The 54,632-nt window shown below is 58.1% G+C and carries 60 protein-coding genes and 1 riboswitch (1 of these 61 only partly in view); of the genes, 29 read left to right on the top strand and 31 right to left on the bottom strand.

The features are described 5' to 3' along the window. Positions 1–206 precede the first annotated feature (206 nt). The 8 genes from FGO67_RS06395 (at position 207) to FGO67_RS06430 (ending at position 7,509) form a co-directional block, all read left to right on the top strand. Complete coding sequence (locus FGO67_RS06395) at positions 207–1,592, top strand: alpha/beta fold hydrolase (protein ID WP_203299825.1); 1,386 nt, start codon at positions 207–209, stop codon at positions 1,590–1,592. Between the two features lie 214 nt (positions 1,593–1,806). Next, positions 1,807–2,544 (top strand): methyltransferase family protein, encoded by a 738-nt coding sequence (locus tag FGO67_RS06400; protein WP_203299826.1) that lies wholly within the window; start codon positions 1,807–1,809, stop codon positions 2,542–2,544. A 120-nt stretch (positions 2,545–2,664) separates the two neighbouring features. After that, the gene (locus FGO67_RS06405; RefSeq protein ID WP_203299827.1) at positions 2,665–3,120 is read left to right on the top strand and encodes a GatB/YqeY domain-containing protein; all 456 of its coding nucleotides are present in this window, start codon (positions 2,665–2,667) and stop codon (positions 3,118–3,120) included. A gap of 93 nt (positions 3,121–3,213) precedes the next feature. Next, complete coding sequence (locus tag FGO67_RS06410) at positions 3,214–3,852, top strand: SDR family oxidoreductase (RefSeq protein WP_203299828.1); 639 nt, start codon at positions 3,214–3,216, stop codon at positions 3,850–3,852. A gap of 116 nt (positions 3,853–3,968) precedes the next feature. After that, on the top strand, positions 3,969–4,664 hold the full coding sequence (locus FGO67_RS06415; protein WP_203299829.1) for a VWA domain-containing protein: 696 nt from the start codon (positions 3,969–3,971) through the stop codon (positions 4,662–4,664). Positions 4,665–4,707: 43 nt separating this feature from the next. Beyond that, on the top strand, positions 4,708–5,430 hold the full coding sequence (locus FGO67_RS06420; protein ID WP_203299830.1) for a J domain-containing protein: 723 nt from the start codon (positions 4,708–4,710) through the stop codon (positions 5,428–5,430). A 116-nt stretch (positions 5,431–5,546) separates the two neighbouring features. After that, complete coding sequence (locus tag FGO67_RS06425) at positions 5,547–6,656, top strand: multiheme c-type cytochrome (protein ID WP_203299831.1); 1,110 nt, start codon at positions 5,547–5,549, stop codon at positions 6,654–6,656. Then, the gene (locus FGO67_RS06430) at positions 6,637–7,509 is read left to right on the top strand and encodes a Na(+)-translocating NADH-quinone reductase subunit C (RefSeq protein ID WP_203299832.1); all 873 of its coding nucleotides are present in this window, start codon (positions 6,637–6,639) and stop codon (positions 7,507–7,509) included. The genes FGO67_RS06425 and FGO67_RS06430 overlap by 20 nt, the downstream gene beginning before the upstream one ends. 18 nt (positions 7,510–7,527) lie before the next feature. On the opposite strand, the gene FGO67_RS06435 is transcribed toward FGO67_RS06430, so the two are convergent. After that, positions 7,528–8,595: an alpha/beta hydrolase gene (locus FGO67_RS06435; protein ID WP_238942185.1), complete on the bottom strand. Its 1,068-nt coding sequence runs from the start codon at positions 8,593–8,595 to the stop codon at positions 7,528–7,530. A gap of 124 nt (positions 8,596–8,719) precedes the next feature. Between FGO67_RS06435 and FGO67_RS06440 the strand changes: the two genes are divergently transcribed. Further along, positions 8,720–9,508, top strand: a complete 789-nt coding sequence (locus FGO67_RS06440; protein WP_203299834.1) for an SDR family oxidoreductase — start codon at positions 8,720–8,722, stop codon at positions 9,506–9,508. 104 nt (positions 9,509–9,612) lie between these two features. Next, positions 9,613–10,245 carry a DUF1294 domain-containing protein gene (locus FGO67_RS06445; RefSeq protein ID WP_203299835.1) on the top strand — a complete coding sequence of 211 codons (633 nt, stop codon included), beginning with the start codon at positions 9,613–9,615 and terminating at the stop codon, positions 10,243–10,245. 30 nt (positions 10,246–10,275) lie between these two features. On the opposite strand, the gene FGO67_RS06450 is transcribed toward FGO67_RS06445, so the two are convergent. Both FGO67_RS06450 and FGO67_RS06455 read right to left on the bottom strand, forming a co-directional pair. Beyond that, positions 10,276–10,704 carry a VOC family protein gene (locus tag FGO67_RS06450; protein ID WP_041339497.1) on the bottom strand — a complete coding sequence of 143 codons (429 nt, stop codon included), beginning with the start codon at positions 10,702–10,704 and terminating at the stop codon, positions 10,276–10,278. A 35-nt stretch (positions 10,705–10,739) separates the two neighbouring features. Then, the gene (locus FGO67_RS06455; protein ID WP_203299836.1) at positions 10,740–11,183 is read right to left on the bottom strand and encodes a YtoQ family protein; all 444 of its coding nucleotides are present in this window, start codon (positions 11,181–11,183) and stop codon (positions 10,740–10,742) included. 243 nt (positions 11,184–11,426) lie between these two features. On the opposite strand from FGO67_RS06455, the gene FGO67_RS06460 reads away from it, so the two are divergent. Beyond that, positions 11,427–12,422, top strand: coding sequence for an NADP-dependent oxidoreductase (locus tag FGO67_RS06460; protein WP_203299837.1), 996 nt, complete (start codon positions 11,427–11,429; stop codon positions 12,420–12,422). Between the two features lie 38 nt (positions 12,423–12,460). Here the strand turns inward: FGO67_RS06460 and tenA are convergent, their stop codons facing one another. From tenA to FGO67_RS06485, 5 genes are all read right to left on the bottom strand, one after another. Next, on the bottom strand, positions 12,461–13,129 hold the full coding sequence (gene tenA / locus FGO67_RS06465; RefSeq protein ID WP_203299838.1) for a thiaminase II: 669 nt from the start codon (positions 13,127–13,129) through the stop codon (positions 12,461–12,463). Positions 13,130–13,159: 30 nt separating this feature from the next. Further along, entirely contained in the window at positions 13,160–13,372 is a 213-nt protein-coding gene (locus FGO67_RS06470; protein WP_041339505.1) for a hypothetical protein, read from the bottom strand. Between the two features lie 77 nt (positions 13,373–13,449). Next, a complete protein-coding gene (locus FGO67_RS06475; protein WP_203299839.1) occupies positions 13,450–15,345 on the bottom strand; it encodes a PHA/PHB synthase family protein in 1,896 nt (631 codons plus the stop codon). 24 nt (positions 15,346–15,369) lie between these two features. Further along, complete coding sequence (fabG, locus tag FGO67_RS06480) at positions 15,370–16,113, bottom strand: 3-oxoacyl-[acyl-carrier-protein] reductase (protein WP_203299840.1); 744 nt, start codon at positions 16,111–16,113, stop codon at positions 15,370–15,372. Positions 16,114–16,271: 158 nt separating this feature from the next. Beyond that, entirely contained in the window at positions 16,272–17,489 is a 1,218-nt protein-coding gene (locus FGO67_RS06485) for a polyhydroxyalkanoate depolymerase (protein WP_203299841.1), read from the bottom strand. A gap of 165 nt (positions 17,490–17,654) precedes the next feature. On the opposite strand from FGO67_RS06485, the gene FGO67_RS06490 reads away from it, so the two are divergent. Further along, positions 17,655–18,089, top strand: a complete 435-nt coding sequence (locus tag FGO67_RS06490; protein ID WP_203299842.1) for an SRPBCC family protein — start codon at positions 17,655–17,657, stop codon at positions 18,087–18,089. 29 nt (positions 18,090–18,118) lie between these two features. On the opposite strand, the gene FGO67_RS06495 is transcribed toward FGO67_RS06490, so the two are convergent. Continuing rightward, positions 18,119–18,571 (bottom strand): MgtC/SapB family protein, encoded by a 453-nt coding sequence (locus tag FGO67_RS06495; RefSeq protein WP_203299843.1) that lies wholly within the window; start codon positions 18,569–18,571, stop codon positions 18,119–18,121. Between the two features lie 155 nt (positions 18,572–18,726). Here FGO67_RS06495 and FGO67_RS06500 point away from each other — a divergent pair, with 155 nt between their 5' ends. The 3 genes from FGO67_RS06500 to FGO67_RS06510 all read left to right on the top strand — a co-directional run bounded on the left by FGO67_RS06500 (position 18,727) and on the right by FGO67_RS06510 (position 21,083). Further along, on the top strand, positions 18,727–19,254 hold the full coding sequence (locus tag FGO67_RS06500) for a Crp/Fnr family transcriptional regulator (protein WP_203299844.1): 528 nt from the start codon (positions 18,727–18,729) through the stop codon (positions 19,252–19,254). A 93-nt stretch (positions 19,255–19,347) separates the two neighbouring features. Continuing rightward, positions 19,348–20,610, top strand: coding sequence for an MFS transporter (locus tag FGO67_RS06505; protein WP_203299845.1), 1,263 nt, complete (start codon positions 19,348–19,350; stop codon positions 20,608–20,610). Between the two features lie 17 nt (positions 20,611–20,627). Then, positions 20,628–21,083 (top strand): DUF4112 domain-containing protein, encoded by a 456-nt coding sequence (locus FGO67_RS06510; protein ID WP_203299846.1) that lies wholly within the window; start codon positions 20,628–20,630, stop codon positions 21,081–21,083. Positions 21,084–21,097: 14 nt separating this feature from the next. On the opposite strand, the gene FGO67_RS06515 is transcribed toward FGO67_RS06510, so the two are convergent. Continuing rightward, positions 21,098–21,835, bottom strand: a complete 738-nt coding sequence (locus tag FGO67_RS06515; RefSeq protein ID WP_203299847.1) for a maleate cis-trans isomerase family protein — start codon at positions 21,833–21,835, stop codon at positions 21,098–21,100. Positions 21,836–22,036: 201 nt separating this feature from the next. Between FGO67_RS06515 and FGO67_RS06520 the strand changes: the two genes are divergently transcribed. Next, positions 22,037–23,947, top strand: coding sequence for an alpha/beta fold hydrolase (locus FGO67_RS06520; protein ID WP_203299848.1), 1,911 nt, complete (start codon positions 22,037–22,039; stop codon positions 23,945–23,947). A gap of 36 nt (positions 23,948–23,983) precedes the next feature. On the opposite strand, the gene FGO67_RS06525 is transcribed toward FGO67_RS06520, so the two are convergent. Beyond that, the gene (locus FGO67_RS06525; RefSeq protein WP_203299849.1) at positions 23,984–24,547 is read right to left on the bottom strand and encodes a nucleoside 2-deoxyribosyltransferase; all 564 of its coding nucleotides are present in this window, start codon (positions 24,545–24,547) and stop codon (positions 23,984–23,986) included. A 158-nt stretch (positions 24,548–24,705) separates the two neighbouring features. Between FGO67_RS06525 and FGO67_RS06530 the strand changes: the two genes are divergently transcribed. From FGO67_RS06530 to FGO67_RS06540, 3 genes are all read left to right on the top strand, one after another. Next, positions 24,706–25,866, top strand: a complete 1,161-nt coding sequence (locus FGO67_RS06530; RefSeq protein WP_203299850.1) for a sterol desaturase family protein — start codon at positions 24,706–24,708, stop codon at positions 25,864–25,866. Positions 25,867–25,957: 91 nt separating this feature from the next. After that, complete coding sequence (locus FGO67_RS06535) at positions 25,958–26,398, top strand: universal stress protein (protein WP_203299851.1); 441 nt, start codon at positions 25,958–25,960, stop codon at positions 26,396–26,398. A gap of 42 nt (positions 26,399–26,440) precedes the next feature. Further along, the gene (locus tag FGO67_RS06540) at positions 26,441–27,004 is read left to right on the top strand and encodes a hypothetical protein (RefSeq protein WP_203299852.1); all 564 of its coding nucleotides are present in this window, start codon (positions 26,441–26,443) and stop codon (positions 27,002–27,004) included. 19 nt (positions 27,005–27,023) lie between these two features. On the opposite strand, the gene FGO67_RS06545 is transcribed toward FGO67_RS06540, so the two are convergent. Genes FGO67_RS06545 through FGO67_RS06555 form a run of 3 tightly spaced genes read right to left on the bottom strand, consistent with a single transcriptional unit; the run spans position 27,024 to position 30,149 of the window. Beyond that, positions 27,024–28,082 (bottom strand): ABC transporter substrate-binding protein, encoded by a 1,059-nt coding sequence (locus FGO67_RS06545; RefSeq protein WP_203299853.1) that lies wholly within the window; start codon positions 28,080–28,082, stop codon positions 27,024–27,026. Position 28,083: 1 nt separating this feature from the next. Beyond that, a complete protein-coding gene (locus FGO67_RS06550; RefSeq protein ID WP_203299854.1) occupies positions 28,084–29,484 on the bottom strand; it encodes a sensor histidine kinase N-terminal domain-containing protein in 1,401 nt (466 codons plus the stop codon). Next, a complete protein-coding gene (locus FGO67_RS06555) occupies positions 29,481–30,149 on the bottom strand; it encodes a response regulator transcription factor (protein ID WP_203299855.1) in 669 nt (222 codons plus the stop codon). Before FGO67_RS06555 ends, FGO67_RS06550 begins: the two co-directional genes overlap by 4 nt. 153 nt (positions 30,150–30,302) lie before the next feature. Between FGO67_RS06555 and FGO67_RS06560 the strand changes: the two genes are divergently transcribed. From FGO67_RS06560 to FGO67_RS06575, 4 genes are read left to right on the top strand one after another with little or no spacing between them, the layout of a single operon-like run. Continuing rightward, positions 30,303–31,289, top strand: a complete 987-nt coding sequence (locus FGO67_RS06560) for a Bug family tripartite tricarboxylate transporter substrate binding protein (RefSeq protein ID WP_203299856.1) — start codon at positions 30,303–30,305, stop codon at positions 31,287–31,289. Further along, positions 31,286–31,735 (top strand): tripartite tricarboxylate transporter TctB family protein, encoded by a 450-nt coding sequence (locus FGO67_RS06565; protein WP_203299857.1) that lies wholly within the window; start codon positions 31,286–31,288, stop codon positions 31,733–31,735. Before FGO67_RS06560 ends, FGO67_RS06565 begins: the two co-directional genes overlap by 4 nt. 10 nt (positions 31,736–31,745) lie before the next feature. Next, on the top strand, positions 31,746–33,251 hold the full coding sequence (locus tag FGO67_RS06570) for a tripartite tricarboxylate transporter permease (RefSeq protein ID WP_203299858.1): 1,506 nt from the start codon (positions 31,746–31,748) through the stop codon (positions 33,249–33,251). Positions 33,252–33,270: 19 nt separating this feature from the next. Beyond that, positions 33,271–34,338: an AbrB family transcriptional regulator gene (locus FGO67_RS06575; RefSeq protein WP_203299859.1), complete on the top strand. Its 1,068-nt coding sequence runs from the start codon at positions 33,271–33,273 to the stop codon at positions 34,336–34,338. Between the two features lie 63 nt (positions 34,339–34,401). Here FGO67_RS06575 and FGO67_RS06580 read toward each other — a convergent pair whose 3' ends face one another. From FGO67_RS06580 to FGO67_RS06605, 6 genes are all read right to left on the bottom strand, one after another. Next, positions 34,402–36,144, bottom strand: coding sequence for an extracellular catalytic domain type 1 short-chain-length polyhydroxyalkanoate depolymerase (locus FGO67_RS06580; RefSeq protein WP_203299860.1), 1,743 nt, complete (start codon positions 36,142–36,144; stop codon positions 34,402–34,404). Between the two features lie 229 nt (positions 36,145–36,373). Then, complete coding sequence (locus FGO67_RS06585) at positions 36,374–37,195, bottom strand: ABC transporter ATP-binding protein (RefSeq protein WP_203299861.1); 822 nt, start codon at positions 37,193–37,195, stop codon at positions 36,374–36,376. A 27-nt stretch (positions 37,196–37,222) separates the two neighbouring features. Beyond that, complete coding sequence (locus FGO67_RS06590) at positions 37,223–38,245, bottom strand: ABC transporter substrate-binding protein (protein WP_238942187.1); 1,023 nt, start codon at positions 38,243–38,245, stop codon at positions 37,223–37,225. Between the two features lie 47 nt (positions 38,246–38,292). Next, on the bottom strand, positions 38,293–39,165 hold the full coding sequence (locus tag FGO67_RS06595; RefSeq protein ID WP_238942188.1) for an ABC transporter permease: 873 nt from the start codon (positions 39,163–39,165) through the stop codon (positions 38,293–38,295). 10 nt (positions 39,166–39,175) lie between these two features. Next, the gene (locus FGO67_RS06600) at positions 39,176–40,192 is read right to left on the bottom strand and encodes a fatty acid desaturase family protein (RefSeq protein WP_203299862.1); all 1,017 of its coding nucleotides are present in this window, start codon (positions 40,190–40,192) and stop codon (positions 39,176–39,178) included. A 23-nt stretch (positions 40,193–40,215) separates the two neighbouring features. After that, on the bottom strand, positions 40,216–41,088 hold the full coding sequence (locus FGO67_RS06605) for a sugar phosphate isomerase/epimerase family protein (RefSeq protein WP_203299863.1): 873 nt from the start codon (positions 41,086–41,088) through the stop codon (positions 40,216–40,218). Positions 41,089–41,390: 302 nt separating this feature from the next. Between FGO67_RS06605 and FGO67_RS06610 the strand changes: the two genes are divergently transcribed. Both FGO67_RS06610 and FGO67_RS06615 read left to right on the top strand, forming a co-directional pair. Next, entirely contained in the window at positions 41,391–41,735 is a 345-nt protein-coding gene (locus tag FGO67_RS06610) for a PBPRA1643 family SWIM/SEC-C metal-binding motif protein (RefSeq protein ID WP_203299864.1), read from the top strand. A 19-nt stretch (positions 41,736–41,754) separates the two neighbouring features. Next, a complete protein-coding gene (locus tag FGO67_RS06615) occupies positions 41,755–42,186 on the top strand; it encodes a DUF3010 family protein (protein ID WP_203299865.1) in 432 nt (143 codons plus the stop codon). A gap of 61 nt (positions 42,187–42,247) precedes the next feature. On the opposite strand, the gene FGO67_RS06620 is transcribed toward FGO67_RS06615, so the two are convergent. Then, complete coding sequence (locus tag FGO67_RS06620; RefSeq protein ID WP_203299866.1) at positions 42,248–42,547, bottom strand: 2OG-Fe(II) oxygenase; 300 nt, start codon at positions 42,545–42,547, stop codon at positions 42,248–42,250. A gap of 44 nt (positions 42,548–42,591) precedes the next feature. On the opposite strand from FGO67_RS06620, the gene FGO67_RS06625 reads away from it, so the two are divergent. Continuing rightward, positions 42,592–43,494 carry a homocysteine S-methyltransferase family protein gene (locus FGO67_RS06625; RefSeq protein ID WP_203299867.1) on the top strand — a complete coding sequence of 301 codons (903 nt, stop codon included), beginning with the start codon at positions 42,592–42,594 and terminating at the stop codon, positions 43,492–43,494. Between the two features lie 9 nt (positions 43,495–43,503). Here FGO67_RS06625 and FGO67_RS06630 read toward each other — a convergent pair whose 3' ends face one another. Further along, the gene (locus FGO67_RS06630; protein ID WP_203299868.1) at positions 43,504–43,758 is read right to left on the bottom strand and encodes a hypothetical protein; all 255 of its coding nucleotides are present in this window, start codon (positions 43,756–43,758) and stop codon (positions 43,504–43,506) included. A gap of 194 nt (positions 43,759–43,952) precedes the next feature. Here FGO67_RS06630 and FGO67_RS06635 point away from each other — a divergent pair, with 194 nt between their 5' ends. Continuing rightward, positions 43,953–44,807, top strand: a complete 855-nt coding sequence (locus FGO67_RS06635; protein WP_203299992.1) for a LysR substrate-binding domain-containing protein — start codon at positions 43,953–43,955, stop codon at positions 44,805–44,807. 20 nt (positions 44,808–44,827) lie between these two features. On the opposite strand, the gene FGO67_RS06640 is transcribed toward FGO67_RS06635, so the two are convergent. The 3 genes from FGO67_RS06640 to FGO67_RS06650 form a co-directional block, all read right to left on the bottom strand. Continuing rightward, a complete protein-coding gene (locus FGO67_RS06640; protein WP_203299869.1) occupies positions 44,828–45,583 on the bottom strand; it encodes a sterol desaturase family protein in 756 nt (251 codons plus the stop codon). Positions 45,584–45,657: 74 nt separating this feature from the next. Next, positions 45,658–45,813: a PEP-CTERM sorting domain-containing protein gene (locus tag FGO67_RS06645; protein ID WP_203299870.1), complete on the bottom strand. Its 156-nt coding sequence runs from the start codon at positions 45,811–45,813 to the stop codon at positions 45,658–45,660. 204 nt (positions 45,814–46,017) lie between these two features. Then, positions 46,018–46,221: a DUF3185 family protein gene (locus FGO67_RS06650; protein ID WP_203299871.1), complete on the bottom strand. Its 204-nt coding sequence runs from the start codon at positions 46,219–46,221 to the stop codon at positions 46,018–46,020. A 277-nt stretch (positions 46,222–46,498) separates the two neighbouring features. Between FGO67_RS06650 and FGO67_RS06655 the strand changes: the two genes are divergently transcribed. Next, entirely contained in the window at positions 46,499–46,876 is a 378-nt protein-coding gene (locus FGO67_RS06655) for a YajD family HNH nuclease (protein ID WP_203299872.1), read from the top strand. A 57-nt stretch (positions 46,877–46,933) separates the two neighbouring features. Here the strand turns inward: FGO67_RS06655 and ltaE are convergent, their stop codons facing one another. The 5 genes from ltaE to FGO67_RS06680 all read right to left on the bottom strand — a co-directional run bounded on the left by ltaE (position 46,934) and on the right by FGO67_RS06680 (position 52,790). Next, on the bottom strand, positions 46,934–47,956 hold the full coding sequence (ltaE, locus tag FGO67_RS06660; RefSeq protein ID WP_203299873.1) for a low-specificity L-threonine aldolase: 1,023 nt from the start codon (positions 47,954–47,956) through the stop codon (positions 46,934–46,936). Between the two features lie 23 nt (positions 47,957–47,979). Further along, positions 47,980–49,773: an allophanate hydrolase gene (gene atzF, locus FGO67_RS06665; RefSeq protein WP_338039535.1), complete on the bottom strand. Its 1,794-nt coding sequence runs from the start codon at positions 49,771–49,773 to the stop codon at positions 47,980–47,982. 7 nt (positions 49,774–49,780) lie between these two features. Further along, the gene (locus FGO67_RS06670) at positions 49,781–50,566 is read right to left on the bottom strand and encodes an ABC transporter ATP-binding protein (protein ID WP_203299875.1); all 786 of its coding nucleotides are present in this window, start codon (positions 50,564–50,566) and stop codon (positions 49,781–49,783) included. Next, positions 50,567–51,382, bottom strand: coding sequence for an ABC transporter permease (locus FGO67_RS06675; RefSeq protein WP_203299876.1), 816 nt, complete (start codon positions 51,380–51,382; stop codon positions 50,567–50,569). Between the two features lie 66 nt (positions 51,383–51,448). Then, a riboswitch (guanidine-I (ykkC/yxkD leader) is annotated at positions 51,449–51,562 on the bottom strand. 184 nt (positions 51,563–51,746) lie between these two features. Then, complete coding sequence (locus tag FGO67_RS06680) at positions 51,747–52,790, bottom strand: alpha/beta fold hydrolase (protein ID WP_203299877.1); 1,044 nt, start codon at positions 52,788–52,790, stop codon at positions 51,747–51,749. A gap of 158 nt (positions 52,791–52,948) precedes the next feature. On the opposite strand from FGO67_RS06680, the gene glnT reads away from it, so the two are divergent. Further along, positions 52,949–54,307 carry a type III glutamate--ammonia ligase gene (gene glnT, locus FGO67_RS06685; RefSeq protein WP_203299878.1) on the top strand — a complete coding sequence of 453 codons (1,359 nt, stop codon included), beginning with the start codon at positions 52,949–52,951 and terminating at the stop codon, positions 54,305–54,307. Between the two features lie 51 nt (positions 54,308–54,358). Here the strand turns inward: glnT and FGO67_RS06690 are convergent, their stop codons facing one another. Then, positions 54,359–54,632 carry the 3' end of a TetR family transcriptional regulator gene (locus tag FGO67_RS06690; protein ID WP_203299879.1) on the bottom strand. It continues 350 nt past the right edge of the window, so 274 of the gene's 624 nt are visible here — the last part of the coding sequence; its start codon lies off the right edge, out of view — the gene reads right to left on this strand; its stop codon occupies positions 54,359–54,361.

Here is a 54,632-nt window from a genome sequence, read left to right on the forward strand (position 1 = left end):
TGATGTAAAGAATACCTAACAGCGCTCGCGGAAGCGAAAAAACTGCACCGGTTCCTTTTAGGGGCTTGGCAGAAAAAACGCTAAATAGGCAGGCTCTTCACTCTCAGGGCGTATACTTTCTGATCAGGCTCGGCTTTTTATGGCACCTGAATCCATGAAACGAGCGCTTAGCATAGAAGCTGGAGAGTATCAGGAAGGAGGCCTTAATGAGCCAACTGCGCATCAACACCCCCAAGGTCAGATTCTTCACGTTGGCCTCCGGCGGGAGTGTCGCTTACGCCAGTCATGGCTCTGGTCCTTACCTGCTGGTGCCCGCCTGGTGGGTGAGCCACCTGGAACTCGACTGGCAAGATGAGGACTTTCGGGCATTTTTCGAATCCCTCGGGCAACACCACACGGTTGTCCGTTACGACCGCCCTGGGGTTGGGCTGAGTGACCGGAAACGATCCCGCTTTGATCTGGACGATGAAGTCGTCACGCTCACGGAACTGCTTGACCACCTCGGTGCACCCAATTGTTCGCTGTTGGGGATATCTTGCGGCGGACCGGTTGCGACGGTGTTCACCCACCTCAATCCCCACAGGGTCGAAAAGCTAATTCTGGTCAGCTCCTTCGTTGATGGCAACGATATCGGGAATGACGCGCTAAAACAGGCGTTGTGCGCCTTGGTTGCAGCCAGTTGGGGGATGGGCGCCAACGCGATTCTTGATCTTTTCGATCCTGACATGTCAGCTGAGCAGAGGAAATCACTCGCCAAAAGACACAAAGAGTCGGCATCGGCGGAGATGGCGGCTCATTTGCTTGGGCTCACGTTCAGAATGGACGCTACCGACGCCGCCCAGAATCTGATCAAGCCAGCCTTGGTTTTGCACCGCAGCAAAGATAGGACCATTACAGCGGCGGCAGGGCGGCGGTTGGCGGCGATGATTCCGAACGCTCAGTTCAAGAGTCTCGAGGGAAAATCTCATTTGCCGTGGGTAGGCAAGGAAGCTGACCAGTTTGTGAGGGAAGTTTTAACGTTTACTCAAGGGGGCCACTCTCGAACCCAGGCCGAATTTAATCAATTTCGACAAATGGGCGATGTTTGGGTACTAACCTACGATCAAAAAACGGTACACGTGAAGGACGCGTTGGGCCTGCGCGACCTCCATGAACTCATTGGTCATCCGGGGCAGGATATTCATGCCCGCCTTCTTGCCAATGGTGAGGCCGGAATTGGCCAAGCCAACACCCATGAAGCTGAGATATTGGATGGTCAGGCACTTGGCGCCTACCGCCAACGATTAATCGACATTGATGCAGCCCAACAGCAAGCTGCGGCGGGTAGAGATGAATCGCTGTATGAGGCGCTTGAAGCCGAACGGGACACCGTACAGCACGAACTGACGCGCGCCCTGGGGTTATCAGGACGCCAGCGGACTTTCAGTTGCGACAACGAAAAGGCAAGAAAGGCCATATCCGCTCGAATACGAGGCAGTATTAAGCGTATCGACAGCTTGCACGCAGAGCTGGGTGAACACCTGAGACAGTCGATCCGAACGGGTAATTTTTGCTGTTATGAGCCAGTCGAACCGCAACGTTGGCGTGTCTAGCGTCAAACCTCCTGTGTGAGACGCCTCTGTCAAAGAAACGGAATCGTAAGCTAGCCGGAATCTGGCAGGCCGCTAGATGAAAGCTGGCGCCTCTTGTGATGAGACGGGGATAACGCCCCGATCATTTACCAGACGCTTAAATCATCAGTTCAAATTACGTCTCAATTTGATGCCGAGATTGAAGCCTTGCCTGCACAGGCATGAGGAGGTTCTCATGAATTCCGCTACCAATCGTCGACGTTTTCTGTACTCACTGATCTGCTACGCCGCCGGCGTTGCGTCATTGATCTATTTTATCCTCTTCGTAAACGATCTCTTTCTAGCCAACACCGTGAATGGGCCAGTCGAGATCAAGTCGTTGCTGGGGGCGTTGCTGATCAACGTGTTCGCGATCAGCCTCTTTGGATTGCAGCATAGCGTGATGGCCCGGGGCTCCTTCAAGCGTTGGTTGAGCCGCTTCATCCATCCCAGCATTGAGCGATCGACCTACCTGCTGGGCACCGCGCTCGTGATAGGAGCTATGTGCGCACTCTGGGTTCCTGTTGGCCCGGTGGTTTGGCGGGTTGAGTCGGAACCCATGGCCATGCTGATTCGCGCAGTCGCTTTCTTTGGTTGGGGCACGATGTTAGTGGCTACGTTCATGCTGAATCATTTCGAGTTGTTTGGCCTCAGCCAAACGTTTAATCCCATGCGGGGCAGACCGACGCCCGCGAAAGCTTTCAAGACGCCCGGTTTATACCGGATTGTTCGTCACCCCATTCAGGCAGGTATCCTGATCGGGATGTGGGCGGTACCGGTTTCAACCACCGGTCATCTTTTGTTCGCTGGGGGGATGACGCTCTACATTTTTGTCGGCCTCTACTTCGAAGAAAAAGACCTGATTCGCGATTTCGGTGCGACCTATAAAACCTACAAGGCCCGCGTTAAACGGCTGATTCCGTTTATCGCGTGAGTTTTCTGCTAGCAGACGGCTCAGTTGTTAGGCGGGGCAGGCGGGCAGGCTGTTTACGATTGAACCTGCCTCCATTTTCCGTTAAATCTACGCCTTTACTCACAGAACAGGAGCCCGAAAATGGCGGAAGTATCGCTCAAGGAACAATTGGCCAGCGCGGTTAAAGACGCGATGCGCAACAAGGACAAACTCCGGCTTACCACCCTGCGCATGGCGCAGGCTGCGGTCAAACAGATCGAGATCGATGAGCGCCGGGAATTGAGTGACGAAGACGTTCTGAAAGTGCTGGATAAAATGCTCAAGCAGCGCCGGGATGCCGCCAGTCAGTACGACGATGCCGGCCGCCCGGAGCTGGGTGATAAAGAACGGGCAGAGATGGTGATCATCGAGGAGTTCATGCCCGCAGCGCTCACCGAGGATGATCTGGATGCCCTGATCCGCACGGCTATCAGCGCAACCGATGCTCAGGGCATGCAGGACATGGGTAAAGTCATGAACGAGTTGCGCCCTCAAGTACTGGGACGGGTTGATATGGCGCATCTGAGCAAGAAGGTAAAGGGGGCGCTCGCGGGCTGACAAGGTTTCCTGTAACCGTTGCCTTGAATTGTGCCTGCCGTGAACTCAGCTATAAGAGATAGGGACGGCAAGCAGCCAATCAGGAGATCCGCCATGCACGTTTTCATTGCAGGAGCTAACGGCCAAATCGGGCAACACCTGCTGCGGGAAATCGCAGACAGCAACCACGAGGCACGAGCGCTGATACGGCATCCGGATCAAGGCCCGGAGTTGCAACAACTGGGCGCTACGGAAACGGTCCTGGGTGACCTGGAGCAGGACTGTAGCGAGGCCATGAGAGGCTGTGATGCGGTCATCTTCGCCGCCGGCTCGGGCCCTCATACAGGCCCGGATAAGACCATCGACGTGGATCAGGATGGTGCCATTCGCCTGGTCGATACCGCCAAGGCCATGGGCATCAAGCGATTCATTATCGTGAGCAGCATGGGGGCCGGGGCGCCGGAAAAGGGGCCAGAAAAACTCCAGCATTATCTGCGGGCCAAGCACAACTCCGATGAACACCTGAAAAACAGCGGCCTGGATTACACCATTGTCCGTCCCGGGCGGCTGACCGATGATGATGGTACGGGCAAGGTGACGGTGAGTGCGGGTCTGAAGGACGTCGGCAAGATTCCTCGGCAGGATGTGGCCCGGGTGCTGCTGGCCACGCTTGATTCAACGAATACAACGAACCGGGTCTTTGACCTGGTGTCGGGCGACACACCGGTGCCTGAGGCACTGGCCACATTCTAAGATTATCCGAAGTTCACCGGGCCCGGTTAAATACCGTACCGGGCCTGTGAATTGCTTTTCCTTTGCCCTACGCTTGTAGCCATAACGCAGTCAGCCCGAGCGGTGGTCAAGCGCCTATGTCCGATAAAGAACTTCGCACCAAATCTGATAAACAGTCTATCGAACAGTTTATCCATCAGGTCCAGAAACTGCCCAAGGGCGGCGGTGTTAAGGGCCGGCTGATCTTCGCTCTGGACGCCACAGCGAGCCGCGAGGCGACCTGGGACGAGGCCTGCCATTTGCAGAGTGAGCTGTTCCTGGCCACCAAAGATCTCGGTGGCCTGGCCATTCAGCTGTGTTACTACCGCGGCTTTCGGGAGTTCAAGGCGACCGGTTTTGTCACTGAAACGGGCCAACTGCTGAGCCTGATGAATGGTGTGTCTTGCCTGGGTGGCCGCACCCAGATCAGCCGGGTGCTGGCCCACGCCGTGAGCGAAACCCGCACCCAGCCTGTGAAAGCCGTGGTGTTCATCGGCGATTGCTGCGAGGAACCGGTGGACGAGCTCTGCCATACCGCCGGTGAACTGGGCATGCTGCGCACCCCGGTGTTCATGTTCCATGAGGGCGACGATGCCCATGCCCGGGCGGTGTTCCAGCAGGTGAGCAAGCTTTCGGGTGGCGCCTATGCGCCCTTTGATCGCAACAGTCCGCAAGTGTTGAAGGATCTTATGGCTGCGGTTGCGGTCTATGCGTCCGGGGGAGCCAAGGCCTTGGAGGATTTTTCCAACCATAGCTCTCCGGAAGTGAAGCGCCTGACCAAGCAACTCAGATAAGGTAGATCGCGACAATGGTGGGCCGATTAGCCCGGAGTTCCGAGTGCAGATAACGCTAATTTTTCTCGTGATGTCGTTGTTTGCGGCGTTGTGGCTGCGCAGCCTGCCGCGGAAACAGCGGGGGCCGGCGGCCATCAGATTGTCGTTAATCGTGGGTACTGTCATTGTGGTTGTGCTGGCGGTGACTGGCCGTTTGCACTTCGTATTCGCCTTGCTGGCGTTCCTGTATCCGCTGCTGCGCCGGGTGCTGCCGTCTCTCCTGACGGGAGGTCTGACCGGCGGCGGTGCCAAGGCCAAACCAGGTAACCAGTCCCATGTTGCCAGCGAAGTCCTCGAAATGAGCCTGGACCATGACTCCGGAACCATGGACGGCACGATACTGACGGGGCCCATGGCCGGCCGGACACTGTCGGACTTGGGCGAGAGTGAGTTCCTTGAGCTGTTACGCTACTGCCGGGCTCAGGATGAGGACTCGGCCCGGTTGCTGGAAACCTACCTGGATCGGCGCTTTGGCGACTCCTGGCGCGCGGATGATGAGGCTGGCTCTAACACTGGAGGCTCTGGCGAGAGCAGCAGCGGTAGCAGTGCCAGTGGCCCGCTGACCGAGAGCGAAGCCTTGGACATTCTGGGCCTGGAACCCGGTGCCAGCCGAGAAGACATTATTCAGGCGCACCGCCGGATGATGCAGAAAGTGCACCCGGATCATGGTGGTAGCAACTACCTGGCCGCTCGTATCAACGAGGCGAAGGAGTGCCTGCTGGGCTGACGATAGCTTTGCGTTGAATGCACGTGTCGATAGACACAGATCAACTTCGGCACCTCAGATCTGTACTAACCTCGGAGGTATCTGTTTGCTACCTCGTCAACTGACAGGAGGTTGGTATGAGGGGTTATTTTGTGGAGTTCGGCTTCATCATCGCTTCATGGCTGGTGTGTGGCAGCACGGTTGCGATTGCCCAAAACTATTCCGGGTCCGAAAGCTGCCAAGGCTGCCACCAGGAAATCTACGAGCAGTACCAGAAATCCGGCCATCCCTATAAGATTCAAGCCGTGAAGGGCGCACCGCCCTCATACCCTCCCGGCACCTCGCCTGGCGTTCCGCACCCTCCACTTGATGAAGACTGGAAGACCATCAGTTACGTGATCGGTGGCTTTGGTTGGAAGGCCCGCTTCATGGATCAGGAGGGTTACATTCTTACCGGTGCAAACCGTCAGTACAATCTGCCGAATTCGAACCTGGGCACGGATGCTCACTGGGTGGCTTATGAGGGCAGCGAGCTATCCCGAAAACCCTACACCTGCGGCGATTGCCACACCACCGGGTGGGTAGCCACGGGTGCCGATGGGCCGCATCAGGATGGGTTGCCAGGTATTCACGGAACCTGGGTGGGGCCCGGGGTTACCTGCGAAGCCTGTCATGGGGCCAGCGCCGCTCATGTTGCCAGCCCAAAAGAGTTCAAGCCGACCACGGAGGAGAACTGCGGATCCTGTCATTCGCGAGGTGACCCCCATCAGATCGACGCAAAGGGAGGGCTTATCCGGCATCATGAGCAGTATGAGGATTTGCTGGCTTCTCCTCACAAGGCCCTTGCCTGTGGCACCTGTCATGATCCGCATAAGAGCACGGTCTATCAGGCTGGCGGTTATCTGGGCGATGACAAGACCTGCAAGAGCTGCCATCAGAACGTTGAAATCAAACTAGCTGCCAAAGCGGACGTGGCCTGCCAGACTTGCCACATGCCTCATGCCGTGAAATCTGCGACCTCGACCACCGTGACTTTTGCCGATGGCAGCGTACCGAAAGGAGATCTTCGGACCCACATCCATCGCATCAGCACGGATCCCAACTGGAAGATGTTTACCGATGACGGCAACTTTGTACGCGTGGACGACGAAGGAAAGGCCTACCTGACTCTGGATCATGCGTGCCTGACCTGTCATGTCAATAAAGACAGGAAGTGGGCGCAAACCCATGCAGAAAAAGTCCATTGAGTCTTCTGAAGAGCGGGACGCCGACAGCGAACAGGCGAAGGGGCAGGGCCTGTTCGGCGCGTTTCGTGCGCTGCCCAAAGACAGCGTGCCCAAAGCTCTTCTGTTAGCCCTTATCATCAGCGTAGTTGGCGGCTACCTGGTTACCAGTTCAACGGTGCTGCTGAAACCAAAGTACGTCGCGAACCAGGAGCGGGAGCGGAAGGAGTATCTGCTTGAAATCGTGAAGCGCCAGCCCGGTATGCAAGGGCTATTTGAAACGGTCGAGGCGGAGCAGGTAAAAGCTCAAGTGATTGATCTGGAGACGGGGCAACCTTTGCCGGCGATTGACCCTCAAACGTTTGATCAGCGGAGGGCGGCAAAAGACCCCGACCAAAGCATCGAAATCCCCTCAAGCCGGGACTTTGCGAACATTAAAAGGCGGGAAAAGTTCGCCAAGGTCTATCAGGTAGAAACCGGCAGCGAGCTCAAAATGATCATCCTGCCGGTCTACGGCAAGGGTTTTACCTCCACCCTCTATGGTTACCTTGGTCTGGCGGCCGATACCAATACCGTCATTGCTTTGAATTTTTACGAACAAGCTGAGACGCCGGGGCTTGGCGCCCGCGTCGGAGACTCGCAGTGGCTCCAGCAATGGCAGGGCAAGAAGATCCGCGATCCGGTCGGCAATCTTCGCATTGGTGTTGCCAGAGGGAGCGTGCTGGCTTCAAGCCCAGCCTCGAGCTACGAAGTGGATGGAATCTCCGGTGCCACCTGGACCAGCCGCAGCGTCACCAATCTGCTGCGGTTCTGGTTGGGCGAGGATGGCTTTGGCCCTTACCTTAGCCGGCTCCAATCTCCGGAAGGGGAGTCCTAGCGCCTGGCTCGTCAGGGGTCAGGCATGAATGCTTTCCACCCGCCTCAGAAATGCCCCGATATCCTCGAACGCCTCTTCCGCTTCTGGCAACAACGGCGTGAACAGGTGCCATACATGCACCATGTCTGGCCAGGTTTTCAGTTCCACCGGCGAACCGGCAGCCCGCGCTTTCTCCACGTAGCGCTTGGCGTTCTCCAGCAGCAGTTCCGATTCGCTGACGTGGATCAGCGTCGGCGGCAGCCCGTGTAATCGTCCGCGGAGGGGCGATGCCATCGGGCTGGTGGGCAGTACCCGCATGCCCAGCACGGTTCCCCACCACAGCAGAGGCATGGGTATCCGGGCCATTTTTTTCACGGTCGGCCCCAGCATGACATCGGATTCCAGGTTGGCGCGGCTGCCCAATGAGGTCAGCATCAGTTCGGTGGACGGTGACAAGGCGATCGCGGCGGTCGGAGGTTGCAGCGCCTGATCCCGTATCCAGGCGATCAGGCCCAGAGTGTGGCTGCCACCGGCGGAGTCGCCGGCAATCACCAGGAAATCGGCTGAACCCTTACCATCCGGGCCGTTGTCCAGTAGCCAGCGATAGGCCCGCTGGCAATCGATGATACCGTCCAGGTAGCGATTTTCCGGCATCAGCCGGTAATCGATGGCGAATACGCAGGCCTGGGTTAGCCGCGACAACCGGTCGGTAATGGCGCGATGGCTTTTGGGGCTGCCGGCGATCCAGGAGCCACCGTGAATGTAGAGGATACGCCGCTCGGGTTTTGCTCCGGGCGCGATAACCCACTCGCCTCTGGGGGAGCCACTGGCCGGTGAACGGATGTCCGAGGCCAGTTCCAGGCCATCGCTCATGCTATCCATGTACGTCCGCAACGCTTTGACTCGGGCAAGCCCATGCAGACCGTCAGCGGCCGCATGCATGCCTTGGACTATTTCCAGAACCTTTTGGCGAGCGTCATCGTGTTGTTGGGGAGGCGGTGCCTCAGTTTTATCCCGTGTGCTTCGCTTCCGGCGAATGAAAAACACCACGGCAGCGATCAGCGCGACCATGAACAGGCCAAACCACATCATTGCGAACCAGGCCATTCCGAATATCATAGTCAGTCCTTAAGCGGCGGCGTCCCGGAAATGGGCTACATTGCCATACTAATCCAGTTGCTCAGTATCTCATCAATGCAAAACTCAGCAACGACACATACAAGGAGTTGCCATGCCCTCTCAAACCGTCTGGATTACCGGAGCCTCCTCCGGCATTGGTGAAGCCCTCGCCCTGCGCTATGCCGTGGACGGGGCCAGCCTGGTGCTCTCGGCCCGACGCAAGGATGAACTGGAGCGGGTCGCCGGTCTGTGCCGGGATGCCGGGCTTCCAGCCGATCAGGTGCTGGTGCTGCCCCTGGACGTGACTAATTGGGAATCTCTGCCCGGTGCGGTGCAGAGCGTGCTGGATACCTTCGGCTCCATCGATCTGCTGGTGAACAACGCCGGTGTCTCCCAGCGCTCCCTGTGCCAAGACACCGACATGGCGGTATACCAGAAGCTGATGGATGTGGATGTGATGGGCCAGATCGCGCTGACCAAGGCGGTGCTGCCCCACATGCAGGAGCGCGGTGCAGGGCACCTGGCGGTGACGGCCAGTGTGGCTGGCAAAGTCGGCGTATCTGAGCGGACCGGTTATTGCGCAGCCAAGCACGCGGTGATGGGCTTTTTCGATGCCCTGCGGGCGGAAGTGGAAGGCCAGGGCATTGATGTGTCCACCATTGTGCCGGGCTTCATTCGCACCGACATATCCCGAAATGCCTTGGCTGGCGATGGCTCGACATTTGGCAAACTGGACGACAACATCGCCGGGGGTATGGATGTCACCGAGTGCGCCGAGGTGGTTTTCAAAGGCCTCAGCGCGAAAAAGCGGGAAATCCCGGTGGGCAAGGGCAAGGAAATGGCCGCGCTCTGGATCAAACGGCTGTCGCCTGAGGTACTGTTTCGTCTCACCAAGGCGTGAGCCTAGTGCGATCGCGCCTATGCGGTGCTTGCGCAATTCGCCTCAAGTTCGTTATATAACTCGACTCGATTGCGGCCTTCGTTTTTCAGTAGAGGTTTAAGGCATTGAATCATATAGGATTGCTTACCGCTTGGAGCGACGATAAGGGCTTCGGGTTCATAACTCCGACTATCGGTGGCGAGCGCGTTTTTGCCCATATCAGCGCCTATGCCGGGCGTGGCCGGCCATCGGCAAACCGGGAGGTGAGGTACTCGCTCACGGAGGATTCTCAGGGCCGAATACGGGCCGGGCAGTTTCAGTACACCGGTATTGGGAAGCTCGGCGCGAGTGTCGCGCCGGGCTTCTGGCTGGCTCTGCTGGTGGCTGTCGGCGTGATTGGTGGGCTCAGCAGCGCGTATGAGTTCGGTTATGTGCCCGTGATCGTACCGGCGGCTTATGCGGCAATGAGTCTGCTCGCATTCATCATGTATGCGCTCGACAAAGCGGCTGCCGTGAAAGGCAGACGGCGGGTGCCGGAGAATCGCCTGCACTTGTTCGAATTGCTCGGTGGCTGGCCCGGAGCCTTGATCGGCCAGCAGCTTTTTCGGCACAAAACCCGTAAGAGGACGTTTCAGCTCGGCTTCTGGCTGTGTGTCCTCCTGAACGTTGGCGCGCTTGGCTGGCTCCTGCTTTGCCCGGAGGCGGCGCTTGTTCGAGATACGCTCGGAATCAATCCTTTGGAGTTGGGTTGGTGGTGACATCCCTGTCTGCCAACCCGCCCATGAGCCCTAGTCTTTGGCGAACAGCTGGCCCATGTCCTTGAAGGCTTTGAACTCAAGCGCATTGCCGCAGGGATCGAACAGGAACATGGTCGCCTGTTCGCCCACCTGTCCCTGAAACCGCACATAGGGCTCGATCACGAACTCCGTGCCCCTGGCCTTCAAACGCTCGGCCAGCGCCTCCCACTTGTCCCAGTCCAGCACCACACCAAAATGCGGAACCGGCACATCGTGCCCGTCTACCGAGTTGCTGTGGGCATTCTCTTGGGAGGCAGTTTTCGGATGTTCGTGAATAACCAGCTGGTGGCCGTAGAAGTTGAAGTCTACCCAATGGTCGCTGGAGCGGCCCTCTTCAAGGCCAAACACCTCGCCGTAAAAGGTCCGGGCGGCAGCCAGGTCGTACACAGGAATTGCCAGATGGAACGGTGACAGGCTCATGGATAACTCCTTCAGACCTTGTTGTTTAGACCCAGTTACTTGGCGCTGGTAACGTACTTCAGCACTTCAACCACTTGCTCAGGTGTTTGCGTCCAGGCCATGGCCGCAGCGTCTACTTCCTTGAGCGGGTGGATGATGTCGTCGTTGTGCAGGGTGACATAGGGCGTGCCCATGGCCGCGCAGTAGCCGGCATCAAAGGCGGCGTTCCACTGTTTGTACTTGTCGCCAAAACGGATTACTGCCAGGTCGCATTGCTCCAGCATGGTCTTGGTGCGAATGCTGTTCACCTTGGACGACTGGTGGTCGCGCCAGAAGGGCACGTCTGGCTTACCCAGCACATCGCCGGCGGCGTCGCTGGCTTCGTGGTTGGTAACCGGTGCGGTGAATTCCACCGGCAGCCCGGCAGCTTCTGCACCGGCCTGAATTTGCTCGCGCCAGTCGGTGTGGATTTCGCCGGAAAGATAAACGGTCCAGATCATGGAGGTTTCCTCAGTTGGTGTCGGAAAGGGTCGGTCTACGACCATGGAAAAGCGGAGCCCTATCATACGTGAGCCGAAGACCGGATGCCCATGTCTGGCTTTAACCCCCTGGCCAATGCTAATCAAAAGGTGCCTGCGGCCGCGAACGCTTTAAGTCGCGCCGTGAGCCGTCCATAGTAGGGGTGTAAGCGATCCTATAAATCGCCAACAATCACCACCTTTCACTACAGGAGACATGTGCCGATGAGTACCTACAAAGCGATTAATCTGGTGAAGAGGCCTGCGGGGAGCATCGGGCCGGAGCTTTTCGAAGTTGTGGAGAAGACCGTCCCGGAACCGTCCGACGGCGAGATTCTGGTCCGGCAGACCTACATGTCCCTGGACCCGGCCATGATGGGCTGGATGAGCGAAGACACCGACAGCTATATCCCGCGCGTAGAACTGGGCGATGTAATGCGCTCGTCGGGCATTGGTGAAGTGGTCGCCTCCCGTCATCCGGATTTTGCCGAGGGTGATCAGGTTATCGGGATGTTTGGCTGGCAGGAAATGGCCCTGATGGATGGCGCGGGCGTGAACAAAGTGGATAAGAACCTGCCCCCGGAAATGGCGCTGTCGGTGTTTGCCCTGCCGGGCCTGACCGCCACTCAGGGGCTCTACGGTTACGGCCATCCCAAGAAGGGTGAGACGCTGGTTGTGTCCGGTGCGGCCGGTTCTGTTGGTTCAATCGTGGGCCAGCTGGCCAAAGCCGATGGCCTGCGGGTGATTGGTGTGGTCGGCAGTGACGAGAAGGCCGACTGGATCGTCAACGAGCTTGGTTTTGACGGCGCGGTGAACTACAAGACCGACGATCTGGGTGCGAAACTGGACGAATTGGCGCCGCAAGGAGTCGACGTTTACTTCGAGAACACCGGTGGCCCGATTCAGGACTATGTGTTCGAGCGGATGAATGCGCACGGCCGTGTGGTGGTGTGTGGCATGATCGCCGACTACACCTCAGCCACTCCGCGCCCCGGTCCGAACTGGATGCGCATCATCAAGAAGCGCCTGTCGATTCAGGGCTTCACCATGCCCGATCACCGGGACAAGACCAAAGAGCTGCACGCCAAGCTCACGCCCTATGTTCAGAACGGACAGATCAAGTACCGGACTCACGTTCTGGAAGGTCTGGAATCGGCCATGAGTGGCTTGTCGCTGTTCCTGACCGGCGACAACAAGGGCAAGCTGATGGTGAAGTTCTGACCTGACGAAAGCTCGAGCAGGGGGTGCTCGCCCCCTGTTCAGTCGCTCTGATTGAGCCCCATCTCCCAGAAATCGATCTCAAGCCGGGTGGCGTCGCTGAAAATCCGGGTGAGTTGTTGGAACCGGGTGTCGGAGACATCGGCCAGCCGCTCGTCCAGCCAGCGGACTTCCGCCTGCATGGCGTCCTGAAATTCCTCGCTTTCGTACATGGCAATCCAGGCATCGTAGGGATTGTTGTCGCCCCGAACGGTGCTGGCCCGGCTGTTTAGCCAGTTGGCGATTTCGCCATAGCCGACCATGCAAGGCGATAGCGCGACGTGCAGATCCAGCAGATCGCCCCGATTGCCGGTGTCGAGCACATAACGTGTGTAGGCAAGGGTGGCGCGGGCTTCCGGCAGATTGGCGAGTTCCTCCTCTGAAATCCCCCACTCTTTGCAGTAGCTGACGTGCAAGTCCAGCTCCGTATCCAAAATCGCCTGTAGCCCTGCGTTGGCCTGTCTGAGATCGGTCAGCGTCGGGCTTTTGTAGGCGGCCAGGGCATAGGCCCGGGCGAACTGGATCAGGAACAGGTAGTCCTGCTTGAGGTAATGCTGGAATGCCTCCGGGGCCAGTGAGCCATCGCCCAGCTGCTTTACAAAACTGTGTTCGATGTAGTCGCGCCATTCGGCCTGGCAGGTCTTTTTGAGGTCGTCAAACTGGTACGGCATTGGGGCTCCCGAATAGAGGGCTGACTGATGTCAGTAGCAGGAATTGGGTGACGAGTCCGGATTGATGTCGCCGGCCACTTCCTCGGGATCGATGCCGTGGCTGATCAGGACTTCCCGCACAAAGTTAACCTGGGCGAGGATCCGGTCGGCATCGTCGCCGTACTCAAACCGGTTGATCTCCACCGGTTGGGGCATGAAGGTGAAGGCGGTTTTCAGCGCAGTGAGGGTGTCTTCGTCGGCCATTTAGAATACTCCTTGCCATGCGGTTTGTGTGGCTGCATGGAAGGAGTATACCCAAGCCTGTGGCCTGAATCAGGGGGTCAATGGGTGACTTTGGTCTCGGCCGCTGCCCGTTTGCGCGGTGCCGCTGTTTTGCGGGCGGAGGCTCGGCGCTGCTGCCTGACTGGTGTTGGCGGCGCTGGCTCGTTCCTTACATAAGCTCCGGGGGCCGGCTCAATCACCGGCAACTCGCCATCCTCGACGGTGCGGGCGGGCACTTTGCCACCACCAAACTGTTCCGCCCAGGCAACCCAATCCGGCCACCAGGAGCCTTCGCTCTGCTTGGCGCCCCTCAGCCATACTTCGGGATCCGGATCATTATCTTCATTAAGGCGGAAGCCGTACTTTTTCCGTTCTGGCGGATTGATGATGCCCGCAATGTGTCCGGAACCGCCGAGCACAAACCTCACTGGGCCTCCCAGATTGCGTGAACCCTTGTAACAGGAGGTCCACGGGGCGATGTGGTCCTCAATGGCCGAGGCAAAGTAGGTTGGGATTTTCACCTTGCCCAGGTCAATCGGGGTGCCCGCCAGTTCAATAGCACCAGGTTCCCGCAGCCGGTTGTTCTGGTACATGTTGCGCAGGTAAAAACTGTGCATGGCCGCCGGCATTCGGGTGGCGTCGGCGTTCCAGTACAGCAGGTCAAACGGTGCGCTATCTCGCCCCATGAGATAGTTGTTAACGAAGAAGGACCAGATCAGGCTGTTGGCCCGCAGCATATTGAAGGCAGTAGCCATTGAGGCGCCATCGAGATAGCCCTGCTTGTTCATGACCTTCTCGAGTTTGTTGATGGCGTCTTCATCAATGAACACCTCCAGATCGCCCACGTCTGAAAAGTCCATCAGGCAGTTCAGGAAGGTGGCGCTTTTGACCCGGTCGTCGCCGCGGGCGGCCATCCAGGCCAGGGTGCAGCCGAGTAGGGTGCCGCCGATGCAATAGCCAACCGTATTCAGCTCACGCTCGCCCGTAGTTTCTTCAATGGCGTTCATGGCGGCAATGGGGCCTTCAAGCATGTAGTCTTCAAAGCTTTTGTGGGCCAATTCCGGCCCGGGGTTCACCCAGGACACCACGAACACCGTGTGGCCTTGTTCTACCCAATAGCGGATGAAGGATTTTTTCTCGCCCAGATCGAGGATGTAGTACTTGTTGATCCACGGCGGGATCACCAGCAGCGGCCGGCGGTGCACGGTGTCGGTGGTGGGCTTGTACTGAATGAGCTGCATCAGCTCGTTCTGGAAAATTACATCGCCCGGCGTATTGGCCAGGTTCTCTCCCACCGTAAAGGCGTCCGGGTCGGACATACGGAAGGGCATGGGGCCTGAGCCCTCATCCAGATCTCGCAGCAGGTTGGCCAGGCCTCGCAACAGGTTTCTACCTCGTGTGCGAATGGTTGCCTGAAGCACCTCCGGGTTGCTCAGGATGAAGTTGGTTGGGGCCAGGGCGTCGGTCATTTGGCCGGTGAAGAACTTCAGTTTGCGCCGGGTGTGGTCGTCCATGCCGCGGACATCATCAAGGGTGTCCATGATCCAGCGATTGGACAACAGGTAGGCCTGTTTGATGACGTTGAACGCCATAACCTCATCCCAGGCCTGGTCGCGGAAGCGTCCGTCGCCCGGTTCCGGCTCCACCACCGCCAGTGGTTTGTTGCTTATGCTGCTGGCCAGCAGTCCCGACCAGAATTCGGTGGAGTCCTTGATCAGTCGCAGCTGGGCAAAAAGCAGCGTGTCGGGCTGGGTGGCCAGCCGGCCGGTGAGGGACAAAAAGGGTTTGGCCATGCTTTTAACGCTGGCCGGGTTGGGCTCGCCACCACGCAATCGCCGCAGGATCGAGCGTTTTAGCAGGCGGCCACCGTGCTTGCCGGCCCGAACGAGGGACCGGCTGACAACGTTGGGTTCGAACTCTGACGGCGATGGTGTCTTTATTGGTTTATCTGCCATGATTCCGTTCTTAACCTCACTTTGTTACATGTACACGCCGCCGTTCACATTGATCTGCTGGCCGGTGATGTAGTCCCCTTCCGCTGCCAGGAAAACCACCGCACGGGCGATTTCCTCGGGTTTGCCGAAACGCCCCATGGGCACTCGCGAAATGATATGTTGGCGAATGTTCTCGGGCACCTGGGCCAGCATTTCGGTTTCGGTGAAGCCCGGGGCAATGGCGTTAACGGTGATGTTGTACTTGGCCATTTCCAGCGCCAGGGTTTTGGTGAACGCGATGATGCCGCCTTTACTGGCAGCGTAGTTGGCCTGACCGAAGTTGCCGGCCTGGCCGACGAAGGAGGTGATGTTGATGATGCGGCCGTACTCCTGGTCCATCATGATTTTCAGGACTTCAGAGCAGGTGGCGTAGACACTCCCGAGGTTGGTATCGAGGACGTCGTTCCAGTCCTCGTCGGTGAGCTTTTTCATGGACTTGTCTTTGGTGATACCTGCGTTGTTCACCAGGATGTCGATGCGCCCCCATTTTTCATGAACCTGGCGTATCAGGCTCCGTGCGGCTGGCATCTGCGAAAGGTCGGCCTGGAAGGCAAGGGAACGGACGCCATTGGCTTCGATTTCCTTGACGACCTCATCGGCCTCGGACTGACGTGAACGGTAGTTGATGGCGACGTCGGCGCCGCGCTGGGCTAATTGAAGTGCAATGTGCCGACCGATGCCACGAGAGGCACCGGTGACGATGGCAACCTTGCCTTTGAGGTCTTGCATGAAGCGCTCCTTGCGATCTTCTTGTTGGCTGGCTTGAGTAGTTTTTGAACATTCAAAAACCCTAGTTTCAAGCTAGCAGAGGGCCCATGAGGCCACAAGAAATCAGCGCAAGGAGCGCGCTAAAGCGAGAGTGCCGAAGAAAGAGCTAAGGGGCGCACTCAGGCGCTGCGAATGAAGCCCTTCAACTTAGGCGCAATTTCTTCGCGCCAGCGACTGCCATTGAATACCCCATAATGGCCGGCACCCGGCTGCAAGTGATGCACACGGCGGGAATCCGGCACGTTGACACACAGATCATGGGCGGCCCGGGTTTGTCCGGGGCTGGAAATGTCGTCTTTCTCACCTTCGATGGTCATCAGGGCTGTGTCGCGGATGGCGGCCGGGTTCACCAGGCGGCCACGGTGTTTGAAGCAGCCTCGGGCCAGGTGAAATTCCTGGAAGACGCGCTCGATGGTGTCCAGGTAGTAGGTTGCCGGCAGATCCATCACCGCCAGGTACTCGTCGTAGAACTCGCGGTGGCGATCGACCTTTTCGGACTCGTCATCGCGGATGGATCGGTACAGCCCGCGATAGGCATCCACGTGGCGATCGAAGTTCATGTTCACAAACCCGGTCAGTTGCAGGAACCCGGGATAAACCTGACGCATCACGCCGGGGTAGGGCGCGGGCACCGGGTGTACCAGGTTGCGCTTGAACCAGGCCAGGTTGTGTTCGGTGGCCAGTTTGCAGGGTGCGGTGGGATCAACACGGCCGTCGATCGGACCGCTCATTAACGCTAGCGAGCGTGGTGCCGACGGGTGGTTGTCCTCGGCCATGATGGCGGTGGCGGCAAGTACCGGCACCACTGGCTGGCAGACCGCCAGTACGTGGGTGTCCGGCCCCAGGTGATCAATGAAATCAATCACGTAATCGATGTAGTCATCGAGGCCAAAATCGCCCGCCGACAACGGGACCTTACAGGCATCGCGCCAGTCGGTAATGTATACGTCGTGATCGGGCAGCATCGCTTCCACGGTGCCGCGCAGCAGCGAGGCGAAGTGCCCGGACAGCGGCGCAACGATCAGCAGTTTCGGGTCATCGGGCCGCTCCACCTTGCGCTCGAAGTGCTTCAGCTGCGCAAACGATTTGCGTTTGACGATGGCTTCACTGACCTCGACGTGCTGACCATCGCAGATAGTGGAGGGCAAATCGAACGCGGGCTTGGGGTAGCGGCGGGTGAGGTCGTTGAACACCTCGTAGGCCGAGGCAACGCTGCGGGCGCCGGGAAGCCGGGAAAAGGGGCTAAGCCGGTGTTGCAGCAAGGTACTCTGGGTAGCACTCATCATGCGCATCGGAATTAACGCTGCGCGGCTCATTTCGTGGGCAAAGTACATCATGGTCCTGTCCTGCTTGAGTTCTGGATTGCGGTATCTTCGAGCCGATCCCTTGTCTCATGCACCACCTGACGATCTATTCCCGGATACTACCCGAGTTATTCACGTTACCATACTTTGGTTGTAGGGCCTTTGGTAAGCTTTCAAACATTTTTGTAAGGACTCTTTATGTTTCGTATTCGCGTTGAGCGCACGTTGGCCAAGGACATTGATGCGGTCTTTGAGGCTATTTCCGACCATGCACGCTACGAGCGGTTTCCCGGCGTTGATAAGTCAGTGCTGGTTGAAGAGGGGGCAGAGGAGAAAAACGGCGCTGGCGCACTGCGGATTATTGGCGCGGGCCCACTGGAGCTGTACGAGCGCATTACGCAGTTCGAGCGGCCGACGCTGATGCACTACCGAATTGAGAAGTCGAGCCCGTTTTCGGTACAGCACGATAAGGGCGAGATCCTGTTACAGCCGGAGGGCGAGAGTACCAGGGTAACCTGGATATCCGAGGGCCGGGTGCAGGTTCCGGTGCTGGGCCGGGTGTTGGATCGGTTTGCCGAGCGCACGTTTATCAAAGCGTTCAATTCCTTGCTGAAGGCGGTTGAGCGGCTTTAAATGAGCCTGCTCAACCGACGCCCGGTGCGTTAATCTTCAATTACTTCGCGCTCGAACCGGCCAAGCACGGTCACGATGATGAGTGCCAGCAACGTCACCATGCCTGCCAGGGCGAGGGTGCCGATGCCGCAAGCTACGCCGATGGCCCCTGAAATCCAGATGGAAGCGCCGGTGGTGATGCCCTGAACATTGCCTCGGCTCTGGATAATACAGCCGGCGCCAAGAAAACCGATGCCACCGATGATGCCTTCCACGATGCGGGTGGGGTCGATACGGGCGGACGGGTCGCCCTCAGCGGTAGCAAGCAGGATATGCATGCCCATGATGATGAATGCGGCAGCGCCCAGCGATACCAGCATGTGAGAGCGCAGGCCCGCCGGTTTACCCCGCAGTTCTCGCTCTAGCCCCAGCAACAGGGCTAAACCTGCCGCCGCCAGGAGCCGGATGGCCATCTCCATAAACGGAATTTCGCTCTCAAACACTGCTTACCTCCTGTTTCCTTGTAATGGTGTCCATATGGCCGCGACATCCGCTGACCTGGGACCATGAGCTAGTTGAGGAGAGTAGCACCTTCAAGCCGCATGACGGGATTCCGCGCTATAATTAAAGGGTAATAACCCGGTCAGGTGGCAATCCCATGCGCGAGAATGACGCCCTCGACTATTGGCACGGCCAGGGCCCCGACTATTTCCGTGAGCTTCCCACTTTCGGTGCATTACCGGACGAAGCTGTTTTGCGCATGCTCCAGAAAGGCCGCGTGATCAGCCTTGAGGCCGGCGAGCGCCTGTATTCCAAGGGTGAGAGCAGCGAAGCGTTCTACATCGTTCTCAGTGGCAGGATGAACTCCTGGATGCCAAGGCGGGACGGCGGCTGGACTCTGGCCCGTTGCCATGAGCCCGGCGACGATATGGGCTTTGTACCGATGATTGCGCTGGTTGATCGGCCCGCCAACACCCAGGCCGAAGTGAATTCGGTCATCCTGGAAATCAGTTGCGGCCAGTTCCTGGACTTGCAGCAAAAAGAGCCGGAGGTTTTTGGCCTGATGTTGCTGAATCTGGTCCGGGGTATGGCCAGAACCGTCATTACCATGGTATCGATAATGGCAGAGCAGGATACCCAACTGCACAAGGTGTATGCCAAGGCGCCTAAGCCCAGGCAAAAGTGACCTGATTCCCTGATCAATATGGGGGTGGTTGCGTGCCGACATTGTCATGTTACGCTGACCGAACCCGATGTCAGAGCTGTCGGAGAGGTCATTTTGATGTCCATATCGAGCACAAAATTTGCTCTCTTTGGCGCTGCACTTATAGCGATCAGTTATGGCCTGGCGCGTTTTGCTTTTGGCCTGTTTGTACCTCAAATCCGCGCTGACCTGGCGCTGTCACCCGATTTGATCGGTATCATCGGTGCGTTGCCGTTGATCAGCTTCGTGCTGTCGACTCTGGTTGCCCCTCTGGCTGCTGTTCGCCTCGGTGCCCGCAATACGGTGGTGTTATCCGCCGCTTTCGGTGCCGTGGGGCTGGCTCTGATCAGTCGGGCGAGTGGCGCTGTATCGTTGGGGATTGGTGTTTTTGCTTGTGGCATTTGTACCGGCTTGATGATGCCGGCGCTAACCGCAGCTATGCAGGCGCTTGTCGATCGCTCGGTACATGGCCGCGTCAGTTCGGTGATGAATGCGGGTACCAGTATTGGTGTTGCCGTAGCCGTACCGGCTGTCCTTTTTTTAGCCGGTATCTGGCGTTTCGCGTACATGGCCTTCGCCATTCTGGCCGTTCTGGGGATCGTTGCGGCCTGGTATGTGATTCCTTCAGTGTCTCGGGTGACACCCGCTAATGCGGCGCCACCGGCGCCGATCACTCGTCTGCAGTGGCGGCGGCTGTTCAGGCTCTCTCTGTTTGCATTCGCTATGGGCTTTGTCTCCTCCGCGTATTGGATCTTTGCACCGGATCTGGTGGTTACCTTCGGTGAGTTACCCTCGAGCGCGCCCGGGTGGCTCTGGCTGGCGGTGGGTGTCGCCGGACTTGGCGGCGCTGTGGTGGCGGATCTCGCTGACCGTAACAACCCGCCAATTACGCAAGCGCTGATGTTGATGATGCTGGCGGTAAGCCTGGCATTGCTGGCGGCCAGTCCCGACCAACTGGTGCTGGCGACCTTCTCTGCGTTGGTATTTGGCGTGGCTTACATGAGCCTGACGGGGCTTTACCTGATGACCGGGATCAGGCTGTTGCCGGGGCGGTTGTCGGTTGGACCTGTGTTACCTTTCTTGGCTGTTTCCCTCGGCCAGGCTGCCGGCTCTCCCGTTGTTGGCGCGTTGGTAAATAATCTCGGCTATAGTGACGCGTTCGCTATCTTCTGCGCCATTGGGACTCTGGTAGCACTTCTGTCGCCCCTTTATCCAGGCTACATTGAAGAGGAGTGCGGGGAGGTTGCGGAAGAGGAGACCGGCCTGCAAGCCGCATACGACTACCAGCTTCAGGACGAAGAGGGCGAACCTTATAGCTATAACCAATCGGCCGATTGATGTTAAAAGGAACCACCATGACGAAGCCAACTGAAGCCAGGCAGCGGGCTATCCTTGAGCGATTGGACAAGTTCAGCCGCTTCACCGACAGCAGCATTGGCATTCCCTTTACCAAGTTCCAGATTGGCGCTGATGCCGTCATCGGCTTGTTGCCAGTAGTGGGTGACATGGCCGGTTTGGTATTGTCTGGGTACGTGCTGGTCGAGGCGCAACGGGCCGGCGCGAGCAAGGACGTGAAGTTGCGGATGCTGCGTAATATGGGCATCGATTTCCTCGGGGGCCTGTTGCCCGTGGTAGGCGACGCCTTTGATGCCATCTTCAAGGCCAATACTCGCAACACCCGATTGCTGAGAAACTATCTGGAAGAACAGCTGGCGGTGGAGCCGCCTGCGCCGCCGTTCCCCTGGATGACTCTGATCTGGCTGTCGGTTCTGTTTGCGATCGTCACCGGCGGTTTGTCGCTGGTCCTCTGATCGCTTTTCTCCCGTTACTCAACCACTTCAAATAGCTTGCCCAGCCCGGTTTGGGGCTTCAGTTTTCCGCACAAGCGCAGGGCCTCCCAAAAGCTGACCTGATTGGCGGTCAGCACCGGTTTACCAATGGCCTTCTCCAATTCCGTCAGCCAGGCGGCGGAATGCAGCGCGGTGTCTGGAATGAGTAAGGCATCTGCATTCTCGCGTGTGTTGGCGATGGCGAAATCAATCACATCTTCCCGGCCCAAGGTGCCCACCTCGGCGGCAGTGACAATGCCCCGGCTGGACAGATGAACGACGTCGATGTCGAAATGATTCAGGAACTGACGGAACCTCTGCGCCACATCCTCGGGGTAGGTCGCTGCAATGGCCACGGTTTTGGCATCGATCGCTTTTACCGCGCGGGCAAACGCCATGGCCGTGGTGGAGGCTGGAACACCGAGGAGTTTCTCCAGGGTGTCGATCTGCAGGCGAATGCCGTCCAGGCCAAGCACGAAACTGGCACTGGTGGAGGTCCATAGCACCGACTCAATTCCGGAGCCTGCAAGCGCCTCAGCCCCGGCGGTTAGTCTCCCGACACTGCCCATTTCACTGAGCGCTTCCACGGTGTGGGCATCTTTCAGGAACTTTGTGTGAACAAGATGAACCTCGGCGTGGGGCTCAATCATGGAGCCCATCCGTGGGTAGTCATCCTCGGCGGCGTGGCCGGGGTAGAGGAAACCGAGTCTGGCTGGCGGTGGTTTGTAGGTCATATGGAGTTTTGACCTCGTCTTTTGCTGTCAGATGATGGCGGTAAGCCTAGTTCACCTGAACTTTGCGTGCTCATGGCACGCTTTGAGATGTTTGATTAGATACTGTCATTTCGGGCCGAAGTCGGAGTCGAGCGGAACATAACCGGGTCTCCCTGCGTTGTTCGTTGTTAATTCGTACGAGAACAACAAGGACAACCAAAAATGCCCGATACCAACCGTTCTAAAATTCGTTACAGCCATCTTATCCCCGCCTTTTTTGCCTTGGCCGTCGTCGGCTGTGGCGAGTCGTCCTCGGAAGATGAGTCGCCTGCACAAGCCGGCGGCCCCCCGGAACAAGCCTGTGAGAACCCCGGGAACGGGACGCCTCCTCAGTGTGAAGTCCCGCCGCCTGTGTCTTGCACTGAAGAGACCCCCGTTGAAGGCGGCAGAAGTTATCCAGTCACGCTGACGTCGGCCAGCGGTGAAACCATTGCCTTCCAAGTACTCGAGCCGATGGGTGCGATTGATTGCACACAGGGCCACCCTTTGGTGCTGCACGGTCATGGTTTTGGAGGATCGAGGACGACAGAAGGCTTTGAGAACTACCGCGAAGCAGGCTTTGCGGTGATCTCAATCGATCAGCGTGGCTTTGGCGAGAGCACCGGAACGGTTCGGGTGATGGACCCGGAATTCGAGGGGCAAGACCTGATTCAGATTCTCGATTGGGCGGAAGCCAATCTGGACTATCTGCGGTACCAGGAGGAGCCGGATCTCCCGGATGCGCTAAACCCCAACCTTGTGGCGGGCGCGATCGGTGGCAGTTATGGCGGTGGCTACCAGATTTTGCTGCACGGCCAGGATCCCGGTCAGCGGCTCGATGCCCTGGTGCCGGATATTACCTGGTACGACCTGCGTTACAGCCTCAATCCCGGTAACGTCATCAAAACCGGATGGGATCTTGTGCTGGTGGCGGGCGGTGAAGCCGGCTCAACTGGCAATGGTAACGACGGGCTGGACCCGATTATCCGCGAGATTCTTGCCCAGGGTGCGACACTGAACCGTTTCCCCGAGGCTGGTCTCGATTTCTTCTACTACCACAGCCCGGCATATCGCTGTTCAGGAGAGCCGGTTTTGGTATCAGAAAATTCAGGTTTGCTGACCTACCAGATGAATCCGCCGGCGTACGATGTTCCGCCCGCGCCCTATGCCGAAGTGGATGTGCTGCTGACCCAGGGCATGAAAGATACGCTGTTCAACTTCAACGATGCCTGGCGCAACTTCGAGTGCCTGAAAGCCAGTGGCGGCGACGTCCGATTGCTTACCCACCAAACCGGTCACATCCTGCCCGTTGAAGCACCGGATGAGCTTCAACCCGGAGAGTATGTGGACCCAACCGCAGGTCTGTTGGAGCTGCCAGGTTTCCAAGGGGCGGCGGGACCGTTTGCCTGTGGCGATATCTCAATTTCCGACGCTACCCTGAACTGGCTGGAGCATCACTTGCAGGGCAAACCTTTAGCTGACTATTTCGAAGGCACTGACTCCAATGTTTGTCTGTCTCTAGCCAATGGTGAGTCCATCAGCGTGCCCATGGATGCGTTTCCGGCCCCCGATCTCAATGGCGGTGTGCTCGAGGGCGCTAACGTGGTTGAGCGGAAGGTAGCCACTGAAACTCCGGTCGCCTCCGGGTATGAGGCTGCAGCAACCGCTACACAACCACCGGCAGCATTGGTTCTTGGGCAAGCGGGTGCGGGCGGGCTGACTTTGGGCGGCATTCCAACCGCGAGGCTTACGGTGTCTGATCTGGCGGGGCGCTCAACCTGTGGCCTGGGGCTAGACCCACAAACCGCTGGGTGTGATCCGATCGTGTTTGTCGGCCTGGGCATGCGCGCAGCAGGAGAGAGTCGGTGGCAGCTGATCGATGATCAGATCAAGCCGGTGCGTGGCCTCAAAGATCAGGCGGTTATTGAGCTGGTCGGCGTGGCGGAGGCATTGGCGCCCGGTGATGAGCTCGCGCTGCTGGTTTACGGCTTTCATCCACAGTTCCCCGCAAGCTGGTCTCGGGATGCGTTGGTGCCGTTTGTAAATGTTGAGGGCGCGGTGCAGCTGCCAATTTTGGAAGGCGTGTTGGAATAACGTCTGACTTGCTGATTTAACGGAGCGTTGCCTGAGCTATTTCTTCTGAGAGCTCAGGCAACGCGCCAACGCGCTCACGCAGTCACTGAAGACTTTACTGGAAAAGTGGCTGTGATCCCCCGGACCCTTTGCAATGAAGAGGCGCCCGCCGGATTCGGTGATGCCGCAGTCAATCATCAGGTTGTCGCTGAGCTCGAAGTTTTCAATGCTGTGGCCGAGTTCGTCCCGCTTGCCTGAACCGGCGCGCTCGCGATAGCTCTGGCTGTCCATGGTAAAACCGAACGCGGGTTTGCCCTGGCCAATCATGTAGCCCACTTCGAAAACCGTACCTGGGTCCGCACTGATGCCCCGGAATGGCGTCAGGTTGGCGATGATGGCATCGCAGCGGTCCATCAACTGGCGGTTTGTCCGGTAGATCCGCAGGCCTTGATCCTGCTTCGATTCGTGCTCGGGGAACTCCAGGTCCGTATCCAGTGGGTCGACACCCTCAAATCCATGCTCTCGCAGTAGGCGCTTTTTCTCGGCCACGATGGCCCGGTGCTCCTGTTCCGGAAAAAAGACTTCTGGGCCTGCGAGGTAGATGCGGTGTGGGGATGTCATGGGTGCTCCTTGGCAGTCTATCTTTTTAGGCCTCGATCAGTGCCGGACGGAACATATTCGAGGCTTCATGCGTTGCTCTTTGTTAGGCTCGTAATGAAATAACAAGGATAAAAGCACATGTATCATTTTAGTTTGTGCCCAGTGGTCGGGGCGACAGTATGAGCGACTACAACATCAATGGCCTGGCCATTCCGCTATTCCTCATCCTGATGCTGGTGGAGTACGGCGTGTTGCGGCTGCAGGGTCGCAGTTTGCACCGCTTTAACGACAGTGTGAACAGCCTGTCCATGGGCCTGCTGTTGCTCATTTCCGATGCCTTGCTGAAAGCCTATACCTTCGCGGTGTTTATCTGGCTGTGGCAGAACCATCGGCTGATCGATTTTCAGGTGGAGAATCCGATCACCTGGCTGGTGTTCTTCCTGGGCGTCGACTTCTGTTATTACTGGTTCCACCGCATTGCCCACCAGGTCAACATTCTGTGGGGCGCGCACGTGGGTCATCACCAGGGGGAGGAATACAACTTCACCACGGCGTTGCGCCAGAGCGCGTTCCAGTATGCTTTTTCCTGGGTGTTCTATCTGCCGCTGGCGGTGCTGGGCTGTCCGCCGGTGGTCTTCGTGGTTCAGTTTGTGGTGCTCAAAATGTACCAGTTCTGGTTGCACACCCAATCCATTAACCGCATTCCGTTAATGGAAGGGGTGATGTCTACGCCGTCGAGCCACCGCGTGCACCACGCCAAGAACCCGATTTACATTGATCGCAATTACGGTGGCACTCTGGTGATCTGGGACCGCCTGTTTGGCACCTGGCAGCCGGAGCTGGCGGACGAGCCGTGCCATTACGGGACAACCCGTCCGCTGGATACCTTGAACCCGGTTCGCGCCAACCTGCAGCACTGGTCGATGCTGGCCCGGGACACCATCAACACCGCGCGCTGGCAGGATAAGGTATCGCTATGGTTTCGGCCCACCGGCTGGCGCCCGGCGGATTGCCTGGCCATGGACGCCATTGACCCGGGCATGCAGAAAACCGGTTGCAGCGACCGGCCCAAGTACGATCCACAAACCACCCCTGGCAAAAAGCTCTACGTGGGCTGCTCCATGATGCTGACGTTTGTGGTCTGCACCGCGTTTATCTTCCTCTCGCCGCAACTACCCGGCTGGCAGGTAGCCACGGGCACGGTGTTGGTGATCGGTGGACTGGTCATTGCTGGAGATCTGCTGGAAAACCGAACCCGCTTTCAGTGGCTCGAGTGGGTGAGAGTGCCTCTTCTGGTCTGGTTCGCCGCAAGCCTTTGGAGCGCAACAGCTCTGGGCTGAAAGCCCATGTCCCCGTTGATCTGGGTCAAACCCCCAGATCCGGCGGAGGGCATAATGAGGTGACGCATTGTAACGATTAAGAGGTGTCGCCATGGACAAGGACTCTCCCTGCATTGTCGTAGCCTGTGATGGTTCGGAGCAGTCACTGAGTGCCGCCAAACTGGCCTCTGACCTGGCCGAAGCTACCGGCCAACCGCTGAAGTTGCTAACCGTCTATCCCTATGCAAAATCCTCGGTGCTGGTGGTGGCCGGCGTCGAACCTGGCAAGATCGATGCGGAGCGGGAAAAACATGGTCAGGAGGTGTTTGATGCGGCCAGGCAAGTGCTGAGCGGCCAGGTGGATCTCCGGGAAGAGATCTTGTTGAACGGCGACCCTGCCCACGAAATTATCGAGTACATGCACAATCACCCGGGTGCTCACCTGGTGCTCGGGCGCCGGGGCTTTTCTGCGGTACGCACCCTGCTGCTTGGCAGTGTCAGTGAAAAAGTGGTCCGGCACGCCACAGGGCCAGTGACTGTGGTCGGGCAATAAAGCCTTCTCTCATCAGCCAATGAACATTGAGGTAGCCTGCCTGTGAGTGCTGCTGCCAGCGTTAATGTCATCCGTCTTCGCCTCAATACCATTGCCCAGTTATTCAATTCCTTAGATCCATCTCCCTTCGTGGGGCGGGATCTGGACGCCAATGCCGAATCTTTCATCATGGAGTGGGCGGAAGAACACCCGACCGAGGGCGATTTTCGTTTGGACATTGAAGTCAGCCAATGTGACGACGTGACTGCGGCCCGTGAACGGGTCGTGCGGGCCATTCGTGCCTACTTCTCAGAGCGCGAGCAATGGGCGCGACAGGGTTTTCGCCGCCTGATGCGGGAAGGGCGGTTGAGTCTGGTGATTGGTCTGGTCTTTCTAGCGGTTTGCCTCGGCGTAAGCCGACTGCTGGAGAACCAGGCCCCAGAGACAGGCCTGGTACTACTGGTTAGCGAAAGCCTATTGATCGGTGGCTGGGTTGCGATGTGGCGGCCAATGGAGATTTTCCTATACGACTGGTGGCCCCTGCTGAGGCGAATCCGGCTGTTGCGTCGGTTGGCACTGATGGAGGTGCGGCTTCAGTTGAGTGCCGAGACCGGCCAGCCCCATTGATTCCGAATGGCAAAAACATCTACGGATTCAGGATCTGTATTTCCCGCCGCCACCGGTTCATGAACACATCGCGACGCATGGGATCCACGAATGCCAGCAGTGAGGCATCAATGGGAATTGGGTATAGGCGCTCGCCAACTTGATCCCGCAGCCGCTGCGAGGTGTAGGGGCCGACCACATCCGGCAGCACACTGAACAACGGCGTCTCGCCAGCGAGAATCTGTTGGCCGTCGGCGCTCAGCAAGAAATTCATGAATGTACGGGCGGCCTCGAGGTTGGGCGCGTCGCGATGGATAAACGCCATGCGCATCATCACCAATGAGTAGTCTTGAGGGATTTGCACAATAAGCTCAGGATGGCTGCGGGCCCACTGGATAGCGTAGGAGCCCAGCAGGTTGTAACCAACCCAATAGCGCCCATCGGTGAGCCCCTCGAGCATTTTCTGGGTGGAATTTTCAAGGCGCACGTCGGCCGCGCCCAGGGCGGCAACCAGATCCCAGAATCGAGGGGAATAGCGGGCATCCTGCTGGAACAGGGTGTAGCCGATGCCGCTGCCGGAGGGGGAATAGGTTGTGACCCGGCCACGGAGCATATCCTTATGGGTGTTCAGGATGGTGTGGAGGTCGGCATGGGTCTGGGGTGGCAGCATGTGGCGCGCCAGATCGAGCCGGTACACGGTCACGATGGGTTCGAAGGTAAATCCAAACACTTCGTTGCGCCATTTCGCCCAGCTTGGCCACTCGCGGGCGGCGCTGCTGTCCAGTGATTGGGCGAGGCCGTCATTTACCCGGGCCATCTGCCAGGGCATGGCCGAGCTGATGATCACATCGGGGGCTGGTGAGGCGGTTCGGGCCCGTTCATCCACCTCAAGGGTGGACCGGTCCTGGAATGATACCTCAATTTCCGGATGGGCCTGTTCAAATGCTGCAAGCAGTGGCGCCACCACGGGCAGATCCAAGGCGGCATCAACTTCGAGCGTGGTTTTATTCTGTGCCAATGCGGCGGATGGCAGCAGGCTCGCTGTCAAAAGCAGTGTTACCAAAGGCGCCGAAAAGTACGGCCACAACCAGCGTTTCATGTCAGGCTTCCTCGGCCAGGATTGGGAATATGATGCATACGCAAAGCCCGTGGCCCGGCTCGCTGTGAATTTCAAACGTTGCCTGATGCCGTTGCGCGATGGAGTTGACGATAGCCAGGCCTAGCCCGGAGCCCTCGGTGTCCTGGCGCCCGCCGCGCTCGAAAGGCTGGTGCAGACGGTCCAGCAACTCGGGGTTTACCCCAGGGCCGTTGTCCTGAATCCGCAGTTCCACCGTGTCTTTCTGCCTGGGCAGGCCCAGGGTGATCTCGCTGCCAGCCGGGGTATAACGCAGTGCGTTGTCGATCAGGTTGCCGATCAATTCGTGCAGAGACCAGGGCTCGCCCTGAATATAAATTGGGGCGTCGGGCAGGGCAGCCATGCCTAAATCGTGATGTTTTGCGATGTCGCGATCGGCCCACTCGGTGATCGTTTTGCGCAACAGGTCCGACAGATCGATCTGCGTCTTTGATCCGGCCTCGGCGTGGCGCAGGCGTGACAGGCTGAGAAGCTGCCCCGCTAGGCGGCTGGTGCGTGCGCTGCTGTCATGAACGGTCTGCAGCGCCTGTCGCCAGTCCTCTGGCTGATTGCTTTGCAGCGCTAGTTCACTGGTGCTTTGCAAGCCCGCAAGGGGCGTTTTTAGCTGGTGGCTGGCATCGGCGCTGAAGCGTAGTAGCGCATTGCGGCCTTCCCTCTGACGTTCGAAAAGAGCGTTCAGGGTTTCCGCCATGTCGTACAGCTCGGCTGGCACTTCCGCGTTCAGGGGGGTGACGTCATCAGCTTTGCGCTGGCGGATGAGCTGTCGTAGGCGCCGGACCGGACCCAATGCCGTTCGAATAGCCACCAGCATCAGCAGTCCGGTCAGCATAACCATGACAACAAACCGGATCAGAGCTTTGGTGAACAGATCGTGGGTCAGGGATTCCCGGCCGGAAAGGGTGTGGCCGACCCAGATCTGCAAGGGTTCCACGGATTCCCAACCAGCGGATTTCAATTGGCGGCCGTAAACCCTGATGGGTGCGCCGGCATACTGAAGGGAGCTCCAAACCGGCTCGGACTGACGTGACGCCCGGTGATGAAGTGTTTCCAAAACCGCGGTATCCAGGTTGCCCGTCACCGACTGGCCGTCGCTGTTCACAACCGTATAAAACACTCGTTCTTGTTGCTCGGTTGCGAGCATCTGAAAGGCCGCGGCGGGTATCTCCACCACTGGCTGGCCACCCTGCCACTGGACCGCTTCGCCAATGGTCAGGCTGGCCGCCTGCAGCAGGCTGTCATAAGCACGATCTGCTGCCCGCTCTGCGCTGGTATATGCCTCAATCAGCAAAAACGTGCCAAGAACGCTAAACGCTGCGAGCAGCCAGGCACCTAGTCGCTGTTTCAGCGTGCCCTTAACAACGATCACTCCGGATCATCCTCCAGACGATATCCCAGGCCACGCAGAGTGCGGATGCGCACGCCGCTGCCCTGCAAACGTTTGCGCAGTCGGCTGACATAGACTTCAAGGGCATTTGGGCCGGCCTCGCCAAAGCCGAACAGGCGGTTAATCAACTGCTCACGCGGGGCAATGCGCCCTGCGTAAAGGAGCAAACCCTCAATCAATCCCAGTTCCCGGGGCGGTAAATCCAGATGCTCACCGAACAAAGTGGCGTGGCCGGAGGCGGGATCAAAACATAGGGGGCCAAAGCTGAGATGGTTGTCTGTGCGCTGCTGGCTCCGGCGTAGCAAGGCTCGCACGCGGGCCTGGAGTTCCGGCAAGGAGAAGGGTTTGGTCAGGTAATCGTCGGCACCTAGGTCCAGCCCTTTAACCCGCTCTGCCACGCCGTCGCGGGCGGTCAGGATCATGATCGGTGTGGTATCGCGCCGCTCGCGAATTTCCGCCAGTAACGAAAGCCCACTGCCATCCGGCAGACCCAGATCCAGCACCACCAGGTCGAACTGGCTATGTGCCAGTGCAGCGCGCGCCTCCTTCAGACTGGTGAATACCTCCACAGTGTTGCCCAGTGGTGCCAGTCCCTGATGCAGAGAGTCGGCAATTAACGGGTCATCTTCAACGATCAGCAGGCGCATGGGCGGGCTTCTTGAAAGTGGCGGACAGCGATTACAAATGGCTGACAGGTTAATGACAGGTTGTGTCCATAGGATAGGTCTGGCCATCGATACGATGCGCGGCAGTGGCACGTTACAGCGCTCTGCCAAAAACAAATACAACAGGAGTTCGACATGAAATTCAACACCGCATTCCTTCGCCGGTCTGCAGCCGCTGTTATGGGCGCTGCCTTGATGACCGGATCCGTTCAGGCCTTCGCCAAGCCCACCGAATGTATCGCACCTGCCAAACCAGGCGGTGGTTATGACCTCACGTGCCGTCTTGCCGCCAATGCGCTGCAGGAAACAGGGTTGATCGACCAGCCCATGATGGTCAGTTACATGCCTGGCGGTATCGGAGCTGTCGCTTATAACCACGTCAACGGCGTGCGTAAAGACGACCCCAACCTGATCGTTGCCGCGAGTACCGGCGCTGCAGTTAACCTGGCACTGGGCAAGTTTGGCCAGTACGACGCGGACGAAGTGCGCTGGTTGGGTGCCCTGGGTGTGGATTATGGCGCCATCGTGGTGAAAGCTGATGCCCCTTGGCAGAACCTGAAAGAGCTGGCCCAGGATCTGAAGACACAGCCTGGCAAGATCGTCTTTGGTGCCGGCGGTACCGTTGGCAGTCAGGACTGGATGAAGGCAGCGCTTACCGCCAAGTCGGCCGGAGTTTCACCCCGGGATTTGCGCTATGTGGCCTTCGAAGGTGGCGGTGAATCTCTGGCGGCGCTTCTGGGCGAGCACATCCATGTGTTCACCGGTGACCTCTCTGAACTTCGCCCACACCTGGATTCCGGCAAGGTACGCGTGCTGGCAGCATTGGCCGAAGAACGTGTGGGTGGCCCCTACGCCGACATCCCCACCGCGGCAGAGCAGGGCTATGACGTGCAATGGCCAATCTGGCGTGGCTACTACATGGGGCCGAACGTGAGTGATGAGGCTTACAACGCCTGGGTGGCGAGACTGGAAGAACTGGCAGGCACTGAGAAGTTTGCCGAGATGCGTGACGCGCGTGGCCTGTTTCCCATGGAGCGCTATGGCGACAACTTCGACACTTACGTGAAAGAAATGGTTGTCCAATTCAAGGAACTCGCTAAAGAAGTTGGGCTGACACAATGAGAATTGCCGCCGACCGCATTCTGGGGCTTGCCTTGATCGGTTTGGCGGCATTCGCCGCCTTTAATGCCTCGCAGTTTCAGGTGAATTTCATCTACGAGCCCGTTGGACCGAAAGCATTTCCCATCCTGCTATCGGCCATTCTGGCGACCTTGTCGCTGGTGCTGGTATTCCGGCCCGGCGAGAACGGTGACTGGCCCGACAAGCGAGTAACCCTGAAACTGTTGGCCGTTCTGGGAGTGCTCCTGGTTTATGCCTTGCTGTTTACCCGCCTGGGCTATGTCGTCATGACCTTCCTGACCGTGCTATCCCTGGCCCGCCTGTTCGAGGCCTCCTGGAAAAAAGCCGCGATCGCTGGAGCGTTGATGACCCTGGGGAGCTATTACCTTTTTACCCTCGGGCTGGGTATTGCTTTGCCAGGCGGCCACTGGCTGCCCGACTTTAACTGAGGTGCCTGGTATGTTCGATTTTCTGATTCAAGGTTTTGACGTTGCCCTCAGCCCCATGAACCTGGGGCTGGCTTTTCTTGGGGCGCTGCTTGGTACGTTGTTTGGCGCGCTGCCAGGTATCGGCCCTATTAATGGAATTGCCATTCTGATGCCACTGGCCTACACCCTCGGATTGCCTGCGGAGTCCGCGCTGATCCTGCTGGCGGGTGTTTATACTGGGGCAGAATATGGCGGACGTATGTCCAGCATCCTGCTAAATGTGCCGGGCGACGCCGGAGCGGTGATGACTACCCTTGATGGCCATCCGCTGGCCAAGAAGGGGCTGGCTGGTCCAGCGCTGGGTCTCTCTGCGGTCAGCTCGTTCGTGGGCGCAACCATTGCCATCATCGGTCTGACGTTGTTCGCACCGCTGCTGGCGGAAGTGGCCGTAATGTTTGGCCCGGCCGAGTTCTTCGCACTCATGGTTTTTGCCTTTGCATCCATGTCGGTAATGATGGGTAACGACCCGATCAAAACCGGTATTGGAGCCGTGCTCGGTGTGCTGATTGCCATGGTTGGCGTCGACTCCGGTACCGGGGTGATGCGGTACACCTTCGGCATGGCTGAGCTGTACGACGGCATCGACTTTGTGGTTATGATCATCGGCCTGTTCGCCATCAGCGAGATCCTGCTGATGCTGGAGCATGCCCATGGCAAGAATGCGAACCAGGAAATGCCGCCACTGGGCCGTGTGATGGTCAGCGCCAAAGAGTTGCTTTACTGCAAGTGGGCGATGCTGCGCAGCGGTGTGATTGGTTTCATCGTGGGTGTGTTGCCCGGCACAGGGGCCTCTGTAGCAGGTGCCGTCACGTACACCACCGAGAAGCGTCTGTCCGATAAGCACAACACCTTCGGTACCGGCGATATGCGAGGCCTGGCCGCTCCCGAGGCGGGCAATAATGCCTCCGCGGCCGGCTCTTTTGTGCCGATGCTGACGCTCGGCATTCCAGGCTCAGGAACCACCGCGGTTCTGCTTGGCGCGCTCATGCTCTACAACATCACGCCGGGCCCCATGCTGTTTACCGAGCGCCCTGAAGTGGCCGGTGGTCTGATTGCCTCACTCTATATCGGCAACCTGGTGCTGTTGGCGCTCAACCTTCCGCTTGCGGGCCTGTTTGCCAAGACCCTCACCATGCCACGCTGGGTACTGGTGCCGGGAATTGCGATCCTGGCGTTTGTTGGTGTCTATCAGCTGCATTCCGACCTGATGGCCATATACCTGATGCTGATCATTGGTGTGTTCGGTTACGCCCTGCGCAAGCTCGGCTTCTCACTGGCGCCCGTGATTCTGGGGTACGTGCTGGGCGGGCTGATGGAAGATAATCTGCGTCGGGCGCTTTCCATCAGCGGCGGGGAAGTCGGCATTCTGTGGAATTCAGCGATCTCTGTTGGCTTGTGGATTGCCGCCGTTATGCTGTTGGTGTTGCCATGGCTGCTGTCTCGGGCATTTTCCCGCAAGTCTCCCGTGACGGCATGATAAAGCAGGGGACTCAACGTTGATTTCCCTGATCAAAGAGCGTTGCATCGCGGGTGGCAGACTGCTGCCGGCGCTTGCGATTGGCGGCGTAGGCGGTGGCCTGGCCTACGCCGTTCACACGCCCTTGCCCTGGTTGCTGGGTGCGTTGATTGCGACCACGGTGCTAAGCCTCGCTGGCGTCCGGCTACAGGCGCCCACGAACTCGCGCAAATCCGTCTTGGTGGTGATTGGTGTCATGCTGGGCGGTGCTTTCACGCCGGATCTGGCGGCAAACCTTGCGCTCTGGGGTATCAGCCTTGCCATCATGTTCATGGCTACAGCAGTCATGATCGTGGTCTCGGTCTGGCTTAGCCGGCGGGTTGCCGGTAACTCTGTTGAAACCGCTATCTATTCAGGTGTCCCCGGTGGTATCTCCTCCGTCACCTTGATGGCCGCAGACAGCAGTGCCGATTTGCGGATCGTCGGACTGACCCACGGAGTTCGCATTCTGGTGGTGTTGCTGGTGATTCCACCGTTAATGCAGTGGTCTGAGCACGTTAGCCTTCAGCAGCCCAGCATGACACTGACTCAGTGGCTGGCGTTTCCAGGTTTTGACGAGGCGCTGATGCTGGTGATTGCGGGTGTTGCCGGAGCCTGGCTCGGCCAGTGCCTGCGGCTGCCAAATCCGTTGCTGTTCGGGCCAGTGCTGTTATCCGGCGCGCTGCATGTGAGTGGTCTTAGTGAAGCCACTATTCCACCCGCGGTCATTGCTCTGGCCCAGATAGTAATCGGGGTGTCTGTTGGCGCCCGGTTTGTTGGGGGGTCGCTGGCGTCGGTAGGCTCTAGCATTGTGATCGCCCTGGTTCAGGCTTTGGTACTGCTCATTATTGCCATCGTCGCCGCCTGGATTGCACACGTGACGACCGGGTTCTCACTGGCTGCCGCACTGCTGGCGTATATGCCCGGTGGCGCTCCCGAGTTGAGCCTGGTCGCGCTTTCCCTGGGAATTGAGCCGGCTTTTGTCACATCGCATCACTTGGCGCGAATCACTATTTTGATTCTGTTGATGCCGGCGCTCGTGGCGTTTTTGAAGCGAGTTGGAGACTGAATGAGTTTGGGAGCCCGCCGATCATTCGCGGCGGGCTCGTTCACTCCTTAGAATTCCCTTAGCTCAGTTACACTGGCCCGCTTCGTAGAATCCCTCGCTGGTCTCCTTCACCCAGGTATAAACCCCGGATACGGAGCCGAGGAAGTCATCCCCTCCCGTTGAGTAATAGCCACCGGCGTAATAGGCGCGGCCTGCGTTGTCGTGGTTAAGGTTGGTGTCGTTCCAGTCCTGGCAGGCTGGAGGCTCACCGCCACCTCCGTTACCACCATCCCCACCACCGCTGCACGCGCTCGGTTCGCTGGAGTACCAGAGCCCGGGATCACCTTCGTACAGGGTGACGCTGTTCCAGGTGTCGTAGGACGCGCCGATGTCGACGTCATCGCCATTGGCAAAGGTACGGTAGTTGTAAGCGCCGCCGGCATAGGCGCGCCCCGCGGAGATGTGCGCGTTGGGCGAGGCGGTGGCTTGTTCACAGGTTTCGGTCGGGGCATTGGGGTCATAGACCACCACCTCGCGGTCGTTCACGGTGGTATTGCTGTCGCTGTCGGTCGCCGAGTAGGTGCAGGTGTAGGAGCCAATGGTTGAGGTGTCCACCGCGCTGCAATCGGCGGTGACAGTGACCGAACCGTCTTCCGCGTCGTCGGCGGTCGCGCCGGGATCTGTGAACGTGGTGTTAACGGCCACGGTCATCGGGTTGTCGCCAATCAATGTGATGACAGGGAAACCCTCGGGCTGGGAGCCGTCACGACTGTGGCGATCAAAGAAATCCCAGATGATGTCCGGGTAGCTGGGGCCGACTTTCACAGACCATTTGCCGTTGTTGCCATTGGCGCCACCAACCCAGTAATGCCCGTGATTCGTGTCCTGAGTATTGGGGGTGGATAAAGGGCCATCGAGGTAAATGGTCTCAACCACGGAGCGGGTGCCGACAGTACCGTCTTCGGTATATCGGATGTGTTGGCAGCTGTAGTTGTTCTGGTAATAGGGCGCACACGCAGTGGATGACGCCTGGGCCTCGGTGGTGGTGTCGTAGGCGGGTGTGCCGAAGACCTTGAGATGGGCATCTCGGGTGTTATCCGCTGCCGTTTTCAGCACGGTGCAGTCATTTTCGTTCTGCAGCACCATGAGTGGAATGGGATAGCTGTCATCCAGTTCGCTCTGCATATCCGAGACGACGCGGGACACGCTGTGAAAATTGGCGCTGCCCGGACACTGGCCGGACAGCGACACCGAGCCCGCATCTTCGCCGTACGGCAAGCCGGCAGCGGGTGCCGCGGCAGCCCAGTATTCGTTGTGGGTTACGGCGGCAACGATGGTCATGGCGCCGCCAGAGGACAAGCCGGTGATAAAGCGGCGATTGGGGTCGATGCTGTAGTTGGCCTCAACGGCAAGACCGATCTGGTGCAGGTCTTCCGTCTCGCCAGCGCCTTCATGGCGATGATGATCAAACCAGAATCCCCAGCAGTTCTCGTTGCGCATGCCGTCGTAGCTGGTGATGAATGGCGCCACCAGGATGAATCCGTAGGTGTCCGCAGCGGCGGTCAGGCCCCAGTCGTTCAGGACGTCGTTGTTGGTCTGTTTGCAGCCATGCAGCGCCATCACCATGGGCGCGGGTGTGGTGAGATTATCCGGCACATACACTTTGTAATCCCGGGTGCGAGACTGGCTGTAGGGTTGTTGTGGCAGGGAATAAGAGTAAGTTTGGCCCGCAGAGGAGGGCGCGGCTGGAGCCATCAGCAGGGCTGACAGCACAAATGTCGACAGCGCGGTGCCAACGCGCAGTGATATGGATGAACGTGTGATCATCTGATGCTCCTTTTGTTGGATTTATTGTTAGGCGGTTAATACCAAGGAAGTTTCATGCCAGTTGGGTAACTGGTTGATCTGGATGGTTTTGGATTGTCGTGAGCAGGGAGGAGTGGCCGGGAATCCGGACGGGGTGTCCGGATATCCTGACTGTGCAGTGTGGTAGGAAGAGGCTTCTATTATGCAGGCTTTTTCTGACTGATTGGCGGGATTCGGGCGCAGCTCCTGGCTAGGCCGCATTGCGTCCTTCGTCGCGCATCAGGCGTCGAATGTGCAGCTCCAGTCGACGGTAGTCGTCGGATTGCAGGAAGGCTTCGCGATCGCCTGACGGCAAGGCGGCTTTGAAGCCGGTGTCGATGATTTCTTTCAGTCGCCCCGGATGACGGGACAGAAAAAATACGGTGTCGCCGAGATACAGTGCTTCCTCGATGTCGTGGGACACCACCAGCACGGTGGTGCGTTCCTTGCGAACCACGTCAAGCAGCAGGTCCTGCATCTGCCACCGGGTCTCCGGGTCCAGCGCTCCAAAGGGTTCGTCCATCAGTAGCAGTTCGGGGTAGTTGGCGAGGGTGCGGGCGATGGCAACGCGCTGGCGCATTCCGCCGGAGAGTTGATGCGGGTAAGCGTCGGTGAATTTTTCCAACCCGACCGCACGGATGAAGTGATCTACAGTGCCTTCGTTCAAAGCATCACGATCCCGGTTGATTTCCAAACCGTAGGCAACGTTCTCTCGAACGGACAACCAGGGGAAGGAAGTGTAGTCCTGGAACACCATACCCCGGTCCCGCCCGGGCTGGTCCACCATGCGGTCGTTCAGGCAGATGTTGCCGGCCGATGGCTGCTCCAGGCCTGCCACCATGCGCAGCAGGGTGGACTTGCCGCAGCCGGAGGGGCCGAGTAAAACACCTACCTTGCCAGCCGGCAGCGCCAGGGTTATGTCGTCCAATGCCTGCACCGTGCGTCCGCGGGACTGGAACTCCTTGCTGACACCCGTAACTGAAAGTCCGGCTTTCAGGGCGGCTTTGCTTGCCGGGGAGCTGATGTAGGGCATTGGACTTCTCCTTCAGATTTGCAGGATTTACAGGATGGTTTTCAGCGGGGCCATATCAATGCCCGACTCCATGGGATGGCGGTCATCCACCAGACCGAACTTGAGCCACCAGTCGGTGATGGTTTCCCAGTGGTTGGTGATTTGGCCATTTGGCAGTCCCAGCGGCAACTCACCGGGCATCAGTCCCATGTATTTCGCGGCCTCGGCTTTGTCGAAGATCCAGATCCCGCCCTTGTAGATCTCACCGTTGGTACCCAGAACCTTTTCAACGTCTGCGACCGGGAAGTTCAGGCCCTTGGCGATGATCTGGTTAGCCTCGGTAGGGTTGGCTTTCCAAAAATCCACGGCGTCGAAATAGGCCTGCATGACTTTGGCGGCGGTCTCCGGTTTTTCGCTGAGAAAGGCGTCGCTCATGTACATGGCGTCACCCAGCAGCGCGGTTTCGATCCAGCCAGGCTCCTCGGAGGTGGCAGCAACGGTGGCGTCGGGCAGCGCAGCCAGGGCCTGGGAGCCGAACGGTTCCCAGAATTCGGCGGCAGCGACATTGCCACCGACCAGGGCGCCGACGGCGTCGTCCATGATCAGGTTGGTGAACTGAACCTCGTTGATGCCAACCCCGTTAGCCTCCAGCCATTTGCCCATGAAGATCTGGGTCAGGCCGCCTTCGAGCACGGCCACGGACTTGCCCTTCAGGTCCTCGGCAGTCTCGATGCCCGGCGCCAACACGATTTTGTCGGTGCCGTAGGAGGGATTGGTGTAGGTCACCATCTTCACCGGTACGCCCTTGTCAGCCGCTATCGGCGCGTACTCCGCCGTGCTGGAGGTAACGTCCAGCGCGTCGGCAGACATCAGGCCGAAGCTTTCGTACGGGTCTTCAATGATGGCGATCTCAAGGTCCAGATCCGGTGCCAGGTTCTTCTCCTGCGCGATGAACCAGAACCCGTAACCGGGCCAGGAAAACAGGGACAGGCGCACTTTTTCCGCGGAGAGCGCGCTGGTGGACAGCGCCGTTAGCAGCAGCACTGAGAGACAACGTATAAGCCAGTTCATGGTGTTTACCTCTGGGGTTGGGGAACAGGAACGACTGGGCGTGGTCATCAGGAATGACCTCGGCCAAGGTAGGGAAAGCAGGTGCGATAGAGCAGTCTGAACAGCACGTCGAAAAGCAGGCCGAGCACGCCGATGGTGACAATGCCGGCCATGATGTCGTCCACGTGCACGAATCGTTTTGCCCGCATCATCATGGCGCCGATGCCGTCGGTGGCCGCGACAATCTCGGCGATCACCAGGTAGGTCCAGCTCACCGCCAGCATTTGGCGGCAGGTATCGACATAACCCGGCAGGGAATGGCGGAACACCACGGTCCAGAGAGTGGTGCGTCGGCCACCGCCCAGGGTCTTGGCGGTCTCGATCAACACTTTTGGGGTCTGCCGGGTGACATCGGCGAGCATGATGACCAGGAAGAACACCACGCCCATCAGCAACAGGGTGATTTTCTGGGTGTCGCCCGTGCCCAGCCACATCAGCAGCAGGGGAATGAAGGCGGGCGCGGGCAGGTACCGCCAGGCACCGAGAAGCGGGTTGAGTACCCCATCCACCCGCGCAAAGGACCCCATCAACAGGCCGATCGGCAGCGCAATCAGGACCGCAATGGCAAAGCTGAGCACGATGCGGGTGACGCTGGACAGGACGTCGCTGAGGAAATTCTTTTCAGCAAACAGTTCCCAAAGCGAGCCGAACACCGCGGCGGGTCCGGGATAGAGTCGGTCCGGAGCCAATTCCATCTGCGAGGTGATCTGCCACAGTAGGAAAAAGCCGAGCCAGCCAAGGCTGCCGAGCAACAGGCGCTGGCTGCCCTTGAGGGTTTGGTTGAAATCGAACCAGCGCCGGGGGCTTCGTCGAGTGCGCGCATGTTCGGCCGGTGCCAGTCGGGCCTGGCCGGTTGCCTGTTCCGAGAGTCGGGCGGTCATGGGCGTCACCTCAGAAAGCTGTCAGGAAGCTGAGGCCATACACCGGCACGGCCCTGCCTTCCCGCAGGGCCTCGGGTACCTCCACCTGGCCGTAGGTCTCGGCGTAAATGCCTGCGATGCGGTTGCGGTGGTAGCTCTTTAGCTGGCCCTTGAGTCCGACCGTGCGGGTGTAGTTATCGCCATAGAGTTCCCGGTGCAGGGCGGGGAGCTTGTACCAGGGCATGGTGGGCTTGGTGTGATGGGCATTGTGGTAGCAGAAGTTCAGGATCAGCAGATTCAGCACCGGCCAGCGGCGTGAGATCAGGTTGCTGTAGGTATTGTTCTCCTCGTATTCCCGGTTGCCTTTATGCGGCAGCTCAGCGGAGGGATCATTCAGATTAACCACGATTTCATAGTTGTGCTGATAGGCATCGAAGAAGCGAAGCATTATGAGCATGGCGGTATAGGCAAGAGCGTAAAGTAAAACCGCTTTCACGCTCCATAATGCCAGTGCAACAAGCAGGCTCAGCCTGGTCAAACCAACAACGAGTGTGCGTTTTTTGAAAGCGCTTTTGCCTATAGAGGTAAAAGGGGCTGCGACCAGCATCCCGTGCATCAGAATGTCCACGGCGGGGACATAGCACCACTCAAGGGCGAAGACCACTTTTTCCGTTTTCGAATGGGCCTTTAACCAGTTGCGATAATCGAAGGAGATCGGATCAGCGTTATCAACATGGTGGCGCATATGTTTGTAGCGCAGGTCCTCGTAGGTGCCATAACTGCCACCGGTTATCCAGTTCAGTAATTTACCCAGCCGTGTGTTGTGTTCCGTCTTCTTAAAAATGGCATTGTGAGCGCAGTCATGGACCAAGTATGCGGCGATGACCATGCCGTGAGCGCAGGCAAGCACCCCCATTGCTGGCAGCATTAGGCCGGCCTGGGCCATAAGCAGCCAGCCTCCAACGTAGGTGGTAATGATGTATGCCAGCACAAGCATCAGCGGCCAGACCCCGTCCGAATGGCGGAAATGCTGAGTAATGTTGAACATGGTCTTGCTCTCTCCTTGAAGCGTTAGGCGATCTTGGATGTCTTTGTATAGGAGGACTGCCAGCGCTCGAAGTGCGCCAACTCTTCTTCTCCGATCCAGCGATTGAGTGACCAAAGATCCGCAATCGGAGCTTTGGTGAAGGGCAGCAGGTGCAGGTAGCCGTCAGTGCCGAATTCCGGGGTCATGGTGCTGACCTTGAGGCCCCGTTCAGCTTGGGATTGCCAAACGGCTTCCCAGCATGCCTGGTGTGAAGCGAGTGCCTCGGCGTACTCGGGGGCCGCAGGGTGGGGAACCTGTGGCCCCTGATCGTATCCGACGCGAGAATGTATGTGCCGGGCCTGCTGAGCTGCTCGTTCAATGCAGTCCCATTCAATGTGGGGTAGGCGTTCGCAGACAACAGCCCAGTGACTGAAGTCGCAGGTGATGTCTATGTCGGGAAGTTTTTCGAGAATGGCGACGGTATTCCAGGGGCTGAAAAAACTGCGGCCCCGGTGTGTTTCGAAACTGACCGGAATGCCGAGCCTGTCTGCAATGTTCTGGGCTTCCGAGAAAAAACGAACCGAGTCGTCGATGGGCCAGGCGTCGCAGCCGCCCATGACATTCGCGAACTCAGGTCTCAGGCCGGTTTCACCGGCACGCAGCAGCTTGGCCTCAAAATCCTTCAGGTGCTCCTCAATACTGGCATCGCGCCTCGGAACGTAGCTCCCAGCTGTGCAGATCTCCTGAATCCATAACAGCTTGTTCTCGGACAGAGTGGCACCAAAACTCTGAGCCGCCCGGCTTTCTCCAGGCACCGGAGCCTCAATCCCGTCGAAACCTGCTTCTTTTACTTGATCGATGGCTTGGGCTAGCGAGTCATCATGACCCCATAGGGTTTTAAATCGTTTTAAGTGCACAGTCGGCTCCCATTTGTTTCTAACGCTCTTTGGATGCTGAGTCTGCAACCGCTGTGCCATAAGGGGAGAAAGGCTTTAAATATACACGCTGGCATGTAAGTGCCCCTGTCAGTAATCGTTTTTTGGACAGGATTCATGCAATCGTTTGGTGCAACTGCACATGGTGGGTGCATCGAAGGTATGCTCGTGAAGAAAAGCATTAACAGAAATTCCGGGAAGCGTGCTAAAACTCTCGGCCTCGACAGCGGCCTGCGCAGATCTTCGTGAGCCCTTTGTCTTTCTCAACCAATCGGGATGACGATATGTCAGACAAATTTTTCTACAAAGGCCGTCAGGATGCGCGTCAGCATCACACCACTTACGGCGGTTTTCAGACCAACGCCAGCCAGAAGAGCGGCACCCGGAAGTTCCCGCTGTCGCTGGTGGTAACCAGTGAAGCGCGCAAACAAGAGATTGAAGCGCAGGTGGCCGAGGCCGGGCTGTATGCGGACGTTGCTCTGGATACCCGCGAAGGCGCTACGGAATCCATCAACGAGCTGACTGTGATTCTGAATAAGGGCAATACGGTCACTGCAGAGAAGCTGCCGTCTCGCAATGACCCGTGCACCTGCGGAAGCGGGCTTAAATTCAAGAAGTGCTGCGGCTGACGGCAATTGAGGTGATTGGATGATTATTTGTGGTGTTGAACTGAGCGGCAGCGATGCCGTGGTGTGTTTGCTGAACCTGGATCAGGGGCAGTTCAGTCTTCCCGAATGCAAGGTCCGTAAACTCTCCCTCAAGAAGAACCACACCCGGGCAGACCTGCAGGAATTCCAAGCCTCGTTCGCAAAGTTACTGTCGGATTATGGCGTGCAAAAAGTCGCGATCAAGGAGCGGATGCCGAAGGGGAAGTTCGCGGGTGGCGCGATCAGTTTCAAGCTGGAAGCGACCATTCAGCTCATTTCAGAGGTGGACGTGGATGTGACGCTGCTGTCGCCAGCGCAGATCAAATCCACGCTGGCGGCCAATCCGCTGCCGATCACCTTTGCGGAGACCGGCTTGAAGGTGTTTCAGGAGGCCGCGTTTGTCGTCGCGTTTGCGGCCCATATGGCGAAATAGCTGCCTGGGAGTGAATCCCTTATCTGCTCTTCAGGCCATTCAGTCGATCGGATGGCTTGGCTCAAACGGTTAGCGCAAAGCTCAGCAGCCAGCGGTTACCGCGTTGAATTTTCTCGACGCGATGCTGGTATAGGTCCGGGCGAAACAGGACGACTCGCCCCGCCAGGTTAAACAGATTCCGTTCGCAGACGAATTCCCCGCCCACCTTTGGTTTAACCAGCACACAATTGAGTTTATACAGGCGCCCCTTGGCAATCATGTCCAGGTGGGGGCCTACCTTATGGCCTTCCGGATAACGCACCAGATAAATATTCAGTCGTTTAGACCGAAGGAGGATTCGGGTTTTTACATTCGCTGTCATAATGACAATCGTCTCACACTGAATTTTAAGGACCCAAACGCCTTATGCGATCTGTTGCCCTTCTTGATGGTGGTCTTGGCCAGGAAATTTACCGGCGTGCTCGCGAGGTGAGCTCGCCGCTGTGGTCGGTCGCCGTCATGCTGGAACAGCCGGAGGTGGTGGCCAGTGTGCATGAGGATTTCATCCGGGCCGGGGCCCGAACCTTGTCGCTCAACACCTACGCGGCCACGCCAACCCGGTTGCGCGAGCAGGGGATGCTGGATCGTCTGGAAGCGATTCATCAGCAGGCCTTCCATGTGCTGGAGAGCGCGATTAAGGCTGCTGGCGTCGACGTGGACATTGCCGGTTGTCTGGGGCCTTTGGTTGGCAGCTATAAAGTTCAGCCCGATCGCTCGTTTGAGGATCTGAGGGCGGAATATGACACCTTGGCACGTCTTCAGTCTCGTGCCGACGTTCTTCTCATCGAAACCATGACCAATACCCTGGAAGCGAAAGCCGCTTGCGCTGCAGCTCAGGCTTCAGGCAAGCCCTACGGTGTGGCTTTCCGCCTGGAGGACAATGGCAAGCTTAAGTCCGGAGAAAGTCTTTCCGAGGCCGTTGCTGCCGTTGCGCCCTATACCCCAACGGCAGTCATGCTGAATTGTTGTGATCCGGAAGTGGTCACCGCTGCCATGCCTGAACTGGCTGGCCTGTACCCCCACGTTGGCGGTTACGCCAACGCATTCACGTCGGTGGAAGCCATGGCCAGTGGTGGCTCAGTTGATGCCTTGGAGGCAAGGCCCGATGTTTCCCCGGTCAGCTACACCCGGGAAGTTCATCAGTGGCTGGCGGATGGTGCCACTGTGGTCGGTGGTTGTTGCGAAATTACGCCCACACACATTCAACACCTCGCCGACTCTCTGGCCGACGGGTTCACCGTTGTTCGGTTTTCTCAACTGCCACGGTAAGACTGACAGTCAGTCCGTTCGATTTTGCTGTTTATGCTTTGACCGCCGGGTCTCAATGTACTGCATCGCATCGCTATGAAGAGGCAGATGCAAAGCGTCAAGCAGGTCGTAACGGTTGTAACCCAGGTCAGACAATATCTCGTCCCGCTCAGCCAGCAGTGACCGAGCCATGCGCCGGAAATTCTGGCGCCGCGAATAACTCTCCATCCAGGCGGTAAACGGCTGTTGAGGGGTAAGTTGATGATGGTTCCTGAATGCCAGCATGTTCATCACCTGTCGGTTAGTGATTTGGCCTGTAGTACGCACGTGGTTTGTAGCGACTTACTGTCTTGCCAGTGCTCCATGGCATTAGGATGGCTGCCGTGATGCGTTCAATCAAACGAAAAGAATTTAAGTCTGCCTTCAGTTATGCTTAAGTAAAATTGCACCCTTCATCTCGGGAGGCGAGACACGTGAACATGCCCCTGCTCGATAACGACGTACTCCGCACCTTTGTAGCTATCTCGGAATGCGGCACCTTTACCGAAGCCGCCAAGATGGTTCACCGCACTCCTTCTGCACTGAGCATGCAGATCAAACAGCTTGAACAGAACCTCGGCAAGAGCTTGTTTATCCGCGAGCCCAGACAGGTCACTCTGACTGCAGAGGGCGAGGTTCTGCTGGACTACAGTCGTCGATTGCTTCGCCTGAATCAGGAGGCGGTGCAGCACTTTATTGCCCCTTCGCTGGAGGGCAAAGTGGGGATCGGAACGTCGGACGATGTGGGAACCCGGATTCTGCCCGAGGTGCTTGCCCAGTTCGCCCGTTCCTATCCCGCAGTTCTGGTGGATGTGGTGGTTGGCTCCAGCAAGCAGAACCTGGCTCGCCTCGATTCGGGGAACTTGGACATGGTGCTGGTGACTGTTGCGAAGGAGGGGCGGGAAAGCCGTGGCGAGATTATTCACGATGAACCGTTGGTCTGGGCCGGCCGGGAAGGAAGTTCTGCAGTCCTGCGGACGCCGCTGCCGATAGCCCTGGCACACGAAGGCTGCGCCTGGCGGCAAATGACACTTGAGGCCCTTGACCGTGCCGGTAAACCCTATCGCATTGCTTATACCTGTGAGCATTGCTCCGGGCAGGAGGCGGCCATGTTGGCTGACCTGGCGGTAGCACCGTTTCCCAAAAGCCTGGTTCGGCCTCCGTTAAAACAGATAGTCAGCGATGACTTACCCGAAATCGGTTCCTACCAGCTGGCTCTGGTTCGCCGCGGCTCCAATCCGCTCAATGATGCCCTCGCCAGTCATGTAAAAGGCGCGGTCCAGAATCTTCGGTAACTCGGAATCACTTGGAGTGGCTAGCGAATAGGTTGGGCGAAGAGCGCGCTCAGGCGCTGGTCCTCATCTGAGCGGAAGTCTTCGAGGCCGAAGCGTGCGGGGCATGGCACCTGATCCGGCGAAAGATAGGTTTTGAAAAGACGGTCCCACAGGGTAAGAACCTGTCCGTAATTGCTGTCGGTCTCTGGCTGCCAGGCTGAATGGTGGATCTGGTGTACCCGAGGGGTGACCAGAACTTTGGCGAGCTGCCGTTCCAGGCTCTCTGGCATGCGGATGTTTGAGTGCGACCAGAGCGCAAAGCACCGGTGTAAAAGCACGTATGTGAGCAGGTGAGCGGGTGTGAAACCTAGCAGGCCAATAAAGCCGGACATCAGGATTAGTTTCAGGCCAACTTCGCCAGGGTGGTGCCGGAAAGACGTGGTGACGTCCATATCCAGATCGCTGTGATGGGTACGGTGCAGGCGCCATAACCAGCGCAGTTCATGGCTGAAGCGGTGAACCCAGTACAGACTGAAGTCCATGATGATAAAAGCCAGAAGCGTGCCCCAGAGCAGTCCGAGGGAACTGGCATTAAAGGCCTGCCATGGCCCGTCGACCGCGACCAGCGCCAAAGCCAGCGGCAAAAAAAAGCGAATAACCTCGTTGGTAAAGGCAAGCCCGATGTTATTGCACCAACGGTCCAGGCGGGAATGATGCAGCGAATTTCTGGCAAGGACGGGCTCAAGCGCCAGCAGCAGAACAACTCCGACCAGTGTTACCAGCCCATAAAGTTCCATGAGGCCCCTCGTCGAACAGAATCAACAACCCGCGGAATGCGATACAGCCGAAGCTCGCACTCCGCAGCATTGATCTACTTGCGGAACTTCCTTGCAAGAAACAGCATGACGCCGGCGGTGGCGAACAGGCCGAGAACACCCGGCTCGGGCACGGGAGCAATGATAATATCCCCCGCCATGGCGGTTGAAGATAGCATTGATAAGAGCGCTAAGGTTGTTAGGGTTTTCACAGTAAGAACTCCTTTTCGTGGGTTCCCGGATACCTAAGCAACATTCGCACCCAATTTAAAAGGCTCTTAAAATCAGTAAATTAGAATTCGAAGGGGAGGTTGGTGTAAAAAAAGCTGACTGTTTAGGTGGAACGCTTTTGTTGCGGGGATAGGAAGCGGGGAGTCCAAAAAGGCGAACTCCCCTCATTCCATCAATCGCGGACCTTACTTCTTGAAAAAGGTCAGGAACGCGCCGGCTGCAGCGGCCGCAGCACCGCCGATCAGGAACCACATGGTTTCGTCTGTGTATTGACCAGTGAGGGTTTCGGTAATTTCACCGCCAATCGACTGGGTGGACTGGTAGCCGAAGAAGAGCAGAGCAATACCTACCACGAGCAACACCACACCTATGAGTTTCGAGCTTCCCATTTCATGTTCCTTATCAGACGTTTGTTGAATGTATCTTGTGGAAACCCTCGGAGCTTGGCATCTCAATGTTTGTCCGGCAAGAACATTGTCTGTGAGTTCTTTCGATTCGGCTCTTTCGATCAATTTGCCATCAGATTTTGTCAGTGCCCGGTATCAGGGGCTCCAGGCCACCTATCCTTCATGTGCTAACACAGTTATCCACAGATGTTGTGGGTAACTGTGTCCGCTTAAGGCAAGCGCTATACTGGCCCTAGAAACGGTAAATGAGGGCATCTCCATGGGCCAGGGCACAGGCAGCCGAACCAAACTGGATCAGGTACTCGACGCCCAGCGCGAGTACATTGCCAAGCGCGAGAGTGGATATCGGGAAAGGGCATTGAAGCTTTACCCCTGGGTATGCGGGCGTTGTGCGCGTGAGTTCACTCGCGCCAATTTGCGGGAACTGACGGTGCACCATGTGGACCATGATCACGACAATAACCCAGCCGATGGCAGCAACTGGGAGTTGTTGTGCGTGTACTGTCACGATGAAGAGCACAGCAAGTTTGAAGACTTCGTTTGCTACGGGGGGAGTTCCGAGAAAAGGCGAGAGGCGGCGACGCACAATCCCTTTGCCGGATTGAAAGAAGCGCTGGCCAAGAAGGGTGGCACTTGAAACTGAGGCGCAGGCTTGGTTAAAGAACTGAGCCATATCCCGCCAAGGCGATGATGCTTACGAAGCCTGCCTGGCCTGATAAAACTGCCGAATGGCGCTTAGCAAGTGGTCCACATCCTGGCGGGTAACATCCCTATGGGTGACAAAACGCAGCGGATTGCCTGCGTTGATCAGAATGCCTTGCTCGGCCAGGTAATCGCGCAAGTCGGTGGCCTGACCAACCCGGCAGCGGGCATAGACGATGTTGGTCTGGGTGCCAGCCGGGTCAACGTCCAGCTGGCGAATATCGGCAAGCCCGGCAGTCAGGGCCTGGGCGTTGTCGTGGTCTTCCTGCAGCCGGCGCGGCCCCTGGCCAAGAGCGATCTTGCCGGCTGCGGCCAGGATGCCGGCCTGGCGCATGCCGCCACCCACCATTTTGCGCAGACGTCTGGCGCGTTTAATGAACTCGTCGGACCCCAGTAGCAGTGAGCCTACCGGGGCGCCGAGCCCTTTCGATAAACAGACGCTGACCGAGTGGTAGTGTCGGGTAATCTCCGTGATGTCGCAGTTGGTGGCCACCGCCGCGTTGAACACCCGGGCGCCGTCCAGGTGCAGTTGCAGCCCATGTTCGTCACAGAAAGCGCGCGCCTGTCGTTGATATTCCAGGGAAAGCACCTTGCCGCCGATGGTGTTTTCCAGTGACAGCAGGCGGGTCATGGCGAAATGGAAATCGTCAGCCTTGATCGCGGCCCGGGCCTTGTCCAGATCGATGCTGCCGTCCGGCTCATTCTCGATGGGCTGGGGTTGAACGCTCCCCAGCACGGCGGCGCCGCCGCCCTCGTAGCGATAGTTGTGGGCGGCCTGACCGCACAGGTACTCATCGCCCCGACCACAGTGGCTCATGATCGCTAACAGGTTAGCCTGGGTGCCGCTGGCGGTGAACAGAGCCGCGTCAAAGCCCAGCCGGTCAGCGGCGTAGGCTTCGAGACTATTGATGGATGGATCGTCTCCGTAGACATCGTCGCCGACCTCCGCACGCGCCATTGCTTCGCGCATTTCCGGGGTTGGTTTGGTCACGGTATCACTACGGAAATCGATCAAGGTGCCAGCTCCTGGGCTTTGAGTTAAATCGTGGCCAGATAGCCCCTCCAGCCTCCGAGCGATGTTATCTCCTTCGCGCCCTCCAGGCCAACCGGTTCGCAGATAAAGCCGCTGACCCAGCGGCCGTCCGCCAACTCAACTTTGCCAATGCCCAGAGGAGCGGGGATGCCGGCGACAAAACTACCGAACTGGTCGGCGGGCAGGCGCCAGATTTCTACCGGTAGCGGGCTGCCCGCCTCGGTGTCGCGGATCAATCCCGGCCGGAATGGCGGGCCACCATCGAGTAGGTACATGCGATAGGCGGGTGAGGTTTCTGTTGTTTGAACCAGGGTGCCTTTGCGTTCAGTCAGTTGATGATTCAGGGGCAATCCAGAAAGGTGGGCGCCACAAACCAGCACGTCGATAGTGCCTTCGGTTGCCTCAAATATTGGGCTGTCGAGCAGATCGGTCAGAGCGCCCACCTGATCGACTGCCTGGGGATGCAGGCGTGCAGCCAGGGACAGCAGGGCTTCGTCCTGGAAGGCATCGGCAAACAGGGTGCAACCCAGGGGCAGGCCGTTGGCGAGGTAACCGCCCGGCACAGCGACAGCACTGTAATCCAGCAGATTCATGAAGTTGGTGTAGATACCCAGACGACTGTTCCGGCTGATGGGTTCGGCCTCCAGTTCGGCAAGGGTATAAATGCCGGGAGTGGTGGGCGTTACCATCACATCAACCTGGTCCATCATAGTGTCAGCGGACCGTTTGAGGGCCTGCAGCCGGTACTGGGCTGCAAACGCATCGGCAGCACTGGGTGTGGAGCCCTGACTGATGATGTCGTAAGTGACGGGCAGCAGGGCCTTCGGCTGCTCGTCGATCAATGGCTGGGTGGCGAGGTAGCGTTCGGTAACCCAGGGACCTTCATAAAGCAGTCGGGCGGCTTCCAGGAAGGGGGCAAAGTCGATTTCGATGCGCTCGCCGCCGAGGGCTTCCAGGCTCGCAAGACTGCGTTCGAACAGTTGCTTAACGTCGTCGTTATCAAAAACGAGCTGATGGTCGGCAGGTACTCCGAATCGGAATTTTTGCGGTAATGGCATACGCCCGGTGGGTGGTGCTTTCTGCCAGGGGTCTTCGGCATCGGGGGCGGAAGCGACTGCCAGCACGTCGCGGGCCTGCTCGGCAGAGCGGGCAAAGATAGAGACGCAATCCAGGCTCTGACACGCGGGCACCACACCACGGACGCTGATGCGGCCAAGTGTGGGTTTGAGGCCAATCAGATTATTGAAGGCAGCGGGCACACGGCCGGAACCTGCGGTATCGGTGCCCAGCGAAAAGCTAACAAGGCCCAAAGCGACGGCGACGGCCGATCCTGCCGACGACCCGCCAGAAACGTAGTCCGGGTTGATGCTGTTGCGGCAGGCGCCCCAGGGCTCCGGCGACCGGGTACCTACCAGGCCAGTGGCAAACTGATCCAGGTTGGTTTTCCCCATTGGTATGGCGCCGGCCTCAACCAACGCATCGACGACAGTGGCGTGGGTATCAGGCTCATATCGAAAGGCTTCACAGGCGGCGGTAGTCGGCATGCCTGCCACGTCGATGTTGTCTTTTACCGCGAAGGGAATGCCATAGAGCGGCAGGTCTTGTGGGCTGCACTGCTGCAAGCGGTCCAGATAGGGCGCCAACTCGGCCTCCGTGGCACGATGAATCCAGATGTTGTGGTGATCGAACTCGCTGGCGCGTTGCAGCAGGTGCGCCACGACGGTCGCGGGCGTTTGTTCACCGCTCAGGTAGGCGCTGCGCAGTGAGGTTAGGTCGAGATTGATGGTGGTCGTTTTCACAGTAGCCTCACGCTGACAGTTTTCGGGATGTTTCGGACACGGATGATTCGATGGTCTGGTACAGCTGGGGATCGGTCTGACCAATGGGCAAATCGTAGGAAATGGTGGCGCCATAGGCTTCCGGGTTCTGGGGGTCGTTGCGGATTTTGTCGAAGACCAGCAGCCGGGTGCCGAGATAAAAGCCCTCATGGAGATCGTGGGTGACCATAAAGATGGTTGTGCCGGATTCGCGCCAGAGCTTGAGGATCAGGTCGTGCATGTCGCCACGAATGCCGGGATCCAGCGCGCCAAAGGGTTCGTCCAGCAACAGGATGCGCGGCTTCATGATGAAGGATTGGGCGATGGCAAGACGCTGTTGCATGCCGCCCGATAACTCGTGTGGCCATTTGTTGAGGGCGTGGCCCAGCCCGACGGCTTCCAGCATGGCATCGACTTGATCGAGGGCGTCTTTTCGAGCCTTGCCAAACAGCTTGCCCAGCAGGGGCATTTGCTCAAGCTCCAATCCCAGCAACACGTTTTCGCGCACGGTCAGGTGGGGGAACACCGAGTAGCGTTGGAACACGATGCCGCGATTTCGATCGGGCTGGCCCGGAAACTGTTCCCCTTGCAAGCTAAGCTCGCCGCGAGAAGCTGTTTCCTGACCCAGAAGCATTTTAAGGAAGGTAGACTTGCCGCAGCCGGAGGCGCCAACGAGTGTACAAAACTCGCCTTCCTTCACTTCGAGATTCAGGTTCTCAAGAACAACCTGGCTGCCGTATTCCTTCCACAGTTTTTTTACCGAGATAAAGCTCATTTAGTAGCCTCCTGCGTTGTACCAGGGGAACAGCCGGCGGTTGGTAAGACGCAGGCACTGGTCGATGACAATGGCGAGGATGGTGATCCAGATGACGTAGGGCAGGATTACGTCCATGGCCAGATAACGCCGCACCAGGAAGATGCGGTAGCCAAGTCCCTCGGTAGAGGCTATGGCCTCGGCGGCAATCAGGAACAACCAGGCGGGTCCGAGGCTAAGGCGGACCGCATCGATCAAACGAGGCAATACTTGGGGCAGGGCCATGCGGGTGATCACCTGCCAGGAGTTGGCGCCCAGTGTCTGGATCTTGATGAGTTGTTCGCCGGGCAGTTCGCGGACTCGCTGGGCAACATCGCGCATCATGATGGGGGCGGTGCCGATCACGATCAGCATGACCTTGGAGAGTTCGCCCAAGCCAAATACGATGAACAGGATGGGTAGTATCGCCAGCGGAGGCACCATGGACAGGGCCGACACTAAAGGCGCCAGGTTGGCGCGTACCAGCGGCAACACGCCATTCAGAATGCCCACAAACAAAGCCAGTAGCGCGGCAACACCAACGCCAATGCCCAAGCGTGCCAGGCTGGCGGTGGTGTCTTGCCACATCAGGAAGTCGCCACTGCGCCGGTCCTCCTGAAAAGCCATGCGGTCGACGGCAGCGGTCATCTGCTCAAGGCCGGGCAGAAGTTTGTCGTTGGGATTATCCGCAAGGCGCTCTTGGGAGGCGAGGCTGTAAATGAGCGCAATCAGCAAGAAAGGAAGCAGGCCTAGCAGGGTGGCGGATACCCTTCCGGGATGTCGGTTGATCAATCGCATAAGGCATCTCCTCTGGTCGCACAACACGGCATGGACATCGCAGACAAGGCAGTCGCTTGCGATTCAGTCTCCCGGGCTTTTATCCCGCCGTGTAACCTCCCAGAGGTCGGTAACTCTCGGACCAGCCACCCGGGCCGATGGTTGGTATCAGCCCGGGCCGGAACCCTAGTCACCCATTGAGTCCGTTGTGTCTGCCGCATGGTATGCGGGGTTGCTGTGAACGGATGATGGTTGTAGTAACCGTCTGCTGAGTTCTTTGCAGGGGACGTGCCACCTTCCAAAACCCGCCAGTGTTGCCCGTTTGTGGGAGGTCGTGCCGGGAAAGAGTGCACCGAATGAGTGCGGAGGCTTTTCATGTGCACTGTTATTGGCCTCCGTGGCTAAGGAGTGATGCTGCGGCGTTCAGTATCTGCGCATGACTCAGGGCATCCCTTCCGGCACCACCGGCAATGTGGCCCCAGGGCGATTCGAGCACCTGAAGCTCAGCACCCGGCATTCGTCCGGCGTCAAAAGCAGCATCCTCGGCGGTGAAATACAGGTCGGTGGCGCAGGGCATAACCCGTGTCGGCACGGTGATTGCCGATAGGGCAGCGGCGTAGTCGCCATGAAAGACCGGGTTATCTGAAATATTGCCGCCTTGCCACGTGGCCAGAACCGTGAGGAGGTCGTTAGCGTCCTGGTTCAGGTGGTCCTGTTCCCAGAATGCCAGTAACTCATCAATTGAATTAAAGCCCAGCTCGCGCCACAGCTCGTCACGAAAGAACGCCTGAGAGTACGCCCAGCCGGCGTAGACTCGGGCAAAGGCTTTAAGGCCGCGAACCGGCGGTGTCTGATAGCGGCCATCCTGAAAAGCAGGGTCGCAGTTCAAGGCGGCCTTTACACCCTCCAGAAACACCCTGTTGTGGGGGTAGCAGCGTGCGGTACAGCAGGTGGCCAGAACGGCGCTGACCCGCTCTGGAAAAAGGCTGCCCCACTGCAGGGCCTGCATACCTCCCATGGACCAGCCCATGACCAGGGCGAGATGAGTCTCGCCAAATACCTCGTCCACCAGCCGTTTCTGCAGTAGCACATTGTCATAGAGGCTAATGGCCGGAAAATCCGCCCCGGCTTGGTCGCCTTGAGTGTTCGAGGGGGATGAGGATTCCCCGGCGCCCAGCAAGGAGGGGATGACGATGCAATACCTGTTGGGATCCAATAGGTTGCCGCCAATTTTCTCGGTGCCTACCCAGGGGTGGTTCCCCGCTGCTGCACCACCATAGTACGTGGGCAGCAGAATCAGGTTGTCTTTTGGTGCATTCAGCTTGCCAATCTGGTGGTAGTGAAGGCGGGCATCTTTCAGTACACCGCCGTTGGCCAGCGGCAGGTCGCCCGCCTGAAAATCCCGTGTAACCCATTGCGCTGTGGTCATTTAGAGCTCCGGTCTGGTGTCTGTTTCTGACGTATGTCTGCACTAAAAAGTAATTTTACATACATGCTGGCATGTAAGTTGAATGGTTAATACAAAGGAAGAAACGTGCCAGAACTCAGACTGACCGCCCGGACTTACGGGCCAAGAGGAGAATGAGAATGACTGAATTAACCAACACCCAGGCTTTGAAGCAGCAGCTCACGGATGCCGGTGTGAAATACGCCATTGCCAGCTACGTGGATATCCACGGGGTAACGAAAGGCAAGTTTGTGCCCGTGGCTCACCTCGGACAAATGATGGAAGGCTCGGAGCTCTATACAGGCGCGGCGCTGGATGGCGTGCCCCAGGATATTTCGGACAATGAAGTGGCTGCCATGCCCGATGCTGGTGGCCTGGCGGTATGCCCCTGGAATCGGCAGTTGGCCTGGTTCCCGGGCAACCTTTATCTTGACGGCAAGCCGTTCGAAGCGTGTTCACGCAACATTTTCCGTCGTCAGCTCAGCGCGGCAGCTGACATGGGGTATCGCTTTAACCTCGGCATTGAAACCGAATTCTTCCTGTTCCGGGATACCGAAGACGGCGGCTTTGAGCCGCTGAGCGACCGCGATACTCTGGGCAAGCCCTGCTATGACCCACGCGCGCTGATGGATAACCTGCACATTGTGGATGAGCTGGTCGATGCCATGAACGAGTTGGGCTGGGATGTGTATTCCTTCGATCATGAGGATGCCAACGGCCAGTTCGAGACCGATTTCAAATACGCCGATGGGCTGACCATGGCGGATCGCCTGGTATTCTTCCGCATGATGGCCAATGAGATCGCCCGCAAGCACGGTGCGTTCGCCAGCTTCATGCCCAAGCCCTTTGCCGACCGCACCGGCAGCGGTGCCCACTACAATATGTCCCTGGCGGACATCAAAACCGGTACAAACCTGTTCGAGCCCAGCGGTGATGATGAGCACGGCTGTGGCATCAGCAAGATTGCTTACCACTTCATTGCCGGCGTGCTGAAACACGGCGCCGCCATTAGTGCGGTGATCGCGCCAACGGTCAACAGCTATAAGCGCCTGGTACGCCAGGGCAGCATGTCGGGTTCAACCTGGGCACCGGTGTTCATGTGTTACGGCTCCAACAACCGCACCAACATGATCCGGATTCCGGGCATGGGTGGGCGCATCGAGTGCCGGGCAGCCGATATTGCCTGCAATCCATATCTGGGCAGTGCTTTGATTCTTGCAGCCGGGCTCGAAGGTATTCGCGAGGGCCTGGACGCCGGCGCGCCGCACCACGAGAACATGTATAACTACAGCGATGCTGAAATTGCCGAGCAGGGCATTGAGTATCTACCGCGCCACCTGGGCGAGGCTGTGGAAGCGTTCGAAGCCGATCCATTGGCGAAAGAAGTGTTCGGTGAGGCGATGTTCAACAGCTTTATCCAGACCAAGCGGGAAGAGTGGGAGAGCTACCAGAACCACGTCTCGGCCTGGGAAGTGGATCGCTATCTGAAGATGTTCTGACGTTCTGGTGAGAACCTTGTGAAAACAAAAACCGGCCCCCAGGCCGGTTTTTTATTGCTCCTCGGGCCTGCGGCCTAGCAGCGTCCAGAACTGTCTCTGAAAGAAGGGCGCTTCCTGCTTCAGCGAAAACAGCTTGGGCGCGAATAGCCAGGTCTGAGTGATGCCCATGAGGTAGGTGTAGCTCAGCAGTCCGAGTTCTTTGGCGCTTTCTTGGGTGGTGATCAGGCCCTCGGCTTTGGATCGTTCGACCAGGTTCTGAAACAGGGTGATGATGGAATTGGTGAGCAGCCGTTCCCGTTTCAGGGTGCGGCTCATGGCGTCGGTG

Source organism: Marinobacter sediminum, assembly GCF_016820575.1.
Classification (GTDB): Bacteria; Pseudomonadota; Gammaproteobacteria; order Pseudomonadales; family Oleiphilaceae; genus Marinobacter; species Marinobacter sediminum.

What these genes read in the sequence shown, in the direction of transcription:
- FGO67_RS06395 (WP_203299825.1), top strand. Translation starts at nt 207, where the DNA reads ATGAGCCAACTGCGCATCAACACCCCCAAGGTCAGATTCTTCACGTTG.
- FGO67_RS06400 (WP_203299826.1), top strand. Translation starts at nt 1,807, where the DNA reads ATGAATTCCGCTACCAATCGTCGACGTTTTCTGTACTCACTGATCTGC.
- FGO67_RS06405 (WP_203299827.1), top strand. Translation starts at nt 2,665, where the DNA reads ATGGCGGAAGTATCGCTCAAGGAACAATTGGCCAGCGCGGTTAAAGAC.
- FGO67_RS06410 (WP_203299828.1), top strand. Translation starts at nt 3,214, where the DNA reads ATGCACGTTTTCATTGCAGGAGCTAACGGCCAAATCGGGCAACACCTG.
- FGO67_RS06415 (WP_203299829.1), top strand. Translation starts at nt 3,969, where the DNA reads ATGTCCGATAAAGAACTTCGCACCAAATCTGATAAACAGTCTATCGAA.
- FGO67_RS06425 (WP_203299831.1), top strand. Translation starts at nt 5,547, where the DNA reads ATGAGGGGTTATTTTGTGGAGTTCGGCTTCATCATCGCTTCATGGCTG.
- FGO67_RS06430 (WP_203299832.1), top strand. Translation starts at nt 6,637, where the DNA reads ATGCAGAAAAAGTCCATTGAGTCTTCTGAAGAGCGGGACGCCGACAGC.
- FGO67_RS06435 (WP_238942185.1), bottom strand. Translation starts at nt 8,595, where the DNA reads ATGGCCTGGTTCGCAATGATGTGGTTTGGCCTGTTCATGGTCGCGCTG.
- FGO67_RS06440 (WP_203299834.1), top strand. Translation starts at nt 8,720, where the DNA reads ATGCCCTCTCAAACCGTCTGGATTACCGGAGCCTCCTCCGGCATTGGT.
- FGO67_RS06450 (WP_041339497.1), bottom strand. Translation starts at nt 10,704, where the DNA reads ATGAGCCTGTCACCGTTCCATCTGGCAATTCCTGTGTACGACCTGGCT.
- FGO67_RS06455 (WP_203299836.1), bottom strand. Translation starts at nt 11,183, where the DNA reads ATGATCTGGACCGTTTATCTTTCCGGCGAAATCCACACCGACTGGCGC.
- FGO67_RS06460 (WP_203299837.1), top strand. Translation starts at nt 11,427, where the DNA reads ATGAGTACCTACAAAGCGATTAATCTGGTGAAGAGGCCTGCGGGGAGC.
- tenA (WP_203299838.1), bottom strand. Translation starts at nt 13,129, where the DNA reads ATGCCGTACCAGTTTGACGACCTCAAAAAGACCTGCCAGGCCGAATGG.
- FGO67_RS06470 (WP_041339505.1), bottom strand. Translation starts at nt 13,372, where the DNA reads ATGGCCGACGAAGACACCCTCACTGCGCTGAAAACCGCCTTCACCTTC.
- FGO67_RS06475 (WP_203299839.1), bottom strand. Translation starts at nt 15,345, where the DNA reads ATGGCAGATAAACCAATAAAGACACCATCGCCGTCAGAGTTCGAACCC.
- fabG (WP_203299840.1), bottom strand. Translation starts at nt 16,113, where the DNA reads ATGCAAGACCTCAAAGGCAAGGTTGCCATCGTCACCGGTGCCTCTCGT.
- FGO67_RS06485 (WP_203299841.1), bottom strand. Translation starts at nt 17,489, where the DNA reads ATGATGTACTTTGCCCACGAAATGAGCCGCGCAGCGTTAATTCCGATG.
- FGO67_RS06490 (WP_203299842.1), top strand. Translation starts at nt 17,655, where the DNA reads ATGTTTCGTATTCGCGTTGAGCGCACGTTGGCCAAGGACATTGATGCG.
- FGO67_RS06500 (WP_203299844.1), top strand. Translation starts at nt 18,727, where the DNA reads ATGCGCGAGAATGACGCCCTCGACTATTGGCACGGCCAGGGCCCCGAC.
- FGO67_RS06510 (WP_203299846.1), top strand. Translation starts at nt 20,628, where the DNA reads ATGACGAAGCCAACTGAAGCCAGGCAGCGGGCTATCCTTGAGCGATTG.
- FGO67_RS06515 (WP_203299847.1), bottom strand. Translation starts at nt 21,835, where the DNA reads ATGACCTACAAACCACCGCCAGCCAGACTCGGTTTCCTCTACCCCGGC.
- FGO67_RS06520 (WP_203299848.1), top strand. Translation starts at nt 22,037, where the DNA reads ATGCCCGATACCAACCGTTCTAAAATTCGTTACAGCCATCTTATCCCC.
- FGO67_RS06525 (WP_203299849.1), bottom strand. Translation starts at nt 24,547, where the DNA reads ATGACATCCCCACACCGCATCTACCTCGCAGGCCCAGAAGTCTTTTTT.
- FGO67_RS06530 (WP_203299850.1), top strand. Translation starts at nt 24,706, where the DNA reads ATGAGCGACTACAACATCAATGGCCTGGCCATTCCGCTATTCCTCATC.
- FGO67_RS06535 (WP_203299851.1), top strand. Translation starts at nt 25,958, where the DNA reads ATGGACAAGGACTCTCCCTGCATTGTCGTAGCCTGTGATGGTTCGGAG.
- FGO67_RS06545 (WP_203299853.1), bottom strand. Translation starts at nt 28,082, where the DNA reads ATGAAACGCTGGTTGTGGCCGTACTTTTCGGCGCCTTTGGTAACACTG.
- FGO67_RS06555 (WP_203299855.1), bottom strand. Translation starts at nt 30,149, where the DNA reads ATGCGCCTGCTGATCGTTGAAGATGACCCGTTAATTGCCGACTCTCTG.
- FGO67_RS06560 (WP_203299856.1), top strand. Translation starts at nt 30,303, where the DNA reads ATGAAATTCAACACCGCATTCCTTCGCCGGTCTGCAGCCGCTGTTATG.
- FGO67_RS06565 (WP_203299857.1), top strand. Translation starts at nt 31,286, where the DNA reads ATGAGAATTGCCGCCGACCGCATTCTGGGGCTTGCCTTGATCGGTTTG.
- FGO67_RS06570 (WP_203299858.1), top strand. Translation starts at nt 31,746, where the DNA reads ATGTTCGATTTTCTGATTCAAGGTTTTGACGTTGCCCTCAGCCCCATG.
- FGO67_RS06580 (WP_203299860.1), bottom strand. Translation starts at nt 36,144, where the DNA reads ATGATCACACGTTCATCCATATCACTGCGCGTTGGCACCGCGCTGTCG.
- FGO67_RS06585 (WP_203299861.1), bottom strand. Translation starts at nt 37,195, where the DNA reads ATGCCCTACATCAGCTCCCCGGCAAGCAAAGCCGCCCTGAAAGCCGGA.
- FGO67_RS06590 (WP_238942187.1), bottom strand. Translation starts at nt 38,245, where the DNA reads ATGAACTGGCTTATACGTTGTCTCTCAGTGCTGCTGCTAACGGCGCTG.
- FGO67_RS06595 (WP_238942188.1), bottom strand. Translation starts at nt 39,165, where the DNA reads ATGACCGCCCGACTCTCGGAACAGGCAACCGGCCAGGCCCGACTGGCA.
- FGO67_RS06600 (WP_203299862.1), bottom strand. Translation starts at nt 40,192, where the DNA reads ATGTTCAACATTACTCAGCATTTCCGCCATTCGGACGGGGTCTGGCCG.
- FGO67_RS06610 (WP_203299864.1), top strand. Translation starts at nt 41,391, where the DNA reads ATGTCAGACAAATTTTTCTACAAAGGCCGTCAGGATGCGCGTCAGCAT.
- FGO67_RS06615 (WP_203299865.1), top strand. Translation starts at nt 41,755, where the DNA reads ATGATTATTTGTGGTGTTGAACTGAGCGGCAGCGATGCCGTGGTGTGT.
- FGO67_RS06620 (WP_203299866.1), bottom strand. Translation starts at nt 42,547, where the DNA reads ATGACAGCGAATGTAAAAACCCGAATCCTCCTTCGGTCTAAACGACTG.
- FGO67_RS06625 (WP_203299867.1), top strand. Translation starts at nt 42,592, where the DNA reads ATGCGATCTGTTGCCCTTCTTGATGGTGGTCTTGGCCAGGAAATTTAC.
- FGO67_RS06630 (WP_203299868.1), bottom strand. Translation starts at nt 43,758, where the DNA reads ATGCTGGCATTCAGGAACCATCATCAACTTACCCCTCAACAGCCGTTT.
- FGO67_RS06635 (WP_203299992.1), top strand. Translation starts at nt 43,953, where the DNA reads ATGCCCCTGCTCGATAACGACGTACTCCGCACCTTTGTAGCTATCTCG.
- FGO67_RS06640 (WP_203299869.1), bottom strand. Translation starts at nt 45,583, where the DNA reads ATGGAACTTTATGGGCTGGTAACACTGGTCGGAGTTGTTCTGCTGCTG.
- FGO67_RS06650 (WP_203299871.1), bottom strand. Translation starts at nt 46,221, where the DNA reads ATGGGAAGCTCGAAACTCATAGGTGTGGTGTTGCTCGTGGTAGGTATT.
- FGO67_RS06655 (WP_203299872.1), top strand. Translation starts at nt 46,499, where the DNA reads ATGGGCCAGGGCACAGGCAGCCGAACCAAACTGGATCAGGTACTCGAC.
- FGO67_RS06670 (WP_203299875.1), bottom strand. Translation starts at nt 50,566, where the DNA reads ATGAGCTTTATCTCGGTAAAAAAACTGTGGAAGGAATACGGCAGCCAG.
- FGO67_RS06675 (WP_203299876.1), bottom strand. Translation starts at nt 51,382, where the DNA reads ATGCGATTGATCAACCGACATCCCGGAAGGGTATCCGCCACCCTGCTA.
- FGO67_RS06680 (WP_203299877.1), bottom strand. Translation starts at nt 52,790, where the DNA reads ATGACCACAGCGCAATGGGTTACACGGGATTTTCAGGCGGGCGACCTG.
- glnT (WP_203299878.1), top strand. Translation starts at nt 52,949, where the DNA reads ATGACTGAATTAACCAACACCCAGGCTTTGAAGCAGCAGCTCACGGAT.